This window comes from Streptococcus sp. SR1, assembly GCF_000526075.1.
Taxonomy (GTDB): domain Bacteria; phylum Bacillota; class Bacilli; order Lactobacillales; family Streptococcaceae; genus Streptococcus; species Streptococcus halitosis.
In genome coordinates, this window is the sequence record NZ_JATR01000014.1 from 168911 (window position 1) to 226581 (window position 57671).

Sequence of the window (57671 nt, forward strand, 5' to 3'; positions counted from 1 at the left end):
TGCCATGACTGGTTGGCGAGTAGGTTATGCGGTGGGAAATCCTGAAATTATCGCTGCCATGAGCAAACTAACAGGACAAACGACCTCTAACTTGACTGCCGTATCGCAATATGCTACCATTGAAGCCCTGACTGGACCGCAAGACTCTGTTGAAACCATGCGCCAAGCCTTTGAAGAGCGTTTGAATACCATTTATCCACTCTTGTGCCAAGTGCCAGGATTTGAAGTTGTCAAGCCCCAAGGAGCCTTCTATCTCTTCCCGAATGTTAAAAAAGCGATGGAGATGAAGGGGTATACCGATGTGACAGAGTTTACAACGGCTATTCTCGAAGAAGTCGGCCTTGCCTTGATTACAGGAGCTGGATTTGGAGCACCAGAAAATGTTCGTCTCAGCTATGCCACAGACTTGGATACTTTGAAAGAAGCTATTCGCCGTTTGCATCAATTTATGGAAAAATAAAACTTAGAATCTTCGCCTTTTTAGCGAAGATTTTTTGTAACGAAAATCTCGCGATTTTTCTCTAGTAGAACCTAGCTATCGCAGTCTATTTATGGTAAAATAGTGGGTAATGATGTCTTCGGACAAGTTAAACGAAAAAAGGAAGATAGATTATGACAAAACGTGTAACAATTATCGATGTAAAAGACTACGTTGGTCAAGAAGTGACCATCGGAGCCTGGGTTGCCAACAAATCTGGAAAAGGGAAAATTGCCTTCTTGCAATTGCGTGACGGAACAGCCTTTTTCCAAGGAGTTGCTTTTAAACCAAACTTCATTGAAAAATTTGGTGAAGAGGTAGGTCTTGAAAAATTTGAAACGATCAAACACTTGAGTCAAGAAACCTCTGTCTATGTGACAGGGATTGTCAAAGAAGACGAGCGTTCTAAGTTTGGCTATGAACTCGATATTACAGATATCGAAGTGATCGGTGAATCTCAAGACTACCCAATCACTCCAAAAGAACACGGAACAGACTTTTTGATGGACAACCGTCACTTGTGGCTTCGTTCTCGTAAGCAAGTGGCTGTGATGCAAATCCGTAACGCTATCATCTATGCAACTTATGAGTTTTTCGACAAGAACGGCTTCATGAAGTTTGATAGCCCAATTCTTTCAGGAAATGCGGCAGAAGATTCAACAGAACTTTTTGAAACAGACTACTTTGGAACACCAGCCTACTTGAGCCAATCAGGTCAGCTTTACCTAGAAGCAGGAGCTATGGCTCTTGGCCGTGTCTTTGACTTTGGTCCAGTATTCCGTGCTGAAAAATCAAAAACACGCCGTCACTTGACGGAGTTCTGGATGATGGATGCGGAGTACTCCTACTTGACACACGATGAATCACTTGACTTGCAAGAAGCTTACGTAAAAGCCCTTCTTCAAGGTGTTCTTGACCGTGCACCTCAAGCCTTGGAAACTTTGGAACGTGATACAGAACTTTTGAAACGCTACATTGCTGAGCCATTCAAACGCATTACTTACGATCAAGCTATTGATCTCTTGCAAGAGCATGAGAATGATGAAGATGCTGACTACGAGCATTTGGAGCATGGAGATGACTTTGGTTCACCACACGAAACATGGATTTCAAACCACTTTGGTGTACCAACCTTTGTCATGAACTACCCAGCAGCTATCAAGGCCTTCTACATGAAACCAGTTCCTGGAAATCCAGAGCGCGTGCTTTGTGCAGACTTGCTTGCACCAGAAGGTTACGGAGAAATCATCGGTGGTTCTATGCGTGAGGAAGACTACGATGCTCTTGTCGCTAAGATGGAAGAACTTGGTATGGATCGTACAGAGTATGAATTCTACCTTGACCTTCGTAAATACGGTACAGTTCCACACGGAGGATTTGGTATCGGTATCGAGCGTATGGTAACCTTCGCAGCTGGAACCAAACACATCCGTGAAGCCATTCCATTCCCACGTATGTTGCACCGTCTCAAACCATAAAATAAATCAAAACGCCCTTAGGGCGTTTTTTCAAAGTAGAAGAAAGAAGAGGTGGAGATCATGTAAAGCACAGCTTAACAAGTGACAAACACAAAGATACAAATACACTTGTTAAAGGAGAAACTATGTTTAAACGAAATTACCGGAAGAATATCGGTCTCATGGCTGGTGTGGAATTTTTTGCCTTTCTGGGTATTACCAGCTTTTGGATTCTATTTCTCAGTCAAAACGGGATGTCGCTTTGGCAGATTGGCTTATTGGAAAGTATTTTTCATGCCACCAGTGTCATCTGTGAAATTCCCTCGGGAATGTTAGCTGACCGCTATTCCTATAAAACCAATCTATATTTAAGTCGAATAGCTGGGATTGCCTCGTCTATTCTCATGTTAGCAGGGCAAGGTAATTTTTGGATTTACGCACTCGCTATGGTGGTGAGTGCCTTGTCTTATAATTTTGATTCGGGGACGAGTGCAGCCATGGTTTATGATTCGGCCGTGGAGGCTGGATTAAAAGAGCGCTACTTGTCCATCTCCAGTTTTATGTCAGGAGTAGCAGAAGGAACTCGGTCTTTGGGGACCGTTTTAGCGGGATTTTTTGTCCATGGTCAATTGCACTTGACTTACTATATCATGATTGTTACTTCTATAATCGTTCTTTTCCTAACTTGGATGCTAAAAGAGCCTAGTGTTAAAGCGCAAAAATCTGAGCGTCTGACAATGAAAAAAATAATCTGGACTGTCAAAGAGGAGTTGCGGAGAAACCCCAGTCTTTTTAGTTGGATGATTCTTTCCCAAATCATCGGGACACTGATGTGCATGTTTTATTTTTACTATCAAAATCAACTTCCCGACTTAGAAGGGTGGCAGATTTCGATGGTCATGTTGATGGGCAGTGTTTTGAATATCTGGGCAGTTTATCTAGCAAGTAAGATTGGAAAGAAGTATTCAGCCTTAAAGTTATTTCCCATTCTTGTACTCTTGACGGGAGGAACTTATTTGCTTTCCCACTTTGGTACGCCGCTGATTTATATTTTGGTTTATTTGATCAGTAACGCCTTATATGCTCTCTTTCAGCCGATTTTTGATAATGATTTACAAAAGCGACTCCCAAGTGAGGTACGGGCAACCATGCTAAGTGTCTACTCTATGATGTTCAGCCTAAGCATGATTATCATTTTTCCTCTGACGGGATGGTTGATTGACTATCTAGGATTTGTAGTAGCCTTCCTTTACTTAGGGCTCATTTTAGTACTAGCCAGCTTTTTGCTATTTTTCATTTTGAAAGAGATGGCCGGAGCTTTGAAACTGGAAGAGGATGTTATTTCTAAGTAATAAAGTTATTTTTTCACTTTTATCTTTTTTACTTGCTATCTATCAGTTTTTCTAGTATAATGGTTTATTGTGAGCGAACCTCACTTACCCCTTGCAAAGACTGGGGGTCATTAGACCAAAAGGAGGAACATATCAATGGCTAAATACGAAATTCTTTATATCATTCGTCCAAACATTGAAGAAGAAGCGAAAAACGCTTTGGTAGCACGTTTTGACTCTATCTTGACTGACAACGGTGCAACTGTTGTTGAATCAAAAGACTGGGAAAAACGTCGTCTTGCATACGAAATCCAAGATTTCCGCGAAGGACTTTACCACATCGTTAACGTTGAAGCTAACGACGACGTAGCTCTTAAAGAGTTTGACCGTCTTTCAAAAATCAACGCTGACATTCTTCGTCACATGATCGTCAAACTTGACGCGTAAGAAGGTAGATTATGATTAACAATGTTGTACTTGTAGGGCGTATGACGCGTGACGCTGAGTTGCGTTATACCTCATCAAATGTAGCAGTTGCGACTTTTACTCTTGCAGTAAACCGTACATTTAAGAGTCAAAATGGCGAACGTGAGGCTGATTTTATCAATGTCGTTATGTGGCGCCAACAGGCTGAAAATCTTGCTAACTGGGCTAAAAAAGGCTCTCTTATCGGGATCACAGGTCGTATCCAGACTCGTAGTTACGATAACCAGCAAGGACAACGTGTTTACGTAACAGAAGTCGTGGCGGATAATTTCCAAATGTTGGAAAGCCGCGGAGTGCGTGAAGGACATTCAGGTGGCGCTTATTCTGCACCAACTGCTGGTCAATCAGCACCTGCAAACCCAGTACCAGACTTTTCACGTTCTGAAAATCCATTCGGAGCAACAAATCCATTGGACATTTCAGATGATGATTTACCATTCTAATGGACAATTAATACTATAAAGGAGAAAAAACATGGCTCAACAACGTCGTGGCGGATTCAAACGCCGTAAAAAAGTTGATTACATCGCAGCAAATAAAATTGAATATGTTGATTACAAAGATACTGAGCTTCTTAGCCGTTTCGTTTCAGAACGAGGGAAAATCCTTCCACGTCGTGTAACAGGAACTTCAGCTAAAAACCAACGTAAAGTAACAACAGCTATCAAACGCGCTCGCGTAATGGCTTTGATGCCTTTCGTAAACGAAGATTAAAGAAAAGACCCTTACGGGTCTTTTTTCACGAGCATGGAAATGAGAGAGCGAGTTGGATCCGGGGGACCTCTTTTCATGAGCTTGAAAATAAGAAAGCGAATTAAGCCCCTTACGGGTCCTTTTTTACGAGTATGGAAATGAGAGAGCGAGTTGGATCCGGGGGACCTCTTTTCATGAGCTCGGAAACAAGAAAGCGAATTAAGATTCTTACTGTGAACAATCAAAAGCAGATATTTTGGGGTCTAGTAGGATTCTATTTTTAGTTTGACAGGTCTTTCTTTTTCTTTTTATCTCTATTATCGTGCTATAATAGTGGGAGAAGACTTTTAAGGAGTACCTTATGGAAACAACGTGTCTGATTAGAAAAATGCAAACATCTGATGTTAAAGAACTATCCCAAGGTTTTATCAATCAAGGTTGGCCGGGTAGAGAGGAGATTTTAACTCGATACTTTAAGGAGCAAGAAAGTGGGGAGAGAGAAGTCTTAGTTGCAGAGGTTAAGGATGCTTTAGCGGGCTACATTACCATTTTGCCCTCTGCTAAACATGGTCCTTTTGCAGAAATCTATCCAGAACTCTCAGATTTCAATGTCTTTGAGCTCTTTCAAAATCAAGGTATTGGAAATCTCTTGATGGAAGAAGCGGAAAAACGAGTTAAGCTTATATCAGATAAGGTGACCCTTGGTGTTGGGCTCCATTCAGGATATGGACCTGCCCAGAGATTGTATATCAAACGAGGTTATATTCCAGATGGTTCGGGCGTCTGGTATCAAAATCACAGACCGGCTATGGATGCTATTTGTGAAGATATCGGTGACCTTGTTTTATATCTGTCAAAAGATTTGATTTAAGATAGATCTTATAAGGTTTAACTTTAAAATAGCAAGAAGTCGTAAATTCCTTTTTCATTAGAGAGGGATTTTTTCGTATTAGAAAATGAGATGCATTCTATGAAACGCTAAAATATAATTATCTGAATTATTAAGAAAAAATAAATATTTAGATAATGGTAATTTTTAGAATGTTTAAAAAATACTTCACTCAAAAAAATTTTAAGAAAACTTTAAGGTATAAGGTTTACAAGCTGTAAATAACAGCGTTACAAAAATATTACGATTATTTAAAATTAAATTAAATGCAATAATATACTTGGAAAAATTTGACATATAAATTAATTAGCGGTAAAATAATTAAGATAATCAAATTAATTGATTTGCGCAATAATTCGATATAAAGATTAATCTGATGTGTCAAATTTTATTATAGTAGAAGGATACCATAATGAAGAAATTGAAAGTGATGGTTGTTTTTGGAACACGACCAGAAGCTATTAAAATGGCCCCTTTAGTGTTAGAATTGCAAAAACATAGTGATAGTATTGAGACGATTACAGTTGTGACAGCTCAGCACCGTCAAATGTTAGATCAAGTTCTTGAAACGTTTAGCATCAAGCCGCATTATGACTTGGATATTATGGGGCAAAATCAATCCCTTTTAGATATTACTGGAAAAATTTTAGAAAAGTTTGATCCAATTGTTAAGCAAGAACGTCCAGATATGATTCTTGTTCATGGAGATACAACGACAACTTTTGCAGCAAGTTTAGTTGCTTTCTATAATCAGGTACGTATCGGCCACGTTGAAGCTGGTCTGAGGACCTTTGATAAGTATTCTCCTTTCCCAGAAGAGATGAATCGTCAGATGACAGATAACCTTGCTGATCTTTATTTTGCTCCAACTAGTGAGAGTAAAGAAAATCTCCTCAAGGAAAATCATCCTGAGTCTGCTATTGTCATTACGGGAAATACAGCCATTGATGCCTTGAAACTAACCGTTCAATCGGATTACTATCATGAAGTTCTAGATCAATTGGATCCAGATAAGAAACTTGTATTGGTAACCATGCACCGTCGTGAGAATCAAGGTCAACCAATGAGAAATGTCTTTGCAGCTTTACGTGAGATGGTCGATCTTCATCAGGAAATTGAAGTTGTTTATCCTGTTCACCTTAGCCCTGCTGTGCAAGAAGCAGCAAAAGATATCTTAGCTGGTCATGATCGCATCCACTTGATTGAACCTTTAGATGTATTCGATTTTCATAATTTGGCTTCAAGAAGTTATTTTATCATGACCGACTCTGGCGGTGTTCAGGAAGAGGCGCCTTCCCTCGGCAAACCTGTTCTCGTCCTTCGTGACACGACGGAACGCCCAGAAGGGGTTCGTGCAGGAACCTTGAAGTTAGTTGGTACGAATCCAGCACGTGTGAAAGAGGCTATGGCAGTACTCTTAACAGATGGAACTCTTTATAGAAAAATGTCTCAGGCACCAAATCCTTATGGAGATGGAAGGGCATCTGAACGAATCGTTCGTGCTATACAACATTATTTTGGAATGGCTGAATCTGTATCTGAATTTAAAGAGGGGGAAGAGGCATAATGAAAACATGGAATAAATTTAGGAATTGGCTCCTCGCTTTTCTGGGGTGCGAGTCGCTTCTTTTAGGGCTTTCTTTTTTCTTTGCTCGAGAGATTATTTTAGAACAAATTTTGTTTTTAGCTTTAGCCTTGTTTGCAGTGTTAGTATTATCTGACCTTTTGCTTACTTGGACCCTTATCTTAACATTTGGGCTTGGACTTATCGTTTTGGTTGCGGGTGTGGTTTATATCCCAATCATTCAACTGGTCTTCTTATTAATCAGTTTTCCTCTTTTGATTGGGATTCTACTTAAGGTTCGTTATTATTTCTTCAAGGTGACCTCAAAGGTCCAAGAACAGGAGGACGCAGCTCGAGCAGATTACCAGGCTATGGTAACTGAACAAAGTGATGTGACGGTACAGTCCTTATTGATTCATTGGGCACATGAAGATTTGTTCTTCCAGATAAAACCTAGAGAGTATAACCAGATGCTCAGTCGCATTCAAAAGGTAATTGCTCAGGGATTGAGTTACAATGATAAGCTCTATTACGTTTCAGATGGGAATTTTCTTGTTTTATCTAATAGTAGTCAAGATTCTTTGAAGCAACTCTATTTGAATGGTTTGCAGGAGAAACTAGGCAGTTTAGTTTTTCATGGAGAAGATGGAAACCAAGGAATTCAATTCCAAACAGGTTACTTGATGATTAACTCTGATAATAAAGATAAATACCAAAACTACTCGGATGTTGCCAGTAATCTCAAGCGTCAATTAGAGACAGATGTAATTGTAGAATATTAGGAGGGAAACATGACTCTAACCAATATATTTTTTGGCATTGCTTTGGGACTCAGTCTCACCTTTGGCATTTGTTTTATTATACTATTTATTGCATACAATATTCTCTACCATCGAGTGAACAAAAATTTTAAGGCGGTGAATCATGATTAGTCAAATGTTAATGATTTTTACCTTGCTTACAATTTGGATTTCTCTAGCTTGGGGCTTGGTAATTCTCTTTTCAGCTGTTCACTTTTGGTTTAAACACAGTGATTTTCGTGTGGATACCTCGCCACTACCTTATTACCCTAAGGTTACCATTGTTGTTCCTGCTCATAATGAGGATGTGGTTATTGCCCAGACGGCAAAAGCTATCTTGGATATGAATTACCCTCACGATCGTGTGGAGTTGCTTCTATTTGCAGATAATTGTTCGGATAACACCTATGCAGAGTGTTTGTCTGTACAAGCTCTGCCTGAATATGTAGGAAGAAATCTGACTATTATCGACCGTACTGGTACGGGAGGAAAAGCAGGCGTTCTAAACGATGCCTTAGAGATGGCAACGGGTGAATATATCTGTGTTTATGATGCAGATGCCATGCCTGAAAAAAATGCCCTTTATTTCCTTGTCAAAGAAGTGATAAAGGACCCAGAACGCCACGTGGCATCTTTCGGTCGCAACAAGACTCGAAATGCCAATCAAAATTTTTTGACTCGTTGTATCAACCAAGAAATCGTTGTTACCCAGCGGGTGCACCATGTTGGGATGTGGCATCTCTTTAAAATTGGGCGTATCCCAGGGACCAACTTTATTATTCAAACCGACTTTGTAAAGAGTATCGGTGGTTGGAAAAATGGTGCCTTGACTGAGGATACCGATATTTCCTTCAAAATCATGCAGAGTGGGAAATTGATTGCCCTTGCCTATAATTCAGAGGCTTTCCAACAAGAACCTGAGACCTTAAAGAGTTACTATATGCAGCGTAAACGTTGGGCTAAAGGAAATTATGAAGTAGTTCTCTCGAACTTTAAGCATTTATTTGGCAGAGCAAACTGGCGTGTTAAACTAGAAGTCTTTAACTATTCTTGTGTTTTCTTTTGGTTTAACTTTGCCATTGTCCTCTCGGATTTGATTTTCCTAGCGAATGTGCTAGCAATCTGTCTTAATCTTTTCTTCCCAGATGTCAGGGTTCCATTTGCTTTTGATGCGGACAATATCTACATCGCCCAGCTCATGCTCTTCAACTGGATTCTCATGATTGGTCTTTATTTGATGCAAATTATGACAGCATTGGCAAGTCAATTTGGACAAGCTACTACAAAGCAAATCTGGTTGGCTTTGGCTGCCTATTTCACTTATGCACAGATGTTTATCGTTGTTTCCATTGATTCCATTTCTTCAATCGTGCTGGACAAAGTACTCCGACGGAAAGAAACCAAGTGGGTTAAAACCAAGCGATTTGCAGGATAGGAGGTTCTATGAAAACGAATAAATTAAAATATGTCTGGTTTGTGCTCATTCTTTCTATCTTTTGTTTAGCCTTGTTTTTGGCAAGAGGAAGGACTAAAATCGAGATGCGGAATCGAATTTACAGCCAATGGAGCCAACAGTTTCTCGTTACAAAAGGCGATCAGTCTTATGTTCGTACGACGAGTGATTCGGAGGGAACAACAGTTCTATCTGAAGCCCAAAGTTACGGCATGCTCATAACGGTTTTAGCAGCCCAAAAAGGGCAAGCGACACAAGCAGATTTTGAGAATCTTTATCGCTATTATCAAAATCATCGTATTGAGGGAACGCAGTTGATGTCTTGGAAGCAAGTGATCACAAATGGTAGCGAAACGGTTGAGAAGCAAAACGCAACCGATGGTGATCTCTATATCGCTTATTCTTTGATTGAAGCTGCCAAGCAGTGGCCAGATAAAGCGCAGGAATACCAAGCGCAAGCTAAAAAAATCTTAGAAGATATTCTTCGATACAATTACAATGAAGAGACAGGTGTTTTAACAGTAGGAAACTGGGCAAACAAGGATTCCGATTATTATTACTTAATGCGGACGTCTGATACCCTTCCCCACTATTTCCAGTCTTTCTATGACCTGACTGGAAACCAACAGTGGTTAGACATTAAGGATAAGATGCTTGGGCAACTGGAGCAAATCAGTTCTCATTCTGATACGGGTCTTTTGCCAGACTTTATCTGGGCTGAGAAGTCAGGGGCACGTCTTGTTGATGCCAACACTATCGAATCTCAATATGATGGAGCGTACTCTTATAACGCTTGTCGTTTGCCTTATCACTTGTCACAGAGCCAGGATGAAAGAAGCCAAAAACTCGTTCAAAAGATGATGGATTTCTTTATGAAAGAGCAACGCATTTATGCTGGTTATGACTTGAACGGAACGGCCCTCAATCAATACCAGGCAGGTAGTTTCTTGGCACCGATTACCTATGCGTCTGACAAGGGAGAAGGTTATCTGAAACTTCTTCAGCAAAATAAATACATTTTCACACAAGATTTACCTTTGGACAACTACTATGATGCAACGATGATTACCATGATTGCTCTAGAGATGTTCTAGAATGAAAAGAGAGGGCTAGTTATACTGGCTCTCTTTTTGATAGGATTTTCATCTTTTTTCAAAAAAGGAATTTCCTAAGGTTTATGGTATAATGGAAGGAGTGATAAAAAAGAGGTAGAGAGATGGATGCAAAATTAAAATACAAGGCAAAGAAGATTAAAATCATCTTTTTTGATATTGATGATACCTTGCGTACGTCAAAGACAGGTTTTATTCCAGCTACAATTCCCACTGTCTTTAAACAGTTACGTGAAAAAGGAATTTTAACAGGAATCGCCTCTGGGCGTGGTATTTTCGGTGTCGTTCCAGAGATTCGTGAGCTCAAACCGGACTTTTTTGTAACCCTAAATGGGGCTTATATCGAAGATAAAAAAGGCCAGGTCATTTATCAACATCAGATTGACAAGTCAGATGTTGAGGAGTATATCTCTTGGACAAAGGAAGAGGAAATTGAGTACGGCTTGGTTGGTAGTCATGACGCCAAACTCTCCACGCGAACAGAACTGATCAGTGAGGCTATTGATCCGATTTATCCGAACCTGGGTGTGGATCCTGACTTTCATAAAAAAGCAGAAATATACCAGATGTGGACCTTTGAGGATAAAGGGGATGACTTGCACCTACCAGAGTCTTTATCGGATAAACTTCGCATGGTTCGTTGGCATGAACATTCATCTGATATCGTGCCGATTTCAGGTTCCAAAGCAACTGGTGTAGCCAAGGTTGTAGAACATCTAGGCTTGAAACCAGAGAATGTTATGGTCTTTGGGGATGGTCTCAATGACTTGGAACTCTTTGATTATGCTGGAATCAGTATTGCTATGGGTGTTTCCCATGATAAAATCAAAGAAAAAGCAGATTATATTACAAAAACAGTAGAAGAAGATGGCATTTTTGATGCCTTAGAAGGATTTGGTATGGTAGAAAAAGAATTGCATTTCCCACAAGTAGACATTGAAGCAGTAGAAGGTCCTCTTGCGACTATTAAGACAAATCACGGAGACTTGCGTATCAAGCTCTTCCCTGAACATGCTCCCAAAACAGTAGCCAACTTTGTTGCTCTGTCAAAAGACGGTTACTATGATGGTGTCATTTTCCATCGAATTATCAAGGACTTTATGATCCAAGGAGGAGACCCAACTGGTACTGGTATGGGTGGTGAGTCAATCTACGGCGACTCTTTTGAAGATGAATTTTCAGAAGAACTCTATAATATCCGTGGTGCCCTTTCTATGGCTAATGCGGGTCCAAATACCAATGGTAGCCAGTTCTTTATCGTGCAAAACCAACATTTGCCATACTCTAAGAAAGAGATTGCGCGTGGTGGATGGCCAGAACCAATCGCTGAGATTTATGCAGAACAAGGTGGAACTCCTCACCTTGACCGCCGCCATACTGTTTTTGGGCAATTGGTAGATGCAGATTCGTTTGCGGTCTTGGATGCCATTGCAGCTGTTGAGACTGGTGCAATGGATAAACCAGTTGAAGATGTAGTAATTGAAACGATTGAAATTGAGGACTAGAATGAAAATTGGTGATAAGCTAACTGGGCGTATTACAGGAATTCAGCCCTATGGTGCCTTTGTTGAGTTAGAGACAGGGGTGACAGGGCTGATTCACATCTCGGAGATTCGAACGGGATTTATTGAAAATATCTATGACATTTTAAAAATTGGCGATGAAGTCCAAGTTCAGGTGGTGGATTTTGACGAATACACTGGGAAGGCTAGTCTTTCTATCCGTACTTTGGAAGAGGAAAAACATCAATTGCCAAGACGGAGACGTTTTTCAAATGATCGGATTAAGCACGGATTTGCACCACTTGGACGAATGATGCCTGTTTGGACGCGTGAGGCATTAGAGCATTTAAAGAAGAAGCCATAAATACAATTATCTAAATCGTTTGTAATATTAACATCGTTTGTTATAATAAAAGTATGAAAGAAGAACAATTATTAAAACCAGGAGAGCGAATCAATCAGCTCTTTTCGACAGATATCAAGATCATCCAAAATAGAGAAGTGTTTAGCTATTCGGTGGATAGTGTTCTCTTGTCACGCTTTCCTCGCTTCCCTAAACGGGGTTTAATTGTGGACTTTTGTGCTGGAAATGGTGCAGTGGGACTTTTTGCTAGTTCACGTACTCAGGCGCGGATAATATCTGTAGAGATTCAGGAGCGCTTGGCGGATATGGCAGAGCGTTCGGTTCAATTGAATGGCTTGGAAGAGCAGATGCAGGTCATCTGTGATGATTTGAAAAATATGCCTGCCCACACTCAGGGAAGTAAGGTGGATATGATTTTGTGTAATCCGCCTTATTTTAAGGTGGATCCGCATTCTAATCTCAACGAGAGTGAGCACTACCTTCTGGCCAGACACGAAATTACGACTAACCTAGAAGAAATCTGCCGAAGTGCTCAGAGTATTCTCAAGTCTAATGGCCGTTTGGCTATGGTTCATCGTCCAGATCGGCTCTTGGATATCTTGGACATGCTCAAACGCCATAATTTGGCACCCAAGCGCCTGCAATTTGTCTATCCTAAACGTGAGAAGGAGGCCAATATGCTCTTAATCGAAGCTATCAAGGATGGCTCAACGAGTGGCTTTAAGGTCTTGCCACCTCTCATCGTTCACAATGATGATGGTTCCTATACACCAGAAATTCAAGAGATTTACTATGGATCATAAGGCCTATATGTATGTGGTGGAGTGTCGCGACGGGTCTTACTATACGGGCTATACAACGGATGTGAAGAGGCGCCTTGCCGTTCATAATAGTGGTAAGGGAGCCAAGTATACCCGAGCTCGCTTGCCAGTCAAACTCATCTATGCTCAGGGTTTTGCCACTAAGGAAGAAGCCATGTCTGCAGAGGCTCTCCTTAAACGCAAGAAAAGACCACAGAAAGAACGATTTTTATCCGAAAATCAAGAGAAAAATCTAGTCAACCATATTGATGTCTAACGAGGAGTCCTTTGGCTCCTCTTACTTTTGTCAAAAGAGGAAAAAAGTGCTACAATAAGATGAATAAATTTAAAGAGGTATTATCATGTCTAAGATTCTAGTATTTGGTCACCAAAATCCAGACTCAGATGCCATCGGGTCATCTGTAGCCTTTGCTTACCTTGCAAAAGAGGCTTATGGATTGGACACAGAAGCTGTAGCACTTGGAACTCCTAATGAAGAAACAGCTTTTGTTTTGAACTATTTTGGTGTAGAAGCACCACGCGTCATCACATCTGCTAAAGCAGAAGGTGCAGAGCAAGTCATCTTGACTGACCACAATGAATTCCAACAATCAGTGTCAGATATTGCTGAAGTAGAAGTTTACGGAGTTGTGGATCACCACCGTGTGGCTAATTTTGAAACTGCCAGCCCACTTTACATGCGTTTGGAACCAGTTGGATCAGCGTCTTCTATCGTTTATCGCATGTTCAAAGAGCATGGTGTAGCTGTTCCTAAAGAAATCGCAGGTTTGATGCTTTCAGGTTTGATTTCAGATACTCTTCTTTTGAAATCTCCAACAACTCACCCATCTGATAAAGTGATTGCGCCTGAATTGGCTGAATTAGCTGGTGTCAACTTGGAAGAGTACGGTCTTGCTATGCTGAAAGCTGGTACAAACTTGGCTAGTAAATCTGCTGAAGAATTGATTGACATCGATGCTAAGACCTTTGAACTCAACGGAAATAAGGTTCGTGTTGCCCAAGTCAATACAGTTGATATTGCTGAAGTCTTGGAACGTCAAGCTGAAATCGAAGCAGCAATGCAAGCAGCTAATGCAGCAAACGGCTACTCAGATTTTGTTTTGATGATTACAGACATCGTCAACTCAAACTCAGAAATTTTGGCTCTTGGGTCAAACATGGACAAGGTCGAAGCAGCTTTCAACTTCAAACTTGAAAACAACCACGCTTTCCTTCCAGGTGCTGTTTCACGTAAGAAACAAGTGGTGCCTCAGTTGACTGAGAGCTTTAATGGGTAATTCTTAAGGAATATTTGGAACTGTTAATTTGACTATTTATAGAAGGTGATAGCATGATGCGATTGATTGAAGGACTGCGCTTTTTGGTTGAGGTTGTAGCAATCCTTGGTCTTTTCTCCGTGTCTGTGATACAAATTTCTTGGCTGGAAAAATTCCTATTTTTTCTTCTAGCAGTTCTATTAATCTTATTTTGGGCGCGATATATGGCACCAAAATCTCCACATGCCTTTAAAAAATGGCGTCGCCTCGTTGCTGAGACATCGATTTTTATTTTAGTTAGTGGTAGTTTTTGGTATTTGTATGGATTGCAAATAGGAATCCTCTACTTAGCTCTGTCTTTTGGAAGTTTGGTTCTACTTTATTATTTTCAGCTAGAGTGATTCTTATAATATAGTCAATGAATTATTTAAATGGTAATTATTTGACTGGAGATTGACACGAGAAAACAGTGTTTTCCATATAGCTAAAGGGGTTTCGGCTCCTTTTTTTCTAGGAGAGAAAGATGTTAGAAAATGGTGATTTGATTTTTGTGAAGGACCTTTCAGATATGGGGCAGGCTATCCAGGCTTCTACGGGGAACTATAGTCATGTAGCCATCTTTTTGGACGGTTTCATTTACCATGCTAGTGGGCAAGCTGGTGTCATTTGTCAAGAACTAAGAGACTTTTTAGAGCCAGCTTGTCTGTATGATCTTTATCTTTATCCAAAAATAGATATTCAAAAAGTAAAGAAAAGAGCTAACCAACATCTTGGAGCTCCTTATAATTCTTCTTTTTACCCTGATGGGGAAGGATTCTATTGCTCCCAGTATATCGCAAAAATCCTGCCTATTTTTGAGACTATTCCGATGCAATTTGGGGACGGGGAGCAGGAAATTAGTGATTTCTGGAATAAATACTATAGAGAACTAGGAATAGCCGTGCCTCTGAATCAGCCGGGGACCAATCCTAGTCAGTTAGCAGCATCCCCTCTTTTAAAATGTAAAGAAAGGAATCTTCATGATTCAGATTTTTAATCCTTCTCGTTTGACTCGACAACTATTTTTTATAGATTTGGTTGACTATCTGGACCAGCATGACGATGTGATTCTACGAGAAATCAAGGCCCAGTTTCCAGATGTATCAGTTGATAAGCTTATGGAAGAGTATATAAAGGCAGGCTTGATTCTAAGGGAAAATAAACACTATTCGCTCAATCTCCCTTTTTTAGAATCTACGGATGATTTAGCCCTTGATCAAGAGATCTTTATCAGAGAGGACAGTCCAGTCTATCGAGGCTTGCTGGAGAAGACTTTTGAGACGGAATTGCGCAATCAAACCAATGTAGCCATTTTAATCGAATATACGGACTTTGCAAGGCAAAAAATGACCCTGTCTAATTATTTTTACAAGGTCAAGAATCAATATCCTTTGACAGAAAAACAGCAGGAACTCTATGCCATTTTGGGAGATGTCAATCCTGAGTACGCCCTCAAGTATATGACGACCTTTTTACTCAAGTTTCTCAAAAAAGACCAACTGATACAGAAACGTCGTGATATCTTCGTTGAGAGTCTAGTCGTCTTGGGCTATGTTGTGCAAAACGAAGAAGGGAAGTATGAGTTGGCTGCTGATTTTGATAAGGAACGGTTGACTTTCTATTTGTCTTAATGGCTTCATTTTGAGCTGATTGTTTGACTTTGCTAAAGAATAAGCATAAACTGAATGTAAGCGATAACGTTTATCGTATTAAAAGCAAAGGAGACAGAGCTATGTCACTTGAAAATAAATTGGATCAAGCAACTGGTGCTATCAAAGAAGGATTTGGTAAAGTTACTGGCGATAGCAAGACAGAAGCAGAAGGTACTGTAGAAAAAACAGTTGCGAAAGCAAAAGAAGTTGTTGAAGAAGCTAAAGGTGCTGTAGAAGGTGCCGTTGAAGGTCTTAAAAATTCATTTAAGAAAGAAGACTAAAAAAATCAAGGGAAACATTCCCTTGATTTTTTTATAGATAACGTTCTGCGATAGCTGCGTCTCCGGGATAGTCTTCTTTCTTTCCTTGGACGATCTGGTAGCAATCAGCTCCCTTACCAGCAATAATCACGGCATCGAGTTCTTGATTTGTGATGGCCATAGCTGCCTTGATGGCTTGTTCACGATCGGCAATCTTTTCAACAGGATGACTGATATAGCTGCTGATTTCATCTGCAATGGTCATTGGATCTTCATAGTTGGGGTCATCAGCGGTGAGAAAGACTTGAATCTCAGGATGTTGATTGAGGAGGAGGCCAAAGTCTTTGCGACGACTTTCACCCTTGTTTCCAGTCGAACCGAGAACCAGAGCGATCTTTCCAGTTTGATGAGTTTCAACAACAGAAATCAGTTTTTTAAGACTATCGCCATTGTGGGCATAGTCGATGAAGACTTTGGCTCCATTTTTCTGAGTCAGGACTTCCATACGTCCAGGAACGCGGGTTGCAGCGATTCCCTTTTTGATATTTTCAAGACTAGCGCCTAGACGGAGGCAGGCAAGTCCTGCAGCAACGGCATTTTCTTGGTTAAAGTGGCCAATGAGTTGAATATCATAATCACCAGCGAGTTTACCTGTAGCTGAAAAGCTAAAGGCTTTGGAGTTATCGATTTGATTGCTTGACTGGCTACCATAGAAGTCATGTTCTTGATGTTCCACTTGTTCTTTCAGTACAGAAAAGTGATCCATGTCGCTGTTAATGACAACTGCTCGGCTATTTTTCATCAAGAGACGTTTGTGGTAGAAGTAATCTTCAAAGCTAGGATGCTCAATCGGTCCGATATGGTCAGGAGTGATGTTGAGAAAGACACCTACATCAAAGGTCAGGCCATAGACTCGATGAACAAGATAGGCTTGGCTAGAGACTTCCATTACAAGATGGGTTCGACCATTCTTAACAGCCTGAGCCATCATGTCGAAAAGATCGATGTTTTCAGGTGTTGAGAAGGAAGATTTAAAGAAGGTCTTGCCATCTAGAGTTGTATTCATAGTTGACAAGAGAGCTGTTGGGTAGCGTTGAGATAGAATGTGGTAAGCAAAGTAAGCAGATGTTGTCTTTCCTTTTGTCCCTGTGAAAGCGAGAATTTTTAGTTTCTCTTGCGGATTACCATAAAATTCCATCGCAATCAAACTCATGGCTTTCTTGATATCGTTCACAACGATGACGGGGATACCGACTTCGTAGTCCTTTTCGGCAACATACCAGGCTAAGCCCTGAGTTATAGCAGAAAGAAGGTATTCTTTTTTAAAGGCAGCGCCTTTTGCAAAAAAAAGAGTGCCTTCTTTTACTTTTCGGCTGTCGTAACTGATGCTATCAAAAACAACTGCGTTGTAGTTGTAGTGGTAGTGTCCTTGGTCGATAATCTCGCGGAAGAGATCATCTTTCTTTAATATATCTAACACGGTTTCAATCTTTATCATACTTTCTATTGTAAACCGAAAGTCTGAATTTTACAAGTAACAAGGAAAAGTTTATAATGGAAGATGAGGAAAATTTCCTAGTTATCAAAATTGAATGAGGAAGCTATGTCTAACGAAAACAATCACCAGCAGGCCCAGATGTTGCGAGGGACTGCTTGGCTAACAGCTAGTAACTTTATTAGTCGCCTTCTTGGGGCTATCTACATTATTCCCTGGTATATCTGGATGGGAACCTATGCAGCCAAGGCAAATGGTCTCTTTACCATGGGCTACAATATTTACGCCTGGTTTTTGCTGATTTCGACAGCTGGTATTCCAGTTGCGGTTGCCAAACAAGTGGCTAAGTACAATACTATGCGAGAAGAAGAGCATAGCTTTGCCTTGATTCGGAGTTTCCTAAGCTTTATGATGGGCTTGGGCTTAGTCTTTGCTTTGGTCTTGTATCTCTTTTCTCCCTGGCTAGCAGATTTGTCAGGTGTGGGGAAAGATCTGATTCCCATCATGCAGAGCTTGGCTTGGGCGGTCTTGATTTTCCCATCTATGAGTGTCATCCGAGGTTTCTTCCAAGGGATGAATAACCTCAAACCCTATGCTATGAGCCAAATCACCGAGCAGGTAATTCGTGTTATTTGGATGTTGTTGGCGACCTTCTTCATTATGAAGATGGGGTCTGGTGACTACTTATCAGCCGTTACTCAATCGACCTTTGCGGCCTTTGTGGGGATGGTGGCAAGTTTTGCAGTCTTGATTTATTTCCTTGCCCAAGAAGGTTTGCTCAAAAGAGTCTTTGAAACACGGGATAGGATCAATAGTAAGCGACTCTTAGTCGATACCATCAAGGAAGCCATTCCCTTTATCCTGACGGGATCAGCCATCCAGCTCTTCCAGATTTTAGACCAGATGACCTTTATCAATAGTATGAAGTGGTTTACCAACTACAGCAATGAAGACTTGGTTGTCATGTTTTCTTATTTCTCTGCCAATCCGAATAAAATTACCATGATTTTAATCTCTGTGGGAGTTTCAATTGGTAGTGTTGGTTTGCCGCTGTTGACGGAGAACTATGTAAAAGGCGACTTGCGGGCAGCGGCTCGCTTAGTCCAAGATAGCCTCACCATGCTCTTCTTATTCTTGCTACCAGCAACGGTTGGGGTTGTTATGGTAGGAGAACCGCTCTACACAGTCTTTTACGGTAAGCCAGATAGTCTGGCCATGGGCTTGTTTGTCTTTGCAGTTTTGCAGTCTACTATCCTAGGTTTGTATATGGTCTTGTCCCCTATGCTTCAGGCCATGTTCCGAAATCGCAAGGCAGTTCTTTATTTTGTCTATGGTTCCATTGCTAAGATCGTCTTGCAATTGCCAACCATTGCCATTTTTCACAGCTACGGTCCCTTGATCTCAACGACTATCGGCTTGATTATTCCGAATGTCTTGATGTACCGAGACATCTGCCAGGTAACGGGTGCTCGTCGAAAGATAATCTTGAAGCGGACTATCTTGATTACCATCTTAACCCTTGTCATGTTCATCCTAGTTGGCTTCTTGCAGTGGCTACTCGGTTTTGTCTTCCAACCAAGTGGACGTTTCTGGAGTTTCCTTTACGTAGCTCTCATCGGAGGGCTTGGAGGAGGTCTCTATGGTTTGATGAGCCTACGGACACGACTCTTAGACAAGATAATAGGTAAAGCCCAAGCGGACCGACTACGTACACGATTGAAAATATCGTAAAAAGATTTATAAATAAAAGTAATGAATTTAACCTTTCTTTAATAGAAAGGTTTTTATACTACATTTTTCTTAAAAAAAGAGAACTTTTTCTAAAATCAAGAGTAGAAAAATATGTTTTTTAAGTTTTTCTTCAGAAATTACTTGACTAAATAAAACCAAAGCTGTATAATAAGACAAATCTTTAAAACAGGAGGTTCTGGAAATGAAAAAGTCTAAGGCCAAGTATCTGACACTTGCAAGTGTCGTGTTAAGCGCAGGTATCTTACTGAGCGCATGTGGAAATTCAACTAGTTCTTCTAAAACATATAACTATGTTTATTCGAGCGATCCATCTAGTTTGAACTATCTTGCAGAAAACCGGGCAACAACCAACGACATCGTTACTAATTTGGTAGATGGATTGATGGAAAATGACCAATACGGTAACTATGTTCCATCGTTGGCAGAGGATTGGACTGTTTCTCAGGACGGTTTGACCTATACTTACAAATTGCGTAAGGATGCAAAATGGTATACCTATGAGGGTGAAGAATACGCCCCTGTAACGGCGCAAGATTTTGTCACTGGGTTGAAATATGCTGCTGATAAAAAATCCGAAGCCTTGTACCTGGTTCAAGACTCTGTAGCAGGTTTGGATGACTATATCAACGGGAAAACAACTGACTTTTCAACTGTCGGTGTTAAGGCGATTGACGACCAAACAGTTCAGTATACTTTGACACGTCCAGAACCTTATTGGAATTCTAAAACAACTTCAACCATTCTCTTCCCTGTCAATGCAGACTTCCTGAAATCAAAAGGGGATGATTTTGGTAAGGTAGATCCTTCTAGCATTTTGTACAGTGGACCTTTCTTGATGAAATCGTTTGTTTCAAAATCTGTTATCGAATACAAGAAAAATCCAAATTACTGGGATGCTAAAAATGTCTTTGTGGATGATGTGAAATTGACTTACTATGATGGTAGTGACCAAGATGCCCTAGCTCGTAACTTTGTAGAAGGAGTCTACAGCTACGCGCGTCTCTATCCAAATAGCTCAAGCTTTGAAGGAATTAAAGAGAAGAACAAGGATAACATCATCTATAGTATGCAGAATGCAACTTCTTATTACTTGAACTTCAACTTGGACAGAAAATCTTATAACTTCACGTCTAAAACATCAGATATCGAAAAGAAATCAACCCAAGAAGCAGTTCTGAATAAAAACTTCCGTCAAGCCTTCAACTATGCTTATAACCGTACAGCCTATGGAGCACAATCTCAAGGGGAAGAAGGAGCAACAAAGATTATTCGTAACTTGGTTGTACCTCCAACATTTGTAAGTATCAACGGAAAAGACTTTGGCGATGTTGTTTCAGAAAAGATGGTCAACTATGGCCAAGAATGGCAAGGAATCAACTTTGCAGATGCGCAAGACCCATACTACAATCCTGACAAGGCTAAAGCTAAATTTGCAGAAGCTAAGAAAGAATTGGAAGCTAAGGGTGTGCAATTCCCAATCCACTTGGATGTATCTGTAGACCAATCAGCTAAAAAAGGTGTACTTGAAGCGAGCTCTTTGAAACAATCCATCGAATCTGTTCTAGGAGCTGAGAATGTGGTTATCGATATCCAACAATTATCGACAGATGACTACGATAATTCTAGCTACCTCGCTCAAACCGCAGCTCAAAAAGACTTTGATATCTATAATGGCGGTTGGAGTGCTGACTACTTGGATCCATCAAGCTATCTAGATATCCTAAATGTCAATAACGGTGGTATGTTGCAAAACCTTGGTCTAGAACCAGGTGAGGTCAATGACAAGGCCAAGGCAGTTGGTCTGGATACTTACACTCAAATGTTAGAAGAAGCGAACAAGGAGCAAGATCCAGCGAAACGTTATGAAAAATATGCTGAAATTCAAGCTTGGCTCGTTGATAGCGCCCTTGCAATTCCAAACGTTTCTCAAGGTGGAACACCTGGCTTGAGAAAGACAGTTCCATTCTCAGCGCCATTCTCACAAGCTGGAAATAAGGGTGTCGAATCATACAAGTACCTCAAGTTGCAAGATAAGACTGTAACGACTGATGAGTATGAAAAAGCTAAAGAAAAATGGCAGAAAGAAAAAGAAGAATCAAATAAAAAAGCCCAAGAAGAACTGGCAAAACACGTTAAATAACCAGTCTATTCAACAGGAAAAACGATAGTTTCTAAAGGAACTATCGTTTTTATATAGTTTGAAACTATAACTAGCTCTTGAAAACAAGAAAATGAGTTGGTGAAAATAAATGATACAATAGTTACTATAGATTTGGAGGTATTGTATGAGCAAAGAACTACACATCAACACAATTTTGGCCCAGGCGGGAATCAAGTCAGATGAGGCTACAGGTGCCTTGGTAACACCGCTTCATTTTTCAACCACTTATCAGCATCCAGAGTTTGGCCAGTCTACGGGATTTGACTATACCCGTACTAAAAATCCAACTCGCAGTAAGGCGGAGGAGGTTTTGGCTGCAATCGAATCAGCAGACTATGCCCTAGCGACAAGCTCAGGTATGGCTGCGATTGTACTAGCTTTTAGTGTTTTTCCAGTAGGAAGTAAAGTCTTGGCTGTACGCGATCTGTATGGGGGTTCTTTCCGTTGGTTCAATCAAGTCGAGCAAGAAGGCCGTTTCCATTTTACCTATGCCAATACAGAAGAAGAGTTGATTGCTGAGTTGGAGAAAGATGTGGATGTTCTCTATATTGAAACACCAACCAATCCCTTGATGTTGGAATTTGATATTGCCAAACTAGCCAAACTAGCTCATGCCAAGGGTGCCAAGGTAGTGGTGGACAATACCTTCTACAGTCCGATTTACCAACGTCCGATTGAAGATGGTGCGGATATCGTTCTTCATTCTGCCACCAAGTATCTAGCAGGGCACAATGATGTCTTGGCTGGGGTCGTTGTGACTAATAGTTTAGAACTATATGAGCAACTGTTCTACAATTTGAATACGACAGGTGCGGTCTTGTCACCATTTGATAGTTATCAGTTGATTCGTGGCCTTAAAACTCTACCTCTTCGTATGGAGCGTTCTACAGCCAATGCCCAAGAAGTGGTTGCCTTTTTGAAGGATTCACCTGCTGTCAAGGAAGTGCTCTATACTGGACGTGGAGGCATGATTTCCTTTAAAGTAGTGGATGAAAAACGTATTCCTCATATTTTAAATAGCCTCAAGGTCTTCTCATTTGCGGAAAGTTTGGGTGGGGTAGAGAGTCTGATCACCTATCCGACGACTCAAACCCATGCGGATATTCCAGCAGAAGTGCGCCATTCCTATGGCTTAACAGATGACCTCTTGCGCTTGTCAATTGGGATTGAAGATGCTAGAGATTTGATTGCGGACTTGCGCCAAGCTTTGGAAGGATAAGATAGATATGGGAAAATATGATTTTACAAGCCTGCCCAATCGTTTTGGGCACCATACCTATAAATGGAAAGAATCAGAAGCTGATCGCGAAGTTCTACCAGCCTGGATAGCAGATATGGACTTTGTGGTTTTGCCTGAAGTTCGACAAGCTGTACAAGCCTACGCAGATCAGTTGGTCTATGGCTATACCTATGCTAGTGATGCTTTGATTGAGTCGGTTCAGGACTGGGAAGTCAGTCAACACGGGTATCACTTTGACAAGGATGCCCTCGTCTTTATCGAGGGAGTGGTACCAGCTATTTCAACAGCTATTCAAGCCTTTACAAAAGAAGGAGAGGCTGTTCTGATTAACACACCAGTCTATCCACCTTTTGCCCGCAGTGTCAAACTGAATAATCGTAGATTGATTACCAATTCTTTGGTGGAAAAGGATGGGCTGTTTGAGATTGACTTTGACCAGTTGGAGAATCAATTGGTAGAAGAGGATGTGAAGCTTTATATCCTTTGCAATCCCCACAATCCTGGTGGACGTGTTTGGGAAAAGGAAGTGTTAGAAAAGATTGGGCATCTCTGCCAAAAACATGGTGTTTTGTTGGTTTCAGATGAGATTCACCAAGATTTGGCTCTCTTTGGTCGCAAACACCAGTCATTCAATACCATTGATCCCGCTTTTAAAGACTTTGCCCTTATCTTGAGTAGTGCCACTAAGACCTTTAATATTGCTGGGACCAAGAATTCCTATGCAGTTATTGAAAATCCCAAGCTTCGTGTGGCTTTCCAAAAACGCCAGTTGGCCAATAACCAACATGAAATCTCAGGCTTGGGTTATTTGGCGACAGAAGCTGCCTACCGTTATGGTAAGGACTGGTTAGGAGAACTAAAAGAAGTTATCGAGGACCACATTAACTATGTAGTGGATGTTTTGGACAACGAAACCAAGATTAAGGTCATGAAACCGCAAGGTACCTACTTGATTTGGCTTGATTTTTCAGCCTATGACCTAACGGATGACCGCTTGCAAGAGCTTTTGAAGAATAAAGCCAAGGTTATCTTGAACCGAGGTTTGGACTTTGGGGAAGAAGGAACTCTTCATGCCCGCCTCAATGTAGCTATGCCGAAGTCAGTACTGGAAGAGGTTTGCCAACGCATCGTGACCACTTTTGCTACACTTTAAAAATCCAGCCTTCTAGGAGAAAAGTCTTCCTAGAAGGCTATTTTCGTAGGGGAAAATGTGGTATAATGAAAAGATAAGATAAAGGGGTAACTATGGCTAAATTGATTCCGGGAAAGTTGCGCATGGAGGGGGTTGCACTCTATGAAACAGGCAACATTGAGATTATCAAGGAAAAAGGGAATCGTCTCTATACTCGTGTGGCGGGAGAAGACTTGCGCTACAGTTTAGAGGATGATCTGGTTTTTTGTGCTTGTGATTTTTTCCAAAAAAAAGGTTACTGTGTTCACCTCGCGGCGCTTGAGCATTATCTGAAGAATGATGAAGAAGGCCAGGTGATTTTACAAGCCTTAGAAAAAGGACATGAAGAGCAAGAAGAGGTCGAAACCAAGGTTGGTTTTGGTGGTAGTTTTTTGAAGCGTATCCAACCTCAGAAGAGAGAGAAAATCTACACTTTGTCGGCACAAGGCCAGGTGGAAGCTGGAACCAATCGCCTCCTTTGGACTCTCCGAATCGGTTTAGTTGATAGTCAAAAATATTATGTCATTCGTGACATCCCTCTCTTTTTGAAGGTCTTGGTCCATCGAAAGCCATATATGATTGGGAAACACTATGAAAATGACTTGTCTTGGGATGCTTTTGATACAGCTAGTCAAGAAGTTCTTACTTTTTTATGTGGTTTGATTGAGGAGGGACTGAGTCAAGAGCTCTTTTTCCCTAATCAAGGTCGTCATCTCTTTTTCCCTCTGACCTTTTTTGAGCAGGGAGTGGAGTTGCTGATGAACTTGGAAGATTTTCATTTTGAGCACCAGATTACTAGTTATGAAAATCTTCTCTTTCACGATTTAGATCCAGAAGCAAACCTTTTCTCTTTTTCCGTGCAGGAGTATCCCGATTATTTTGAGATGGAGATTTCTGAAAGTGAGCGGGTTAACGTATTCTATGGGGGAGCGGTTCTCTTTCGTAAGGGGAATCTTTATCTCTTAAACCCTAAACAAATCAGCCTCCTAAAGGAAATAAAGGAGCTCTCTCAGGAGGAAAGAGGGAGAAAATGCCTCCAGTTTGACAACAGTGATCGTGACCGCCTAGCCGCCTGTCTGCCCTTGTTTGGACAGCTAGGAACAGTTTCTGCTCCTGAGCGCTTACAAATACGATCCTTTTCACCAATCTTTTACTTTGATAGGGAGGATGACGGCCGCATCCGCTTGGATATCCAGTTTGACTATGGAGAGGTTAAGGTGACTAGTAGTCAACAGCTGGAACAATTACCATTTTCAAGCGATGCTGTCTTGGAAAATCAGCTATTTCAAGTCTGTTTAGGGGCTGGTTTTGAGGCTGATTTTCAGTCTTGGAGACAGGCTTTGAAGCCAGAGGCAGTTTATTCTTTCTTTCACCATACGATTCCAGCTTTTCAGAAGTTGGGTCAGGTTTTCTTGTCTGATGAGATGAATCAGCTCTACAGCGTCCAAGCTCCTCAGGTTCAGATTGAGTCCAAGGGAGGACTGTTGGAAATTCAATTTGATTTCCAAGGGATTGCCCAAGAAGAGATTGATCAAGCTCTTAAAGCCCTGACCAGCAATCAGGATTTCTATATCAGTTCTTCTGACCAAGTGTACTTTTTTGATGAGGAGACCAAGCAGATTCGTCAAAATTTGCAGGAACTGGGGGTTGAGCTAAAAGATGGTTCTTTTCAGGCTCGGAAATCCCTAGCTTACAGTTTGTCTCAGTTGTTTGAAGGTCGAGACAGGATCTCCTTCTCGGAAGAATTTCGGCATTTAGCTCATGATTTGACCCATCCAGAGGATTTTCCTTTGGGAGATATACGGGTTCAGGCGAGTTTGAGAGACTATCAGGAAAAGGGAGTCCGTTGGCTCCAGATGCTTCATCACTATGGCTTTGGTGGCATTCTGGCAGATGATATGGGATTGGGGAAAACACTGCAAACCATCGCTTTTTTGACTAGTCAGGTGACAGAAGATAGTCGGGTCTTGATTTTAGCACCGTCAGGTTTAATCTACAACTGGGCAGATGAATTTAGAAAATTTGCCCCACAGTTGGATTTGGCTGTCGTTCATGGTTTGAAAGCGAATCGAGAAGCGATTCTTTCTGAAAATCACCAAATCTATGTGACTAGCTATGCAACCTTTCGTCAAGACAGCGAGCTTTATCAAGAGATGGCTTTTGATTTTCTCTTCTTAGATGAAGCCCAGGTCATGAAAAATGCCCAAACCAAGATTGCTCAGAGTTTGCGCCAGTTTGTGGTGCCGGCAGTCTTTGCTTTGTCAGGTACGCCTATCGAAAACCATTTAGGAGAGTTGTGGTCTATCTTTCAAATTGTGCTTCCGGGGCTCTTGCCAAGTAAAAAGGAGTTTATGAAATTACCGGCTGACCGAGTCGCGCAGTTTATCAAGCCCTTCGTCATGAGGCGTAAGAAAGAAGAAGTCCTAACAGAACTGCCTGATCTGATCGAAGTCGTCTATAAAAATGAACTGGAAGACCAGCAGAAGGCCATCTATCTGGCCCAGTTGCAACAGATGCGAGACCGTCTAGCCCAAGTGACAGACCAAGAATTCCAGAGAAGTCGGGTAGAAATCTTATCTGGTCTCATGCGATTGCGCCAGATCTGCGATACGCCAGCCCTCTTCATGGACGATTACCATGGAGCCAGTGGTAAATTGGATAGCCTTCGAGATTTATTGCTACAAGTGGCTGATGGTGGGCATCGGGTCTTGATTTTCTCTCAATTTAAAGGAATGTTGGAAAAAATCGAGCAAGAACTCCCAGACTTGGGCTTGACTTCCTTCAAAATTACGGGCTCAACTCCTGCTCAAGATCGGCAAGAAATGACCAAAATATTTAATCAAGGGGAAAGGGATATCTTTCTCATCTCTCTTAAGGCGGGTGGTGTCGGTCTCAATCTGACAGGAGCTGACACCGTCATCCTAGTGGACCTCTGGTGGAATCCTGCTGTCGAGGCTCAGGCTATCGGACGAGCTCACCGAATGGGACAGGAGCGGAAGGTAGAGGTTTACCGTTTGATTACTAGAGGAACCATTGAAGAAAAGATTCAAGAACTCCAAGAACAGAAGAAACACCTGGTTTCCCAAGTTTTGGATGGAACGGAATCGCGTGCGAGTCTTAGTCTGGCAGAAATTCGAGAAATTTTAGGGATTTCTGAAGCCAGCACTTGAAAAATCAAGACAATACGCTATAATGAAGTGTTGAAAGGAAATACAAAATGAAACAAGATCGATTTCCACTGGTGTCAGATGATGAGATCATGCTGACTAAAATGCCAGTCATGGACTTGTATGATGAGTCAGACTTTATTAGCAATATCAAGGGTGATTACCGCGATAAAAACTATTTGGAATGGTCTCCTATCAATGAGGAACAGGCTGTAACTCCTTCGGTAGCTAGCAAGGAGCCAAAACCAGGCCCAGAACCTAAAAAAGTTGAAAAAACGTATGCTGAATTGGCTCGAGAAGAGGCGCGTGCGGATCTGAAGAAGAAACGTTCGGCCAAGTATTTGACTCAGGATGTTAGTCATACTAGACGACACAATGGTTCAACACTTGTTCGTCAAGGAAACCAACCAACAGCACCATTTCAAAAGGAAAATCCAGGTGAGCTTGCCAAGTTTAGCAAAAACTTGAGCCAGTCCCACTATATTCTAGCCGAGGAGGCTGACCAGGTAGTAACTCCAACTCCGAAATCTCAAACGGAAAAGGCTAAAAAGAACAACTATGATTTTCTAAAGAAGAGTCAAATCTATAATAAAAAGAATAAGCAAACAGAACAGGAACGTCAGGTTGCCCAAGAGTTGAATCTGACAAGAATTACTGAGTAAGGGAGAAAAGCATGTCAAAAACATATCATTTTATTGGAATCAAGGGATCAGGGATGAGTGCCTTAGCCTTGATGTTGCATCAAATGGGACACAAGGTTCAAGGTTCAGACGTTGAAAAATACTACTTTACTCAACGTGGACTAGAGCAGGCAGGAATTACGATTCTTCCTTTTGATGAAAAGAACCTGCAAGGGGATCTTGAAATTATTGCTGGAAATGCCTTTCGTCCAGACAACAATGTTGAAATCGCCTATGCCGACAAAAATGGTATCAGCTACAAACGTTACCATGAATTCCTAGGTAGCTTTATGCGTGACTTTGTCAGCATGGGGGTTGCAGGAGCGCATGGTAAGACATCAACGACTGGGATGCTGTCTCACGTTTTGTCTCACATCACAGACACTAGCTTCTTGATTGGGGATGGAACGGGTCGAGGTTCTGAAAATGCCAAGTATTTTGTTTTTGAATCTGATGAATATGAGCGTCATTTCATGCCTTACCACCCAGAATACTCTATCATCACCAATATTGACTTTGACCATCCAGACTACTTTACAAGTCTAGAGGATGTTTTCAACGCCTTTAATGACTATGCCAAACAAATTAGTAAAGGTTTGTTTGTTTACGGTGAGGATGCTGAGTTGCGTAAGATTACAGCCAATGCGCCAATCTATTACTATGGCTTTGATGCTGAGGGAAATGACTTTGTAGCTAGCGACCTTCTACGTTCTACGACTGGTTCAACATTCACAGTTCATTTCCGCGGACAAGAGTTGGGTCAATTCCACATTCCAACCTTTGGTCGTCACAATATTATGAATGCGACAGCCGTTATTGGTTTACTTTATACAGCAGGGTTTGACTTGAACTTGGTACGTGAACACTTGAAAACATTTGCTGGTGTCAAGCGTCGTTTCACTGAAAAGGTTGTCAATGGCACCATTATTATTGATGATTTCGCCCACCACCCAACGGAAATCATTGCGACCTTAGATGCGGCTCGTCAGAAATACCCAAGCAAGGAAATTGTTGCAATCTTCCAACCACACACTTTTACTAGAACCATTGCCCTATTGGACGATTTTGCTAAAGCTTTGAGCCAGGCAGATGCTGTTTACTTGGCGAAAATCTATGGATCAGCCCGTGAGGTGGACCATGGTGACGTCAAGGTAGAAGACCTAGCAGATAAAATTAAGAAGAAAAGCCAAGTCATCACAGTTGAAAATGTATCACCACTCCTTGAGCATGATAATGCAGTCTATGTCTTTATGGGAGCAGGAGACATCCAAACCTATGAGTACTCATTTGAACGTCTTTTGTCTAATTTGACAAGTAACGTCCAATAAGAAAAAAGAATGGAAATTCCAATCACCATAGGACGGGCTACTTTATCGGATTTAGAAGAAATTGTAGCAATTGAAGAATCTTGTTTATCCTCAGAAGAAATAGTGAGCTACGAATTTTTAGAAGAGAGTATCCGTAAGATTGCGGATACCTTTCTTGTAGCTAGAGATGAAAACCAGCTCGTGGGCTATGTTTTAGGAGAGTCTCAGTCTCTTCATCCCACATGGATAGAAATAAGATCATTTGCTATTCATCCTGACCATCGCGGGCAAGGTTTGGGGACCCTTCTTCTTGCTAGCTTGAAACAAGTGGCGGTGGAAGGAGGGTATGAGTATCTTCGCTTGACTTGTCCTGATGACTTGCTCTCTTATTTTGAGATGAATGGCTTTGTTGAGGAAGAAGTGCCAGAAGCTTCATGCGCAAGATTTTCGAGATGGAATCTGATTTGGGCCAATCCTTTTTATCAGGAGGAAGTATGAAAATCAGACAAGCAAGATTTTCGGATTTAGATCAAATTTTAGAGATAGAGCTGGAGAATTTCTCCCTTGAAGAAGCCATTCCTCGTGCGGTCTTTGAGGCGCACTTACGTGAAATTCAGACCAGTTTTCTCGTAGCTGAAAAGGAGGGACGTATACTTGGGTATATCGAAGGTCCAGTCGTCCCACATCGTCATCTACAAGATCAGTCCTTTACAGAAGAGATAAAAGACTATAGCCATCGACCTGGAGGCTATATCTCTGTGACCTGTCTCTCCATAGCTAAGGAGGCACAAGCCTTGGGCGTGGGGAAAAGATTGTTAAGGGCTCTGAAAGAAGTCGCTTTAGAACATGAACGAGAGGGCATTAACTTGACATGTCATGACTACCTTATCTCCTATTACGAAAAGCACGGCTTTGTTAATGAAGGAATATCCCAGTCAAGCTTTGCTGGGGAAACATGGTATGATATGGTCTGGCAGCCTGAAAATAAAGAAAACTAGCTAGGGAATGCCCTAGTTGGTTGCTTTTCTGCGACTTTTAAGATATAATATTATGGATTGTCAACAAGGAGGTAATGCTTTTGACTGAAAAATCAAGAGAAGAAGAAAAATTAAGCTTTAAAGAGCAGATTCTACGTGATTTAGAGAGAGTAAAAGAACAAGATAGAAAAGAGAAAGAAGTAGACATTCCAAATCTGACAGCTTCATCATCTCAAGCTAGTTCAGTAACTCCTGCAAATCCTGAATCTGATACTTCAACAGAAGAGTTGATGGCTGATTCCCTATCTGTTGTCGATAAAATTCTAAAGAATGCGCCGAGTGTTCCTCCACTTTCGAGTGCTGAAGCTGATAAAACGGATGAAAAAGAAGAGAAAGAGATTAGACAACCTATCATTGACAAGATTGAAGTTGTAGAATCTGAAGAACCTCTAGTAGAACCGATTCATCCAGCTGAAGAACCTGTAGTGGAGTCCGTTCAACCTAAGGTGGAACCAGTTGAACTTGAACCTGAAGAAAAAGAATTTAACGATACTCCGACCAAGATAGACGTGACTTATAAGACAGAAGAGGCCAATACATCAGTTGCTTCTTCTGAGAATAAAGCTGAAGCGCTAGCTTCAACTGGATCCTCAGACAGATTAACGGAGGAATCACGTCATAACCGTCGCCGTAAAGGTAAAAAACCAACCAAGAAAAAGAAAAAATCAAAAGCCAAAGGTTTCCTAGTAACCTTTTTAGTTCTTTTGGTGCTTGTGGCTGCTGGTGGATACTTTGGGTACGGTTATGTTCAAGACTCTTTGAAACCTGTTGATGCGAGCTCTAAGGAGTATATGACAGTTCAAATTCCAGAAGGATCAAATGTGCAACAAATTGGGAGCACTTTGGAAAAATCTGGCTTGGTCAAACATGGACTTATCTTTAGTATTTATGCTAAGTATAAGGGTTCAGACTTGAAGTCAGGTTATTACAATTTGAAGAAGAGCATGAGTACGGATGACTTGATTCAAGAATTGCAAAAAGGTGGAACTCCTGAACCTCAAGAACCAGTGCTTGCAAACTTAACTATTCCGGAAGGTTATACTTTAGAGCAAATTGCTCAGACAGTAGGTCAACTCCAAGGTGATTTTAAAGAACCTCTTACAGCGGATGCTTTTCTGGCAAAAGCTCAAGATGAAACCTTCATCTCCCAACTAGTAGCCAAGTATCCAAACCTTCTTGGAAGTCTTCCAACAAAAGACAGTGGCGTTCGTTATCGCCTTGAAGGTTACCTTTTCCCAGCAACCTACACTATCAAAGACAGCACCACAGTTGAAAGCTTGATTGATGATATGTTAGCAGCTATGGACAAGGCCATGTCACCGTACTACACTACGATAAAAGAAAAGAATCTGACAGTTAATGAATTGCTCAGTATTGCTTCTCTTGTCGAAAAAGAAGGTGCTAAGACCGAAGATCGTAAATTGATTGCGGGAGTCTTCTATAACCGCTTGAATCTTGGTATGCCACTTCAAAGCAACATTGCTATCTTGTATGCTGAAGGAAAACTTGGCCAAAAGATTAGCTTGGCTGATGATACTGCAATTGATACTACGATTGATTCACCTTATAATGTTTATACACATCTTGGCCTCATGCCCGGCCCAGTTGATAGTCCAAGCCTCGATGCTATTGAAGCAAGTGTAAATCAGACAAAGAGTGAGTACTTGTACTTTGTAGCCAATGTTGAAGACGGTAAAGTGTACTTTGCAACGACAAAAGAAGAGCATGACCAAAACGTTGCAGAACATATCAATAGTAAATTAACACAATCAAGTAGTTCAAACTAAAATTATGTGGTTTTCCACATAATTTTGTTTTAAAAAAGTAATAGAAAAGAAAGTTGAAAAAATGGCAGAAAAAACTTACCCAATGACCCTTGAAGAAAAGAAAAAGCTAGAAAAAGAATTAGAAGAATTGAAACTCGTTCGTCGTCCTGAAGTCGTAGAGCGTATCAAAATTGCTCGTTCGTACGGGGATCTTTCAGAAAATAGTGAGTACGAAGCAGCTAAGGATGAACAAGCTTTTGTTGAAGGACAAATTTCAAGTCTAGAAACAAAAATTCGCTATGCTGAAATTGTTAATAGCGATGCAGTTGCCCAAGATGAGGTAGCTATCGGTAAGACAGTAACCATCCAAGAAATCGGTGAAGAGGAAGAGGAAGTCTACATCATCGTCGGTTCTGCAGGTGCGGATGCTTTCGCTGGGAAGGTATCAAATGAAAGTCCGATTGGACAAGCTTTGATCGGCAAAAAAACAGGCGATATTGTTACGATTGAGACACCTGTTGGTAGTTACGATGTCAAAATTTTAAAGGTTGAAAAAACAGCCTAAATAGAATGAAAATGGAGTAGTGGAGGTCTTGACTTGCTCAACTCCTTTTTGATTTTTTGAATAAATAGGAGACTATATGAGTTCAAATAAGAAAAAAAATAAAATGGAGCGTGGTTTAACCAATCGCCATGTTCAGGTGATGGCCATTGCGGGGACAATCGGAACAGGACTTTTCCTAGGTGCTGGTCGTTCTATCAGCCTTACTGGACCTTCTATCATCCTGATTTACATGATTACAGGAGCCTTTATGTTTTTGATGATGAGGGCTGTTGGGGAGATGCTATATCAGGATCCAGAACAACATACTTTTATCAACTTTATCACCCGTCATTTGGGGAAAGGCTGGGGGTATTTCTCGGTTTGGTCTTATTGGTTGTCTGTTGTCTTTATCGGTATGGCAGAAATCACTGCGATTTCGCATTATGTTCAGTTTTGGTTTCCTTCTTGGCCTAGTTGGTTGATTCAGATTGTTTTTTTAACGATTTTGGCCTTGGTCAATCTGATTGCGGTTAAGCTCTTTGGAGAAGTCGAGTTTTGGTTTGCTATGGTTAAGATTGTGGCTATTTTAGCTATGATTGCAACAGGGGTCTTTATGGTCTTGACAGGATTTGAAACACCATATGGTGCTGCAAGTCTGGCAAATATCAGCAATCAATTCTCTCTTTTCCCAAATGGAGTCATGAACTTTGTTATGGCCTTTCAAATGGTATTTTTTGCCTATCTGATGATTGAATTTATCGGAGTGACAACTTCTGAAACGAAGAATCCTCGTCAGGTTTTGCCAAAAGCAGTTAAGGAAATTCCTCTCCGAATTGTCTTCTTCTATGGTGGAGCTCTATTAGCCATTATGTCTATTATTCCCTGGAGAGAACTTGCTTCTTCAGATTCTCCATTTGTAACGGTCTTTGAACTGGCAGGGATCAAGTGGGCGGCAGCTCTGATTAACTTCGTCGTTTTGACGTCGGCCGCATCGGCTCTTAATTCAACCCTCTATTCAACAGGACGACACCTCTACCAGATTGCTCATGATTCACCCAATCGATTCTTAAAAGCGATCAAGGCAGATACTCTCTCTCGCCATAATGTTCCACAAAATGCTATTATTGCTTCAGCAATCTTGATTGCTCTGGCTGCCTTTATCAACGTTTTGCCAGGTGTTTCCGATGCTTTTGCTTTGATTACGGCGTCTTCATCAGGTGTTTACATCGCGATTTATATCTTGATCATGGTGGCTCATCTCAAATACCGCAAGTCACAAGACTTCATGGCGGACGGCTACCTCATGCCTCAGTATCGCTTGCTCAATCCCCTAACCATCCTCTTTTTCATCTTTGTCTTTGCAACCCTCTTTTTACAAGAGTCTACCTTCATGGGGGCAGTTGGTTCTGCCATCTGGATTCTTGTTTTCGGAATTTATAGCCAGTGGAAATTTAGAAAATAAATCATAAACTCATCAACTCAGCTTGGTGAGTTTTTTCTAGTTTGACAGTCTATTGAAATAAGATTATAATCAAGCTGTAACAGTTCTAAGGAGGTTTGGATGCACGTTAGATTGGAAAATAAGGAGTCTCATAAAGCGCAAGAAATAGAGGATTTGATTCGTGCTTATAATCGTTCCAAAAGAGAAGAGGCTATAAGTGAGCCACTGAACCTTTATGTCGAAGATGAAAAGGGCAATCTCTTGGCGGGCTTAGTAGCAGAGACTTTCGGAAATTGGCTGGAAATCGAATATTTGTTTGTGAAAGAGGAATTGCGAGGACAGGGAATCGGTTCAAAACTATTGGAGCAAGCTGAAAATGAAGCTAAGAATCGAAACTGTCAGTTTGCTTTCGTGAATACTTACCAGTTTCAAGCACCAGATTTTTATAAAAGGCATGGCTACAAGGAAGTCTTTACCTTGCAAGACTATCCCTACACAGGGCAAAGATTTTATTACCAAAAGGATTTGTAAGCTGAATATGAAAGTATAAAGCAAAGAGGAAATCTTCACATCACTATGGAGGTGGGCTAATGGATATCATACTAGATATGGGCAACGTTTTATTAGAATGGAACAAGGATAAGATTTTACAAAGTGTTTCGAATACGAAGAAAGATTATCTCATTTTAGATAAGAGCATTTTTCAGTCGGGGCTTTGGGAAAGATTAGATCTTGGGACTATGACGAGAGAAGAGTTGGTGCTTAAACTTGTGTCGATGATTGGAAGGGGCTATCAAAAGAAGGTTGAAGAAGTTATCTGGAATTGGCCTAGCTACATTGATATTTATAGGGAAGTCTTTCCTGTCTTGTCAGAACTAAAGAAAAAGGGGCATCGCATCTTCGTCTTGTCCAATACCTCAAAGGTATTTTATGACTTGCTGGAAGAGCAACTGTCTCCCTTAAAAGAACTTTTAGATGGCTTTGTCCTATCCTGTGATATAAAAGCTATAAAGCCTGATTTGGCAATGTTTAAGGGGATTCTCGATAAATACCAGCTAGATCCTACAAATTGTGTCTTTCTAGACGATATTGAGGACAATACAATAGCAGCTGAGAAATTGGGCATCAAGTCCTATCAGGTCAAGAAAAGAAGTGATGTCGTCGATATTTTGAAATCCTATATTTGAACTCAACACTCTCTATTTTTTGTGGTAGAGAGTTTTTTTGTTAATAAAATCTTACAAAATGACATTTATATATTGCATTAAGTTAGATATATGGTATAATGTTTTTAAAAGAAGCGCAACTTTTTAAAAATGTGAAGGAGGACGCTAGTGGCTAAAAATTTAAAATTAAAATTAGCTCGGGTGGAGCTTGACTTAACACAAGGGGATTTGGCAGAGGCTGTAGGTGTTACTAGGCAGACTATAGGCTTGATTGAAGCTGGAAAATACAATCCGAGTCTCTCGCTTTGCCAGTCCATTTGCAGACGCTTAGGAAAAACATTAGATCAATTATTTTGGGAGGAAGAAGATGAAAAATAGATTTTTTTATTATCAATTATTAGACGAAAGAGAAGAACAACTGATTAACAAAGCTGGGACAGAGTCTTTTAATGTGTTTATCGGGCTCATTCTGCTAAGCTATCTGGTGGCTGTATTAGCACCTGCTCTTTTTAATCCTAATATTCTTCTGGTTACCCTTCTTTTAGGAATTTTCTTCTTTTTCAATCGTGCACGACAACTTGGAGTGACCTACTATAGTCGTTTTCATTTTACGATTGGAGGGTGTTTGCTGGTGACTCTCGCTATTACGACCCTCTTGATGTTGCAGAATTATCAATTCAATATCGAAATTTATCAGCACAATCCTCTCAACGTTAAATATTTGTCTGCTTGGGCCATTACTTATCTGATTTACCTTCCTTGGGTTTTTATCGGCAATCTCGGCCTTAAAAGTTATGGCGAATGGGCTCAAAAAAAGTTTGAGCAAGATATGGATGAACTGGAGAGTGGAGAATAGCTTGTTAGCTTTTTATCAATCTCGGTAAAATGTGTTATAATAGTACTAATTTATCGGATGGTGTGAAAGTGGTAGAATACGTTCATACCTTTGTAAAGTAGGAAGAAGGAAAACAGATGTATCCAGATGATAGTTTGACATTGCACACGGACTTGTACCAGATCAATATGATGCAAGTTTACTTTGACCAAGGAATTCACAATAAAAAGGCGGTCTTTGAAGTTTATTTCCGCCAGCAACCGTTTAATAACGGCTATGCGGTTTTTGCTGGTTTGGAAAGAATTGTACATTATCTTAAAGACTTGCGCTTTTCAGATAGCGATATTGCCTACTTGGAGACGCTTGGGTATCATGGAGAATTCTTGGATTACCTACGAAATCTTAAGTTGGAGTTGACAGTCCGTTCTGCCCAAGAAGGGGACTTGGTCTTTGCCAATGAACCGATTGTGCAGGTGGAAGGGCCTCTAGCCCAATGTCAATTAGTCGAAACGGCTCTCTTAAACATCGTTAACTTTCAAACCTTGATAGCGACTAAGGCAGCACGTATTCGTTCGGTTATCGAAGATGAACCCTTGATGGAGTTCGGGACACGTCGTGCGCAAGAAATGGATGCAGCTATCTGGGGAACACGCGCAGCGGTGATTGGTGGTGCCAATGGAACCAGCAACGTGCGTGCTGGTAAGCTCTTTGATATTCCAGTCTTGGGGACTCATGCCCATGCCTTGGTACAGGTTTATGGAAACGACTATGAAGCCTTCAAGGCCTATGCGGCGACCCATCGTGATTGTGTCTTTTTAGTAGATACTTATGATACACTTCGCATCGGTGTGCCAGCTGCTATTCAGGTGGCGCGTGAACTGGGTGATCAGATTAACTTTATGGGTGTGCGGATTGACTCTGGGGATATTGCCTACATTTCTAAGAAAGTCCGTCAGCAACTAGACGAGGCTGGCTTTACAGAGGCTAAGATCTATGCTTCTAATGACCTTGATGAAAATACTATCCTCAACCTCAAGATGCAAAAGGCCAAGATTGATGTCTGGGGTGTTGGAACCAAGCTGATTACAGCCTATGACCAGCCAGCTCTTGGGGCAGTTTACAAGATTGTGGCCATTGAAGATGAAAATGGTAACATGCGCAATACCATCAAACTGTCTAATAATGCTGAAAAAGTGTCAACGCCAGGTAAGAAGCAGGTATGGCGCATTACCAGTCGTGAAAAAGGGAAGTCAGAAGGCGACTACATCACTTATGATGGAGTTGACGTTGCCAGCATGACTGAAATCAAGATGTTCCATCCGACCTATACCTATATCAAAAAAACCGTTCGTAATTTTGATGCCGTTCCTCTCTTGGTGGATATTTTCAAAGAAGGAACATTAGTTTACAACCTGCCTAGTTTGACTGAGATTCAGTCCTATGCTCGCAAAGAATTTGACAAACTTTGGGATGAGTACAAACGCGTGCTCAATCCGCAGCACTATCCAGTGGACTTGGCGCGTGATATTTGGCAAGATAAGATGGATTTGATTGATAAGATGCGCAAGGAAGCTCTTGGTGAAGGAGAAGAAGAATGAGTTTGCAAGAGACCATTATCCAGCAACTGGGTGTCAAGCCAGTGATTGACGCTCAGGAAGAAATCCGTCGTTCGATTGATTTCTTAAAGAGATACTTGAAAAAACACCCCTTCCTTAAAACTTTTGTACTAGGAATTTCTGGAGGTCAGGACTCAACCTTAGCAGGGCGCTTAGCGCAATTAGCTATGGAAGAAATGCGAGCAGAGACAGGAGATGACAGCTACCAATTTATCGCTGTCCGCCTGCCCTATGGCGTGCAAGCTGATGAAGTAGATGCTCAAAAAGCCCTCGCTTTCATCCAGCCAGATGTCAGCTTGGTTGTGAATATCAAGGAATCAGCTGATGCCATGGCAGATGCAGTTGAAGCGACAGGAAGTCCTGTTTCAGACTTTAACAAGGGAAATATCAAGGCTCGTAGTCGTATGATTGCCCAATATGCCCTTGCGGGTGCCCATAGTGGAGCTGTCATTGGAACAGACCATGCTGCGGAAAATATCACAGGCTTTTTTACCAAGTTTGGTGACGGTGGTGCAGATATTCTCCCTCTTTACCGCCTCAATAAACGTCAAGGAAAACAACTCTTGAAGGAGCTTGGTGCAGACCCAGCCCTTTATGAAAAAATCCCAACAGCAGACTTAGAAGAAGATAAACCAGGGCTGGCTGATGAAGTCGCCCTTGGAGTCACTTATGAAGAGATTGATGACTACCTAGAAGGCAAAACAATCAGCCCAGAAGCTCAAGAGACTATCGAAAACTGGTGGCACAAAGGCCAACACAAACGCCACCTACCAATCACCGTATTTGATGACTTTTGGGAGTAAAAAGGTCCGGGGGACCTTTTTAGCCCGAGTCTAGAAACAGGAAAACGAGGTAGATTCGGTAACTCGAAGAGTTTGATTTTCCTTGTCTCACCCCCGTAACGATGACTAGGTTTGAAAAAGCTTGGTAAAGCGCATTTCAAACCAGACAGCGACTGCGTCAAGTAACTAGATGAAAAACTTGTTTTCTAGCTGTTACTGAGTATAGTCTTTTTACCCTGAGCCTTAAGCTTAGAAAGCGAGGTAACATGATGAAAGCAATCGGTACGCAAATGTTACAGACAGAACGTCTGATTTTAAGAAGATTTGTGGAGAGTGATGCGGAAGCCATGTTTCAAAATTGGGCTTCGTTGCCTGAGAATCTGACCTATGTCACCTGGGATCCTCATCCTGATGTTGAGGTGACTCGGAACTCGATTCGAAATTGGGTTGCATCCTATACCAATCCCAACTATTACAAATGGGCCATTTGTCTCAAAGAGAACCCAGAGCATGTGATAGGAGATATCAGCATCATTGAAATGCACGAGGAAGATTTAAGTTGTGAGATTGGGTATGTTTTAGGAAAAGATTATTGGGGTTGTGGTATGATGACGGAGGCTTTAAAAGCTGTGTTAGACTTTTGTTTTACTCAAGCAGGCTTTCAAAAAGTCAGAGCTCGTTACGCTAGTCTCAACCCAGCTTCAGGCCGTGTGATGGAAAAAGCGGGAATGTCTTATCTAAAAACCATTGCTAATGGTGTGGAGAGAAAAGACTACGTTGCGGACCTTATTTATTACCAGATAAGTAGGGAAGACAGGTGATTCTCTTTTCTGTATCTACCAAAGTCAGACCTTGTCTGGCTTTTTTTGTGCCAGATTTTTGAATAAACTGATTAAATTCCTATTTTTCCCTATCATTGTCCCTGTTTTTTCTGGAGTTTTGGAGCTATAATAGTCCTATCAAATCAATGAATGGAGGAAGGCAATGGACAATGTATTCTTTTTTATCAGTGTTTTTCTTGCTGGAATTCTTTCCTTCTTTTCTCCTTGTATTTTACCCTTGTTACCGGTCTATGCAGGGGTCTTGTTGGATGATAAAGATAGTGATTGGGGTTCTAGCGGAAAATTTTCAATCTCACTTGTTAGTTTAGTGCGAACTCTGGCCTTTATAGCGGGGATTTCTTTTATCTTTATCTTACTGGGCTATGGAGCTGGTTTTTTAGGCAATTTGCTGTATGCTTCTTGGTTTCAGTATGTGACGGGTGCGGTTATCATTCTCTTGGGCTTGCACCAGATGGAAGTTTTACATTTGCAAGGGCTCTACAAGGAAAGAAGGCTACAATTAAAGAGACAGGGGCAAAAGGGTAACGGCTATAGTCAGGCATTTTTACTGGGGTTAACCTTTAGTTTTGCTTGGACGCCATGTGTGGGGCCAGTTCTGGGGTCTGTTTTAGCCTTGGCGGCTTCAGGTGGTTCAGGAGCTTGGCAGGGAGCTGGTCTCATGTTAGTTTACACGCTGGGATTGGCGCTACCATTTTTGATTCTAGCTCTCGCATCCAGCTATGTTTTGAAACATTTTCGAAAACTCCATCCTTACCTCGGAATCCTCAAAAAAGTGGGTGGTTTCCTCATTATCGTGATGGGAATCTTGGTGCTTTTGGGGAATGCGTCTATTTTGACAAGATTATTTGAATAGAGAGGAAGAAGAAATGAAAAAATGGCAAACATGTCTCCTTGGAGTCGGCTCAATCTGTTGCTTGGCAGCCTGTTCGGCTAAAAACATGTCAGACGAGTCTACTATGAAGGAGCAATCTAAAACAGAACAAGTCAGTGCGCAAACTGCGACTAAAGGTCAGGAAGTCGCCGATTTTGAACTAACAGGTGTAGATGGTAAGACCTATCGTTTGTCTGATTACAAGGGTAAGAAAGTCTATCTCAAATTCTGGGCTTCTTGGTGTTCCATCTGTCTAGCCAGCCTTCCAGATACGGATGAAATTGCTAAAGAAGCTGGTGATGACTATGTGGTCTTGACAGTGGTGTCTCCTGGACACAAGGGGGAGCAATCTGAAGCAGACTTTAAGAACTGGTACAAGGGCTTAGATTATAAAAATTTTCCAGTTCTAATTGATCCATCAGGCAAACTTTTGGAAAGTTATGGTGTCCGTTCTTACCCCACTCAAGCCTTTATAGACAAGGAAGGCAAGCTGGTCAAAACGCAACCAGGTTTTATGGATAAGGATATGATTTTAAAAACATTAAAGGAAATGGGGTAGAGAAAGGCTATGAATGATAAAGTAAAATTGTTTGTCTTGGCAGGGGTCATTCTCCTAGTCCTAACCGGTTTCTATTTTCTATTGATGCGAAATGCAGGGCAGACAGATAGCTCGCAAATTGAGAAAGCGTCAGTTAGCCAAGGAGGAAAAACAGTGAAAAAAACAGAAATTAGCAAAGACGCAGACTTGCACGAAATTTATCTAGCTGGGGGATGTTTCTGGGGAGTGGAGGAATACTTCTCACGCGTGCCTGGAGTGACAGATGCTGTTTCAGGCTATGCAAATGGTAGAGGGGAAACAACCAAGTACGAATTGATTAACCAAACAGGACATGCGGAGACTGTCCATGTCACCTATGATGCCAATCAAATTTCCCTCAAGGAAATTCTGCTTCATTATTTCCGCATTATCAATCCAACAAGCAAAAATAAACAAGGAAATGATGTGGGTACCCAATATCGTACCGGCGTTTATTACACAGATGACAAGGATTTGGAAGTAATCAACCAAGTCTTTGATGAGGTGGCTAAGAAATACGACCAACCTCTGGCAGTTGAAAAGGAAAACTTGAAGAATTTTGTGGTGGCTGAGGACTATCACCAAGACTACCTAAAGAAAAATCCAAATGGCTACTGTCATATCAATGTCAATCAGGCCGCCTATCCCGTCATCGATGCCAGCAAATATCCTAAACCAAGTGATGAGGAATTGAAGAAGACCTTGTCAACTGAGGAGTATGCAGTTACCCAGAAAAATCAAACAGAACGAGCTTTTTCAAACCGTTACTGGGATAAATTTGAATCGGGTATCTATGTAGATGTCGCTACTGGCGAACCCCTCTTTTCATCAAAGGACAAGTTTGAGTCTGGTTGCGGATGGCCTAGTTTCACCCAACCAATCAGTCCAGATGTTGCCACTTACAAGGAAGATAAGTCTTACAATATGACACGCATGGAAGTAAGAAGCCGAGTTGGAGATTCCCACCTTGGCCATGTCTTTACGGACGGTCCAGAGGACAAGGGAGGCTTACGCTACTGTATCAATAGTCTTTCTATTCGCTTTATTCCCAAAGACCAAATGGCAGAAAAAGGCTATGCCTATTTACTAGATTATGTTGATTAAGAACTCTTTCCTAAGCAGTTAGAGTAGAATTTTGCTATACTGATACTAGTAAGTGATAAAGGAGCCGAGCATGACCTACACAATTTTAATCGTAGAAGATGAATATCTAGTAAGACAAGGATTGACCAAACTGGTCAATGTAGCAGCCTACGATATGGAAATCATCGGTCAGGCTGAAAATGGAAGGCAGGCTTGGGACTTAATTCAAAAGCAGGTGCCAGATATCATTTTAACCGATATCAACATGCCTCAGCTAAATGGCATCCAGTTGGCCAGTCTGGTACGAGAAACCTATCCTCAGGTGCATTTGGTATTTTTGACGGGTTACGATGATTTTGATTATGCCTTGTCTGCTGTCAAACTCGGTGTCGATGACTACCTGCTCAAGCCCTTTTCTCGTCAGGATATCGAGGAAATGTTGGGGAAAATCAAGCAAAAACTAGACAAGGAAGAAAAGGAAGAGCAGTTACAAGATTTATTAACCGATAAGTTTGAGGGAAATCTGGCCCAGAAAATCCAGTCTCATCTGGCTGACAGTCAATTTAGTTTAAAGAGCTTGGCCAGTGATTTGGGCTTTAGCCCAACTTATTTGAGTTCCTTAATTAAGAAAGAGTTGGGCCTGCCTTTTCAGGATTATCTGGTGAGAGAGCGTGTCAAACAAGCCAAGCTCTTGCTTCTGACCACAGATTTAAAGATTTATGAGATAGCCGAAAAGGTTGGTTTTGAAGATATGAACTACTTTACTCAACGTTTTAAACAGATTGCAGGTGTGACACCTCGTCAGTTTAAGAAGGGAGAAGGCAGATGAAGCGTTCTTCTCTTTTAGTCAGAATGGTTATTTCCATCTTTCTGGTCTTTCTCATTCTACTAGCTGTGGTCGGGACTTTCTATTATCAATCTAGTTCATCAGCCATTGAGGCTACTATTGAGGGCAATAGCCAAACAACTATCAGCCAAACTAGCCACTTTATTCAGTCATATATCAAAAAATTAGAAACCACCTCTACCAGTTTAACCCAGCAGAAGGATGTGCTAGCCTATGCTGAGAATCCCAGTCAAGACAAGGTCAAGGGAATCCGAGATCTGTTTTTGACTATCTTAAAGGCAGACCAGGACTTGAAAACGGTGGTACTGGTAACCAAATCCGGTCAGGTTATTTCTACAGATGACAGTGTGCAGATGAAAACTTCCTCAGATATGATGGCTGAGGATTGGTACCAAAAGGCTATTCATCAGGGAGCTAAGCCAGTTTTAACCCCAGCTCGTAAATCAGATAGTCAATGGGTCATTTCTGTTACTCAGGAACTTGTTGATGCAAAGGGGGCCAATCTTGGCGTGCTTCGTTTGGATATTTCTTACGAAACTTTAGAAGCCTATCTCAACCAACTCCAATTGGGTCAGCAGGGTTTTGCCTTTATCATCAATGAAAATCATGAATTTGTCTACCATCCTAAACGTACTGTCTATAGCTCAGCGAGTGAAATGGAGGCCATGAAACCCTACATCGAGACGGGACAGGGCTATACGCTGGATCACCAATCCTATGTCAGTCAGGAAAAGATTGCAGGAACAGATTGGACAGTGCTTGGAGTGTCTTCACTTGAGAAGTTAGACCAGGTTCGGAGTCAGCTCTTGTGGACCTTGCTTGGTGCTAGTGCCTTATCTCTTCTTGCCTGTCTCTGCTTGGTGTGGTTCAGTCTCAAGCGCTGGATTGCCCCTTTGAAGGATTTGAGAGAAACCATGCTGGAAATTGCTTCTGGTACACAAAATCTGCGTGCCAAGGAAGCTGGTGCCTATGAACTGAGAGAAGTGACTCGTCAGTTCAATGCCATGTTGGATCAGATTGATCAGCTGATGGCAGCTATTCGCAGGCAGGAAGAAGCGACCCGGCAGTATGAGCTTCAAGCCTTGTCAAGTCAGATTAACCCCCATTTCCTCTATAACACCTTGGACACTATCATCTGGATGGCTGAATTTCAGGATAGTCAGCGAGTGGTTCAGGTGACCAAGTCTCTGGCAACCTATTTCCGCTTGGCGCTCAATCAAGGAAAGGATTTGATTTCTCTTTCTGATGAAATCAATCATGTCCGCCAGTATCTCTTTATCCAGAAACAACGCTATGGGGATAAGCTGGAGTATGAGATTGATGAAGATTCTGCTTTTGATAACCTGCTCTTGCCTAAACTGGTGCTACAACCCTTGGTAGAAAATGCTCTTTACCATGGCATTAAGGAGAAGGAAGGTCAGGGCCATATTAAACTTTCTGTTCAGAAAAAGGATACAGGACTAGTCATCCGCATTGAGGATGACGGCGTTGGCTTCCAAGCTGCTGGAGACAGTAGTCAGAGTAACCTCAAACGTGGGGGAGTTGGCCTACAAAATGTCGACCAACGACTCAAACTTCATTTTGGAGACAATTACCAGATGAAGATCAATTCTGCACCCGAAAAAGGGACGACAGTCGAAATATACCTCAATAAAATAGCTACCAGCTAGCTCCCAGTCTATTCTGGGAGTTTTGCTTTTAAAATTCAGAATGATTAGTTGGTCTTGATAAAATCAGTAAAAAAAGATATGATAGATAGTGACAAAAGAGGTATCAAGTATGAAGGAAAAAGACATTCAAAGAGCAACAAGCCAGATTGTAGAAGATGTATTAGAAAAGGCCAATTTGAAGCAAGGAGCTATCTTTGTTTTGGGCCTTTCTTCTAGTGAGGTGATAGGTGGTCAGATTGGCAAGGAATCCAGTCAAGAAATTGGGGAAATCATCGTGAAAACCATCCTAGATATCCTAGAGGAAAAAGGAATTCATCTAGCTGTTCAAGGTTGTGAACATGTTAATCGTGCCCTCGTTGTTGAACGTCAGGTGGCAGAGCAGTTTGGTCTGGAAATCGTCAGTGTCCTTCCGACACTTCATGCAGGAGGTTCGGGTCAATTGGCAGCCTTCAAGTTTATGACAGACCCTGTCGAAGTGGAGTTCATCACGGCTCATGCGGGAATTGATATAGGAGATACCGCAATTGGTATGCATGTCAAGCATGTGCAGGTTCCGATTCGACCGGTACTACGGGAGATTGGGCACGCCCATGTAACGGCTTTAGCTAGCCGTCCAAAACTCATCGGTGGTGCGCGTGCACACTATCCGCAAGATTCTATTAGAAAGTCGTGAGAATGAGAAAAACAAAACAACAACTAGAAAAAATCACCAAATATTCGATTCGTAAGCTAACTGTTGGGGTAGGTCCTGTAGCCATCGGGGCCTTCCTTTTTGGTGCTAGTACCTTTTCAGTAGATAAGGTGCAAGCCAATGAAGTTGGCGGAGCTCATAGCGTTCATTACCGTTATCTGGCGGAGCAGGAATTGACTGAGTCTGAAAAAGCCTTGATTCACCATGAGGTTCCAACAGAATTTCAAGATGAAGATATTCTCTATGTAGTTTATCGCAAGAAAGCAACTAACAGTCAACAACTTCCTTACACAGGAAGTAAAGAACTAGCCTTGGCTGGTCTTGGCTTGGCAACAGCCTCACTAGCAGTCTTTTTGGTATCCAAAAAAGGTCGCAAAGAGGTCCTAGGTGTTCTCTTGATTGGTTCTTTGGGAGCTAGCACTTTTGTACCTTATGGGACATTTGCATTTGAAAATAAAGAGTTACTTTCTTATAACCAAACTATTTCTGCATCTACACATGAAGGTTTGTCTGAAGGGATTATCCATATTGATGGCTATGAATACATTGGTTACTTCAAGGAAGCAGAACTCCACCCATCAAGACCAGCTTCAGCTGAGAAGCCTCAGTTGCCAGTAGAAAAGCAAAGTGCAAATGAAATCGAGAAAACAGAAGTAGTTCAAGAAACACCGACTGTTGCGCCAGAAACTGTCGTTGAAAAACCTGTGGCACAAACTTCGGTTGCTCCTGCTGTTGAAGAAACACCAGTTTCTGAGAATCCCCAGATTAGACAGGAAGAGAGCTTGGTTGAGATTCCTTTTGAAACGGTCACAAGCCCAGATGCGAATCTAGCAGAAGGACAGACTCGTATCGTCACAGCCGGAGTAAATGGTCAGCGTCGTCTTGTAACCAAAGTTTCGATGGTCAATGGTCAAGAAGTTAGAGAAGTCATCGAAGACCAAGTATTCCAAAATCCTGTGTCGCAAGTCATTGCAGTCGGAACTAAGAAAGAGGTGCAACCTGCTCCAACTCCAGTACCACAAGCTGAACCAACTCGCCAAGTAGCTAAAGGTACGCAAGAAGAAGGCAAAGAAGGTCAATCTTTAACGCAACCCGAATTACCAGAGGTTACAGTAGAGTCTAAAGGAACTCAAGAGGCAGGTAAAGAAGGTCAATCCTTAACGCAACCATCCTTACCAGAAGCTACGATAGATGCCAAAGGAACTCAAGAATCTGGCAAAGAAGGTCAAGCTTTAACTCAACCTGTATTACCAGATGCTCCAGTAGAAGTAAAAGGTACACAAGAGGAAGGTAAAGAAGGTCAAGCTCTTGTACAAGAACAGTTACCTGAGTACAAAGTAACTGAGGGAACCCTTGTTGAAACATCGACTACAGACCTAGACTACAAAACTGAAACGACTGAGGATCCAACCAAGTATACGGACGAAGAAACTGTCGTAAGAAATGGTGAAAAAGGTAGTCAAGTTACTAAAACAACTTATAAAACAGTAGAAGGTGTTAAAACTGACCAAGTTCTTTCAACTAGCACAGAAGTTACCAAGGAGCCTGTAAACCAACAGGTAAGTCGTGGGACAAAACCAATTGAAGGAACTCTTGTAGAAGAAAGTCTTGAAAAGATTCCATTTAAGGAAGTTGTTAAAGAAGATGACCAACTGAAAAAAGGCTTAGAAGTTGTAGCTCAAGAAGGGAAAGAAGGCCAGAAAAAAATCACCAAGACCTTTAATACCATTAAGGGAGTTAAAACAGAGGACGCTCCAAAAGTTACAGAGGAAATCCTTGAGGCACCTCAAGACAAAATTTTGAAACGTGGTACCAAGACCTTTGAAAAACCAGTATTGACCATCACAGCAGTTGAGCCTAAGGATTTGAAGCGTACTTCAGATGTTAAGTATAGTCTAGAAAATCCAAGTAAGGCAGCCATTAAATCTATTACCTTAACTCTGAAAAAAGGTGATGAGATTGTCAAAACCTTGAATGTTTCACCAGACGACTTGACAACTACCCTGACAGATTTACAGTACTACAAGGATTATAAACTTGAAACGAAGATGGTTTATGACCGTGGTGAGGGTGATGAGGAAGAGGTTCTGAAAGAAGAACCGCTAAGACTTGACCTTAAAAAAGTTGAAATCAAAAACATCAAAGAAACAAGCTTGATGAGTGTGGATGATGCTGGTGTTGAAACAGATAAGAGCTTACTTACTGAAAAACCGACAGACATTGCTCCACTTTACTTACGAGTAACAACTCATGATAATAAGACAACAAGACTTACGGTAAGTTCTGTTGAAGAAGTGGTTGTCGATGGAAAAACATTGTACAAAGTGGTAGCAAAAGCTCCAAACTTAGTTCAACGTAGAGCAGATGATACTTTCAGTGAAGAGTATGTTCATTACTTTGAAAAACAAAAATTAAAAGAAGGTAATGTATATTACAACTTCAATGAGCTTGTAAAAGATATGCAAGCTAACCCAACGGGTGAGTTTAAACTTGGTGCGGATCTTAATGCAGCAAATGTTCCGACTCCGAATAAACAATACGTGACGAACATTTTTAAAGGTAAGTTGTATAGTGAAGGTGATAAACGTTATACCATTCACAATCTAGCTCGACCATTGTTCAACCGTGTTGAAAATGCTCATATTCATGACATCAACTTTGGTAATGTGAATATCAATATGCCGTGGGCTGATAAAACAGCTCCACTTGGAGATATGTTTAAGAACTCAACGATTGAGAATATTAAGGTTACGGGTAATGTGGTTGGTAATAACGACGTTACAGGTATGGTCAACAAACTAGATGAATCCAATATGCGTAATGTAGCCTTTATCGGTAAAATCGAAAGCGTGGGTAACAAAGGTTGGTGGTCTGGTGGGCTTGTAAGTGAAAGCTGGAGAAGCAATGTAGATAGTTCTTATGTTGAAGCTGACATTAAAGCCAATAATGCTAAATTTGGTGGATTGATTGCCAAAGTCAACCATGGTGGAAATCCAAATGATGTTAAACAAAAAGGTCGTTTAACTAAATCTGTGGTCAAAGGGACATTGACACTCAAAACCAACAATCAAAGCGGTGGTTTAATTCACGAAAACTATGACTGGGGTTGGGTTGAAAATAACGTCAGCATGATGAAAGTGACAAATGGTGAAATGATGTATGGTTCAGGGTCAGTTGACTCAGGTGACCCATACTTCGGATTTGATTACTTCAAGAACAATGTGTATGTGAACGATGTTGCATCAGGTAACGTTTCTTATAACCGTTCAAAACAGATTAAGGGTGTCGACCAAGCAGAAGCGGATAAACGGATTGCTTCGTTCAATATCACAGCCGATAAATATGAAATCACACCATATTTGACTGATAAATTAAATCACGTAGCGTATAAAGAAGACACGTACAAAACTACTCAAGATTATAATGCAGAACGTGAACTTGCTTACCGAAATGTTGAAAAACTTCAACCGTTCTACAATAAAGAGTGGATTGTGAATCAAGGTAATAAGACTCCTGAAGGATCTAAATTATTAACTACAGAAGTATTATCTGTGACAGGTATGAAAGATGGGCAATTTGTAACTGACTTGTCAGATGTTGATCATATTATGATTCATTATGCTGATGGTACTAAGGAAGAAAAAGTTGTCACACGTAAAGCTGATTCTCAAGTCCAACAAGTTCGTGAATATAGTATCGAAGGTCTTGGTGACGTCGTTTATACACCGAATATGGTTGTTAAAGATAGAACACAATTAATCAACGATATTAAAGCAAAATTAGCAGGTGTTGAATTGATTTCACCTGAAGTGCGTGCGTTAATGGACAAACGTGGTAAAGCTGAAGAAAATACTGATGGTCGTAAAGATGGTTATATTAAAAATCTATTCCTTGAAGAAAGCTTTGAAGAAACTAAAGCTAATTTGGATAAATTAGTCAAAGCTTTAGCCGAAAACGAAGACCATCAATTGAATAGTGATGAAGCTGCCATGAAAGCTCTTCTTAAAAAAGTAGAAGACAACAAAGCTAAAATTATGATGGCTCTTACTTATTTAAATCGTTATTATGGATTTAAATACAATGATATGAGCATTAAAGACCTTATGATGTTCAAGCCTGATTTTTATGGTAAGAACGTTAGCGTTATCGATAGATTGATTCAAATTGGTTCACGTGAACATTTCTTGAAAGGAGACCGAACTCAAGCTGCTTATCGTGATGTGATTGCGGGAGCAACAGGTAAAGGTAATTTAAATGACTTCTTAACATATAACATGAAACTCTTTACAGAAGATACTGATATGAATGTATGGTATAAGAAAGCTATTTCTCATACTAACTATGTAGTTGAGAAACAATCATCTAACCCTGATTTTGCTAATAAGAAATATCACTTATATGAAAACTTAAATAACGGCGAGCATGGTCGATACATTTTACCACTTCTGAATACTAAGAAGGCTCACATGTTCTTAATTTCAACGTACAATACGCTAGCGTTTAGTGCATTTGAGAAATATGGTAAGAATACAGAATCTGAACGTGAAGCGTTTAAGAAAGAAATCGATTTACGTGCACAAGAGCAAATTAATTACTTAGACTTCTGGTCAAGACTTGCTGCTGATAATGTACGTAATCAATTGTTGAAATCTGAAAATATGGTTCCATCAGCAATTTGGGATAACCAAGATGTTCCAGGTAATGGATGGGCTGACCGAATGGGTCATAATAAGAATGGTGACTATGCTCCAGTTCGTGAGTTCTATGGACCTACAGGTAAATGGCACGGATATAACGGTATGGGTGCGTATGCTTATATCTTCTCTAATCCACAAAACTCAGAAGCTGTATACTACATCATTTCTAGTATGATTAGTGATTATGGTACATCTGCATTCACTCACGAAACAACTCATATCAATGACCGTATGGCCTATTTAGGAACATGGCGTCATCGTGAAGGAACAGATATTGAATCATTTGCTCAAGGTATGCTACAATCACCATCTCTTACAAACTATAATGGTGAATATGGTTCACTTGGATTGAATATGGCGTACGAACGTAAAAATGACGGTACACAAATTTATAACTATGATCCTAATATGTTAAGTAGTCGTGAGAAGATTGATCACTACATGAAGAACTATAACGAATCAATGATGATGCTTGATTACTTAGAAGCAGAATCTGTCATCAAGAAAAATACTGGAACTAACGATAAGTGGTTCAAGAAAATCGATAAGAAATATCGCGAAAAAGCTAGCTATAATAAGTTAGAAGGTGCACCACACCAATGGGATTTAGTTCGCGATTTAAATGATGATGAGAAGAGTATGAAACTGACAGCTATTGATCAACTTGTAGATAACAACTTCGCTACTAAACACGGGCTACCAGGTAATGGTCATTACCGTACTGAAGGATTCGATTCTGCTTATACTGTTGTGAATATGATGACTGGTATTTACGGTGGTAACACAAGTAAGAGTACGGCTGGCTCAATCTCATTCAAACACAATACATTCCGTATGTGGGGCTACTACGGTTACCTTGATGGATTCTTAGGGTATGCATCTAACAAGTATAAACAAGAATCTAAAGCAGCCGGTAACGTAGGTCTAGGTGATAACTTTATCATCCAAAAAGTTTCTAAAGGTAGATTTAATACATTAGAAGAGTGGAAGAAAGAATGGTATAAAGAAGTCAGAGCTAAAGCTGAGAAAGGTTTTGTAGAAATTGAAATTGATGGTCAAAAGATTTCAACATATGAAAAACTTCAAGAGCTATTCGATGCTGCAGTTGAAAAAGACCTTCAAGGTAATAAATTTGATAATACAGTGAATCTTAAATGGAAAGTTTACAAACAACTCTTGCAGAAATCAGACGGATTTACTGGAGATTTATTCACTAAATAGTAGATAGGACTAGTAAAATGAAAAAAGGTAGATCAGCTTTGTCTGTATCTGCCTTTTTGTGCTATACTTAAGATATGCATAGAAAAACAGTGATTGATTTTAAAGCTTTGGGCGAGAGATACATCTTTACCCAGCCGATCAAAGAGTTAAAAACGAGAGATTTAGCAGAAGTGACGGACCTGCTGGCACAAGTGGAAAGCTACCAAGAGCAAGGCTATTATGTCGTGGGCTATGTCAGTTACGAGGCCGCACCTGCTTTTGAGGAAAAACTAGCAGTTCACAAGGTTCCTCTACTGGGCGAGTATTTGCTTTACTTTACCGTTCACGATAGGGTGGAAACATCCCCTATTCCTCTGACTTATGGGGAAGTAGATTTGCCTTCAAAGTGGCGGGAACAAACATCTGCAGAGGACTATGAAAAGGCGATTGCCCAAATTCACCATCATTTGCGTCAGGGGGACACCTACCAGGTAAATTACACTGTCCAACTCAAGCAGGACTTAAGTGCCAATCCTTTTGCTATCTACAATCGCATGGTGGTAGAACAAGAGGCGGGCTACAATGCCTATGTTGAACATGATGAGATGGCAGTGATTTCCATGAGTCCAGAGCTCTTTTTTGAGCAAAATGACCGAGAATTAACGACTCGCCCGATGAAGGGAACAACCCAGCGGGGAGTGACTGATCAAGAAGACCTTGCCCAAGCTAGCTGGCTAGAACAGGATCCTAAAAATCGCTCTGAAAATATGATGATTGTGGATCTCTTGCGCAACGATATGAACCGTATTTCTGAAGTTGGCAGTGAGCACGTGGAGCGTCTTTGCCAAGTGGAACAGTATTCGACCGTTTGGCAGATGACTTCGACCATCAAGAGCCAGTTGCGACCGGATGTGGACCTTGTTGAAATCTTCCGTTCGCTTTTTCCTTGTGGTTCCATAACGGGTGCACCCAAAATTGCGACCATGGAAATTATCAAGAACTTGGAGCCCCAACCCAGAGGAGTTTACTGTGGAACGATTGGTCTCTTACTTCCAAATGGGCGACGAATTTTCAATGTTGCCATTCGGACCATTCAACTCTACAAGAGTCAAGCCATCTATGGAGTTGGCGGAGGGATTACTTGGGATAGTACTTGGGAATCTGAATACCGTGAGGTTCATCAAAAGGCGGCTGTTCTCTATCGTAAACAAGCTCGTTTCCAATTGATTACAACTGGTAGAATCAGCCAAAAACAACTGTTGTTTGAAGATCAACATTTGGAAAGACTGACAAAGGCGAGTCGTTATTTTGCCTATCCTTTTGATCCAGAAGAACTGAGACAAAAGATAGAGGAAGAGTGTCAAGCTTGTGATTCCCACCAAGACTACCGTTTGCGAATTAGTCTCAGCAAGTCTGGAGAGATGAAACTCAGTCGCCAAATCTTAACACCTCTCAGTCCAAGTTTCTGCAAAGCCAAACTTTGTCTGCAAGAAGCAGATTTGAATCAATCATTTACCTACTTTAAAACAACTCATAGACCACACTTAAGTCTAGGTAAACAGGAAATCATTTACCATAATGCAGCAGGGGAGCTTTTGGAAACGTCTATCGGGAATTTGGTTCTGAAAATTGACGGGAAGCTCTACACACCGCCTATCAATCTTGGCATCTTGTCAGGAATCTATCGTCAGCATTTGCTAGGAAAAGGACAGGTAGAAGAGAAAATTCTGACTTTGGCAGACTTGAACCAAGCAGAAGCTGTCTATGGCTGTAATGCAGTCAGAGGCTTGTATGAGTTGTTATTGAAGGAGAAATAAATGAAATTGATATTTTTACATGGCTTAGGTCAGACGGCCACAAGCTGGAAGGAAGTTCAGGATCTACTTGCCAATTATCCTTCTGAGGCCCTTGAATTGTTTCCTACGGGGGTTGGGTCTTATAAGGAAGCCAAAAAACGGATAGCTAAATACCTATCAGAGGAGAAGAAACCTTTTGTTTTAATCGGTTTATCCCTCGGTGCTACTCTTGCACTAGAGCTTTCAAGTTACGATTTGCCAAATCTTCAAGGTTTAGTCTTGTCAGGCTGTCCAGTGAAACTAGCAGGTAATATCTTGTTTAGAATCCAGTTGATGATTTTTAAACTACTTCCAAAAAGTTTTTTTGAAAAGCAGGGAGCAGACAAAGCTCTCATGGTTGGTGTTTCTGAGGAATTGAAAACACTTGATTTAACCCAAGTAGCACAGAATTGTTACTATCCAACCTTGCTAATTTGTGGTAGCCAAGACAAGCCTAATCTCAGTTCTATGAGAGGCCTTCATCAATTGATGTCAGATTCTAAGTTGCAGATTATTCCTGACGGTCCTTACACACTGAACACTGACAAACCGAAGGAGTTTGCAGAAAAGACTAGAAGTTTTCTTGAATTGCTGGAATAAGTCTGGTAAAATAAAAGCGAAAACGGTATCAAAAAAGGAGAGAATAATGAAAAAAAAGTTTTGCTAAAAGTGGCTTTTGCTGCCCTTCTAGTTTGGGGACTATTTACCGAACCAGTTACTGCAGAGGAAAATATTCATTTTTCTAGTTGTAGAGAAGCATGGGAAAATGGTTACTCTGATATTCATAGAGGAGAACCAGGTTACTCTTCTAAACTAGATCGTGATGGTGATGGGATAGCTTGTGAACGTGCCAATGCACCTCGGGGAGTCTTTAAACCACGCCAGTCGGGTTCGCAATCCAATGTCACAGCTAGCGGATGGGTCAAACAGGACGGTTATTGGTATTATTTTGCTGAAAATGGGCATGCAGTTAGGAATGCTTGGCAAGGTAGCTATTACCTTAAGTCAGATGGCAAGATGGCAGCCAGCGAGTGGATTTATGATGCTAGCTATCAATCTTGGTACTATCTAAAATCCGACGGTTATTATGCGAGAAGTACTTGGCAGGGGAGCTACTACCTTAAATTAAATGGTAAGATGGCAGCAGGTGAATGGCTATATGATTCCTATTATCAATCGTGGTATTATCTAAAAGAGGACGGAGCTTACGCCCGCAACGCTTGGCAAGGAAGCTATTATCTCAAGTCGAATGGTAAGATGGCAGCAAGTGAATGGGTTTATGACACCAGTTATCAAGCATGGTACTACCTAAAATCAGATGGTTCATACGCTCGTAATACTTGGCAAGGGAATTACTATTTGAAATCAGATGGTAAAATGGCAAAGAATGAGCGAGTTGATGGTGGCAGATACTACGTAGATGGTTCTGGCCTTTGGAAACAATAAATCAGAATAATTTCTAGGAAGTTAATGCAAACCTTTGCACAAAACAGACGATTTTGTTATACTATATCTGTAAGCATTTTCAATTAAAAAGGAGAAGACGATGAGTCAAAAGATTATTGGGATTGACCTTGGTGGAACATCTATCAAGTTTGCAATTTTAACTCAAGAGGGAGAAATCCAAGAAAAATGGTCTATCAAGACCAATATTTTGGACGAAGGAAGCCATATTGTAGATGATATGATTGAGTCTATTCAGCATCGTTTGGACTTGCTTGGATTGTCAGCTACGGATTTCCGAGGGATTGGAATGGGATCACCTGGTGTGGTTGACCGTGAGAAAGGGACTGTTATCGGTGCCTACAATCTAAACTGGAAAACCCTTCAACCGATTAAAGAAAAGATTGAAAAAGCCTTGGGTATTCCATTCTTCATTGATAATGATGCCAACGTTGCTGCTCTTGGTGAGCGCTGGATGGGTGCTGGTGAAAACCAACCAGACGTTGTCTTTATGACACTTGGTACCGGTGTTGGTGGTGGTATCGTGGCAGAAGGCAAACTGCTTCACGGTGTTGCTGGTGCTGCCGGTGAGCTAGGTCACATCACTGTTGACTTTGACCAACCAATCGCATGTACCTGTGGTAAAAAAGGCTGTCTTGAGACAGTTGCTTCAGCAACAGGGATTGTCAACTTGACTCGTCGTTACGCTGATGAATATGAAGGCGATGCAGCCTTGAAACGCTTGATTGACGACGGTGAAGAAGTAACTGCTAAAACTGTCTTCGACCTTGCAAAAGAAGGAGACGACCTTGCCTTGATCGTTTACCGTAACTTCTCACGTTACTTGGGAATCGCTTGTGCCAACATCGGCTCAATCCTCAACCCTTCAACTATCGTTATCGGTGGTGGTGTGTCAGCTGCGGGAGAATTCCTTCTACAAGGTGTTCAAAAGGTTTATGACGAAAATACCTTCCCACAAGTACGCACATCAACTAAATTGGCTCTTGCAACTCTAGGAAATGACGCTGGAGTTATCGGAGCAGCATCACTTGTATTGCAATAGGATTATAAAAGGAGAAAAACACTACTTTAAAGCCAGTGATTTTCCTCCTTTCTTTTTTTATGCTATACTAGTTAGGAAATAAATGAGGTGAGAGTAAATGACAAAAGCAGATACAATTTTTAAAGAAAATATTGAACGAATCCTCAAAGACGGTGTCTTTTCTGAACAAGCACGTCCTAAGTACAAGGACGGGACCATTGCTAACTCTAAGTATGTGACTGGTGCTTTTGCAGAGTATGACTTGGCCAAGGGGGAATTCCCCATTACAACCTTGCGTCCCATTGCAATCAAATCCGCCATCAAAGAAGTCCTCTGGATTTACCAGGATCAGTCTAATAGCCTAGAAGTTCTCAATGACAAGTACAATGTCCACTACTGGAATGACTGGGAAGTGGGAGATACGGGAACCATCGGTGAGCGCTATGGTGCGGTCGTTAAGAAGCACGATATCATTAACAAGATACTCAAGCAGTTGGAAGCCAATCCTTGGAATCGTCGCAATATCATCTCACTCTGGGATTACCAAGCATTTGAGGAGACAGACGGCCTCCTTCCATGCGCCTTTCAGACCATGTTTGATGTCCGTCGCGTTGATGGGGAAATCTATCTGGATGCGACCTTGACCCAGCGTTCTAACGATATGTTGGTGGCCCACCACATTAACGCTATGCAGTACGTGGCTCTTCAAATGATGATTGCCAAGCATTTTGGATGGAAGGTTGGAAAGTTTTTCTATTTTATCAACAACCTTCATATCTATGATAATCAGTTTGAACAAGCAGAGGAATTGCTCCGTCGTGAGCCGTCAAACTGCCAACCACGCTTGGTTTTAAATGTTCCTGATAGAACCAATTTCTTTGATATCAAAGCGGAAGATTTTGAGTTGGTTGACTATGATCCAGTCAAGCCACAACTGAAGTTTGATCTAGCTATTTAAGAAAATAAAAAAGAAGTTGAGATTGCTCAACTTCTTTTGTTGCTTAATGTGATACGCGGCGGCGAGCTGCTTTTTTGCGGTTTTCTTCGATGAAAGCTGCTTTTTGCTCTTCTGGCTCAATCACTTTCTTTTTAATTGCGTATACTGCACCTGCAACGGCAGCGACAGTGCCTGCGACACCTGTTACAAGACCTTTAGCGAATCCTTTAGCCATGAGTCTTCCTCCTTTATCTTCCCGAACAGTCAGGCTCCTCAAGAGGTAGCATTTTTCTGACTGACCTTTTTGTGATATAATAATAGTAACGAAAAAATGGGAATTTTTCAAGGAAAAAAGATGAAAACAAAAATAATTGTGATTGTTGGACCGACTGCTGTTGGGAAGACAGCCCTTGCTATTGAAGTAGCCAAGCGCTTTGGTGGAGAGGTGGTCAGCGGTGACAGTCAGCAAGTATACAGAGGGTTGGATATTGGTACGGCCAAGGCCAGCCCAGAGGAGCAAGCATCTGTTCCTCATCATTTGATTGATGTCAGAGAGGTGACCGAGTCTTACTCGGCTTTTGATTTTGTTTCAGAAGCTAAGAAGGCTATTGAGGATATTCAAAGTCGTGGCAAGCTAGCCATTATTGCTGGCGGAACAGGGCTTTATGTCCAGAGCTTGCTGGAAGGCTACCATCTAGGTGGAGAGACACCTCATGAGGAGATATTAGCCTATCGAGCTAGTTTAGAGCCTTTATCAGATGAAGAATTAGCCCATCTTGTGGAACAAGCAGGCCTTGAAATTCCCCAGTTTAACCGTCGTCGTGCTATGCGGGCCTTGGAAATCGCCCATTTTGCTCAGGATTTGGAAAATCAAGAGACCTTGTATCAACCGTTGATTATCTGCTTGGATGATGAACGCAGTCAACTCTATGAGCGTATCAACCACCGAGTGGATCTGATGTTTGAGGCTGGGCTTTTGGATGAGGCCAAGTGGCTTTTTGACCATTACCCTGATGCGCAGGCAGCCAAAGGAATTGGCTACAAGGAACTATTTCCATATTTCCGTGGGGAGCAGACTTTAGAGGAAGCTAGTGAGAGTCTCAAACAGGCTACCCGTCGTTTTGCCAAGCGTCAGTTGACCTGGTTCCGTAATCGCATGCAGGTGACCTTTTATCAGATAGGAGAGTCTGGCGTGAAGGAGCGTATTCTAAGCCAGATTGAGGAGTTTTTAAATGATTGAAACGGAGAAAAAAGAAGAACGGGTCCTGCTAATTGGTGTTGAACTGCAGGGCATGGATAATTTTGACCTGTCCATGGAAGAGTTGGCCAGTCTGGCTAAGACAGCTGGGGCAGTCGTAGTCGATAGCTACAGACAAAAACGTGAAAAATATGATTCCAAGACCTTTGTTGGCTCTGGTAAGTTGGAAGAGATTGCACTCATGGTAGATGCGGAAGAAATTAGCACTGTCATCGTCAATAATCGCTTGACTCCACGGCAAAATGTCAATCTAGAAGAAGTTCTGGGTGTCAAGGTGATTGACCGTATGCAGTTGATTTTGGATATCTTTGCTATGCGGGCTCGAAGCCATGAAGGGAAACTCCAAGTCCACCTGGCCCAG

At 41.3% G+C, this 57671-nt stretch carries 55 protein-coding genes (2 of these 55 running past the window's edge); 53 read left to right on the forward strand and 2 right to left on the reverse strand.

Translation table 11 applies throughout. The annotated features are described in order from the left end of the window. The 20 genes from HMPREF1518_RS04665 to HMPREF1518_RS04760 form a co-directional block, all read left to right on the forward strand. Window positions 1-460, forward strand: the 3' portion of a protein-coding gene (locus HMPREF1518_RS04665; protein WP_000777439.1) for a pyridoxal phosphate-dependent aminotransferase. Its footprint begins 719 nt before the window's first position; the window shows 460 of its 1179 coding nt (coding positions 720-1179); its start codon lies beyond the left edge, outside the window; its stop codon occupies window positions 458-460. A gap of 152 nt (window positions 461-612) precedes the next feature. Further along, window positions 613-1956 carry an asparagine--tRNA ligase gene (asnS, locus tag HMPREF1518_RS04670; RefSeq protein WP_000167137.1) on the forward strand — a complete coding sequence of 448 codons (1344 nt, stop codon included), beginning with the start codon at window positions 613-615 and terminating at the stop codon, window positions 1954-1956. A gap of 125 nt (window positions 1957-2081) precedes the next feature. Further along, window positions 2082-3287 (forward strand): MFS transporter, encoded by a 1206-nt coding sequence (locus HMPREF1518_RS04675; protein WP_033584476.1) that lies wholly within the window; start codon window positions 2082-2084, stop codon window positions 3285-3287. 135 nt (window positions 3288-3422) lie between these two features. Beyond that, window positions 3423-3713, forward strand: coding sequence for a 30S ribosomal protein S6 (gene rpsF, locus HMPREF1518_RS04680; protein ID WP_001151775.1), 291 nt, complete (start codon window positions 3423-3425; stop codon window positions 3711-3713). 11 nt (window positions 3714-3724) lie between these two features. Next, complete coding sequence (locus tag HMPREF1518_RS04685; protein WP_000609613.1) at window positions 3725-4195, forward strand: single-stranded DNA-binding protein; 471 nt, start codon at window positions 3725-3727, stop codon at window positions 4193-4195. Window positions 4196-4226: 31 nt separating this feature from the next. Beyond that, window positions 4227-4466 (forward strand): 30S ribosomal protein S18, encoded by a 240-nt coding sequence (rpsR, locus tag HMPREF1518_RS04690; protein WP_000068664.1) that lies wholly within the window; start codon window positions 4227-4229, stop codon window positions 4464-4466. Between the two features lie 340 nt (window positions 4467-4806). Continuing rightward, window positions 4807-5316, forward strand: coding sequence for a GNAT family N-acetyltransferase (locus tag HMPREF1518_RS04695; RefSeq protein ID WP_002878157.1), 510 nt, complete (start codon window positions 4807-4809; stop codon window positions 5314-5316). A 430-nt stretch (window positions 5317-5746) separates the two neighbouring features. Continuing rightward, window positions 5747-6901 (forward strand): non-hydrolyzing UDP-N-acetylglucosamine 2-epimerase, encoded by a 1155-nt coding sequence (gene wecB / locus HMPREF1518_RS04700; RefSeq protein WP_033584479.1) that lies wholly within the window; start codon window positions 5747-5749, stop codon window positions 6899-6901. Beyond that, complete coding sequence (locus HMPREF1518_RS04705; RefSeq protein ID WP_033584481.1) at window positions 6901-7680, forward strand: hypothetical protein; 780 nt, start codon at window positions 6901-6903, stop codon at window positions 7678-7680. Before wecB ends, HMPREF1518_RS04705 begins: the two co-directional genes overlap by 1 nt. Before the next feature lie 142 nt (window positions 7681-7822). Next, window positions 7823-9133 carry a glycosyltransferase family 2 protein gene (locus tag HMPREF1518_RS04710; RefSeq protein WP_033584482.1) on the forward strand — a complete coding sequence of 437 codons (1311 nt, stop codon included), beginning with the start codon at window positions 7823-7825 and terminating at the stop codon, window positions 9131-9133. An 8-nt stretch (window positions 9134-9141) separates the two neighbouring features. Next, on the forward strand, window positions 9142-10245 hold the full coding sequence (locus HMPREF1518_RS04715; protein WP_033584484.1) for a glycosyl hydrolase family 8: 1104 nt from the start codon (window positions 9142-9144) through the stop codon (window positions 10243-10245). 122 nt (window positions 10246-10367) lie between these two features. Further along, window positions 10368-11768, forward strand: coding sequence for a bifunctional Cof-type HAD-IIB family hydrolase/peptidylprolyl isomerase (locus HMPREF1518_RS04720; RefSeq protein WP_033584486.1), 1401 nt, complete (start codon window positions 10368-10370; stop codon window positions 11766-11768). A 1-nt stretch (window position 11769) separates the two neighbouring features. Next, entirely contained in the window at window positions 11770-12129 is a 360-nt protein-coding gene (locus tag HMPREF1518_RS04725) for a S1 RNA-binding domain-containing protein (RefSeq protein ID WP_000689619.1), read from the forward strand. A 53-nt stretch (window positions 12130-12182) separates the two neighbouring features. Further along, window positions 12183-12932 (forward strand): tRNA1(Val) (adenine(37)-N6)-methyltransferase, encoded by a 750-nt coding sequence (locus tag HMPREF1518_RS04730; RefSeq protein WP_033584488.1) that lies wholly within the window; start codon window positions 12183-12185, stop codon window positions 12930-12932. Then, window positions 12922-13206 carry a GIY-YIG nuclease family protein gene (locus HMPREF1518_RS04735; protein ID WP_000349628.1) on the forward strand — a complete coding sequence of 95 codons (285 nt, stop codon included), beginning with the start codon at window positions 12922-12924 and terminating at the stop codon, window positions 13204-13206. The genes HMPREF1518_RS04730 and HMPREF1518_RS04735 overlap by 11 nt, the downstream gene beginning before the upstream one ends. 85 nt (window positions 13207-13291) lie before the next feature. Next, on the forward strand, window positions 13292-14227 hold the full coding sequence (locus HMPREF1518_RS04740) for a manganese-dependent inorganic pyrophosphatase (RefSeq protein WP_000036036.1): 936 nt from the start codon (window positions 13292-13294) through the stop codon (window positions 14225-14227). 53 nt (window positions 14228-14280) lie between these two features. Next, complete coding sequence (locus HMPREF1518_RS04745; RefSeq protein ID WP_000985026.1) at window positions 14281-14607, forward strand: DUF2568 domain-containing protein; 327 nt, start codon at window positions 14281-14283, stop codon at window positions 14605-14607. A gap of 122 nt (window positions 14608-14729) precedes the next feature. Beyond that, window positions 14730-15242: a YiiX/YebB-like N1pC/P60 family cysteine hydrolase gene (locus HMPREF1518_RS04750; RefSeq protein WP_033584490.1), complete on the forward strand. Its 513-nt coding sequence runs from the start codon at window positions 14730-14732 to the stop codon at window positions 15240-15242. Beyond that, complete coding sequence (locus tag HMPREF1518_RS04755) at window positions 15226-15876, forward strand: DUF1803 domain-containing protein (RefSeq protein ID WP_033584491.1); 651 nt, start codon at window positions 15226-15228, stop codon at window positions 15874-15876. Before HMPREF1518_RS04750 ends, HMPREF1518_RS04755 begins: the two co-directional genes overlap by 17 nt. Window positions 15877-15977: 101 nt before the next feature. After that, window positions 15978-16178 (forward strand): CsbD family protein, encoded by a 201-nt coding sequence (locus HMPREF1518_RS04760; RefSeq protein ID WP_033584493.1) that lies wholly within the window; start codon window positions 15978-15980, stop codon window positions 16176-16178. Window positions 16179-16209: 31 nt separating this feature from the next. Here the strand turns inward: HMPREF1518_RS04760 and HMPREF1518_RS04765 are convergent, their stop codons facing one another. Next, window positions 16210-17655: a UDP-N-acetylmuramoyl-L-alanyl-D-glutamate--L-lysine ligase gene (locus tag HMPREF1518_RS04765; RefSeq protein ID WP_033584495.1), complete on the reverse strand. Its 1446-nt coding sequence runs from the start codon at window positions 17653-17655 to the stop codon at window positions 16210-16212. 105 nt (window positions 17656-17760) lie between these two features. Between HMPREF1518_RS04765 and HMPREF1518_RS04770 the strand changes: the two genes are divergently transcribed. The 31 genes from HMPREF1518_RS04770 (at window position 17761) to HMPREF1518_RS04920 (ending at window position 56073) form a co-directional block, all read left to right on the forward strand. Then, a complete protein-coding gene (locus HMPREF1518_RS04770) occupies window positions 17761-19383 on the forward strand; it encodes a putative polysaccharide biosynthesis protein (protein WP_033584497.1) in 1623 nt (540 codons plus the stop codon). Between the two features lie 202 nt (window positions 19384-19585). Beyond that, entirely contained in the window at window positions 19586-21544 is a 1959-nt protein-coding gene (locus tag HMPREF1518_RS04775) for a peptide ABC transporter substrate-binding protein (RefSeq protein WP_033584499.1), read from the forward strand. A 145-nt stretch (window positions 21545-21689) separates the two neighbouring features. After that, the gene (locus tag HMPREF1518_RS04780; RefSeq protein WP_000031946.1) at window positions 21690-22784 is read left to right on the forward strand and encodes a cystathionine gamma-synthase; all 1095 of its coding nucleotides are present in this window, start codon (window positions 21690-21692) and stop codon (window positions 22782-22784) included. 7 nt (window positions 22785-22791) lie between these two features. Next, window positions 22792-23958 carry a MalY/PatB family protein gene (locus tag HMPREF1518_RS04785; protein WP_033584502.1) on the forward strand — a complete coding sequence of 389 codons (1167 nt, stop codon included), beginning with the start codon at window positions 22792-22794 and terminating at the stop codon, window positions 23956-23958. A 92-nt stretch (window positions 23959-24050) separates the two neighbouring features. Beyond that, window positions 24051-27146, forward strand: a complete 3096-nt coding sequence (locus HMPREF1518_RS04790) for a DEAD/DEAH box helicase (RefSeq protein WP_033584504.1) — start codon at window positions 24051-24053, stop codon at window positions 27144-27146. Between the two features lie 47 nt (window positions 27147-27193). Beyond that, window positions 27194-27805 (forward strand): hypothetical protein, encoded by a 612-nt coding sequence (locus HMPREF1518_RS04795; RefSeq protein WP_033584507.1) that lies wholly within the window; start codon window positions 27194-27196, stop codon window positions 27803-27805. An 11-nt stretch (window positions 27806-27816) separates the two neighbouring features. After that, a complete protein-coding gene (gene murC, locus HMPREF1518_RS04800; RefSeq protein ID WP_033584509.1) occupies window positions 27817-29151 on the forward strand; it encodes a UDP-N-acetylmuramate--L-alanine ligase in 1335 nt (444 codons plus the stop codon). Between the two features lie 9 nt (window positions 29152-29160). After that, a complete protein-coding gene (locus HMPREF1518_RS04805; protein WP_033584511.1) occupies window positions 29161-29628 on the forward strand; it encodes a GNAT family N-acetyltransferase in 468 nt (155 codons plus the stop codon). Then, complete coding sequence (locus HMPREF1518_RS04810) at window positions 29625-30128, forward strand: GNAT family N-acetyltransferase (RefSeq protein WP_033584512.1); 504 nt, start codon at window positions 29625-29627, stop codon at window positions 30126-30128. Before HMPREF1518_RS04805 ends, HMPREF1518_RS04810 begins: the two co-directional genes overlap by 4 nt. A gap of 74 nt (window positions 30129-30202) precedes the next feature. Beyond that, complete coding sequence (mltG, locus tag HMPREF1518_RS04815; RefSeq protein ID WP_081730808.1) at window positions 30203-31954, forward strand: endolytic transglycosylase MltG; 1752 nt, start codon at window positions 30203-30205, stop codon at window positions 31952-31954. A 61-nt stretch (window positions 31955-32015) separates the two neighbouring features. Beyond that, window positions 32016-32498 carry a transcription elongation factor GreA gene (gene greA / locus HMPREF1518_RS04820; protein WP_000818770.1) on the forward strand — a complete coding sequence of 161 codons (483 nt, stop codon included), beginning with the start codon at window positions 32016-32018 and terminating at the stop codon, window positions 32496-32498. 76 nt (window positions 32499-32574) lie between these two features. Next, window positions 32575-33939 carry an amino acid permease gene (locus HMPREF1518_RS04825; RefSeq protein ID WP_033584514.1) on the forward strand — a complete coding sequence of 455 codons (1365 nt, stop codon included), beginning with the start codon at window positions 32575-32577 and terminating at the stop codon, window positions 33937-33939. Between the two features lie 99 nt (window positions 33940-34038). Next, entirely contained in the window at window positions 34039-34449 is a 411-nt protein-coding gene (locus HMPREF1518_RS04830; RefSeq protein WP_081730809.1) for a GNAT family N-acetyltransferase, read from the forward strand. 59 nt (window positions 34450-34508) lie between these two features. Continuing rightward, window positions 34509-35105, forward strand: a complete 597-nt coding sequence (locus HMPREF1518_RS04835) for an HAD family hydrolase (RefSeq protein WP_033584516.1) — start codon at window positions 34509-34511, stop codon at window positions 35103-35105. Between the two features lie 147 nt (window positions 35106-35252). After that, window positions 35253-35462 (forward strand): helix-turn-helix transcriptional regulator, encoded by a 210-nt coding sequence (locus HMPREF1518_RS04840; protein ID WP_001107496.1) that lies wholly within the window; start codon window positions 35253-35255, stop codon window positions 35460-35462. Next, window positions 35452-35940 carry a DUF6773 family protein gene (locus tag HMPREF1518_RS04845; RefSeq protein WP_033584518.1) on the forward strand — a complete coding sequence of 163 codons (489 nt, stop codon included), beginning with the start codon at window positions 35452-35454 and terminating at the stop codon, window positions 35938-35940. Before HMPREF1518_RS04840 ends, HMPREF1518_RS04845 begins: the two co-directional genes overlap by 11 nt. Before the next feature lie 116 nt (window positions 35941-36056). Continuing rightward, window positions 36057-37517: a nicotinate phosphoribosyltransferase gene (locus tag HMPREF1518_RS04850; RefSeq protein WP_033584520.1), complete on the forward strand. Its 1461-nt coding sequence runs from the start codon at window positions 36057-36059 to the stop codon at window positions 37515-37517. Beyond that, window positions 37514-38338 (forward strand): ammonia-dependent NAD(+) synthetase, encoded by an 825-nt coding sequence (nadE, locus tag HMPREF1518_RS04855; protein WP_033584522.1) that lies wholly within the window; start codon window positions 37514-37516, stop codon window positions 38336-38338. Before HMPREF1518_RS04850 ends, nadE begins: the two co-directional genes overlap by 4 nt. A gap of 248 nt (window positions 38339-38586) precedes the next feature. Further along, window positions 38587-39138, forward strand: coding sequence for a GNAT family N-acetyltransferase (locus tag HMPREF1518_RS04860; RefSeq protein ID WP_033584589.1), 552 nt, complete (start codon window positions 38587-38589; stop codon window positions 39136-39138). Window positions 39139-39301: 163 nt separating this feature from the next. Beyond that, on the forward strand, window positions 39302-40012 hold the full coding sequence (gene ccdA2, locus HMPREF1518_RS04865) for a thiol-disulfide oxidoreductase-associated membrane protein CcdA2 (RefSeq protein ID WP_033584523.1): 711 nt from the start codon (window positions 39302-39304) through the stop codon (window positions 40010-40012). A gap of 13 nt (window positions 40013-40025) precedes the next feature. After that, window positions 40026-40589 (forward strand): redoxin family protein, encoded by a 564-nt coding sequence (locus HMPREF1518_RS04870; protein WP_033584524.1) that lies wholly within the window; start codon window positions 40026-40028, stop codon window positions 40587-40589. Window positions 40590-40598: 9 nt separating this feature from the next. After that, window positions 40599-41711 carry a peptide-methionine (R)-S-oxide reductase MsrB gene (gene msrB, locus HMPREF1518_RS04875; RefSeq protein WP_033584526.1) on the forward strand — a complete coding sequence of 371 codons (1113 nt, stop codon included), beginning with the start codon at window positions 40599-40601 and terminating at the stop codon, window positions 41709-41711. 70 nt (window positions 41712-41781) lie between these two features. Then, on the forward strand, window positions 41782-42519 hold the full coding sequence (locus HMPREF1518_RS04880; protein ID WP_033584528.1) for a response regulator transcription factor: 738 nt from the start codon (window positions 41782-41784) through the stop codon (window positions 42517-42519). After that, a complete protein-coding gene (locus HMPREF1518_RS04885; RefSeq protein WP_033584529.1) occupies window positions 42516-44207 on the forward strand; it encodes a cache domain-containing sensor histidine kinase in 1692 nt (563 codons plus the stop codon). The genes HMPREF1518_RS04880 and HMPREF1518_RS04885 overlap by 4 nt, the downstream gene beginning before the upstream one ends. A gap of 109 nt (window positions 44208-44316) precedes the next feature. Then, the gene (locus HMPREF1518_RS04890) at window positions 44317-44880 is read left to right on the forward strand and encodes a TIGR01440 family protein (protein ID WP_033584531.1); all 564 of its coding nucleotides are present in this window, start codon (window positions 44317-44319) and stop codon (window positions 44878-44880) included. Window positions 44881-44882: 2 nt separating this feature from the next. Further along, complete coding sequence (locus tag HMPREF1518_RS04895; protein ID WP_033584533.1) at window positions 44883-50816, forward strand: ZmpA/ZmpB/ZmpC family metallo-endopeptidase; 5934 nt, start codon at window positions 44883-44885, stop codon at window positions 50814-50816. A 74-nt stretch (window positions 50817-50890) separates the two neighbouring features. Next, window positions 50891-52612: an aminodeoxychorismate synthase component I gene (gene pabB, locus HMPREF1518_RS04900; RefSeq protein ID WP_033584535.1), complete on the forward strand. Its 1722-nt coding sequence runs from the start codon at window positions 50891-50893 to the stop codon at window positions 52610-52612. Then, complete coding sequence (locus tag HMPREF1518_RS04905; RefSeq protein WP_033584537.1) at window positions 52613-53230, forward strand: alpha/beta fold hydrolase; 618 nt, start codon at window positions 52613-52615, stop codon at window positions 53228-53230. Window positions 53231-53290: 60 nt separating this feature from the next. Further along, the gene (locus HMPREF1518_RS04910; protein ID WP_081730811.1) at window positions 53291-54076 is read left to right on the forward strand and encodes an excalibur calcium-binding domain-containing protein; all 786 of its coding nucleotides are present in this window, start codon (window positions 53291-53293) and stop codon (window positions 54074-54076) included. A gap of 100 nt (window positions 54077-54176) precedes the next feature. Then, window positions 54177-55136 (forward strand): ROK family glucokinase, encoded by a 960-nt coding sequence (locus HMPREF1518_RS04915; protein ID WP_000078551.1) that lies wholly within the window; start codon window positions 54177-54179, stop codon window positions 55134-55136. A 97-nt stretch (window positions 55137-55233) separates the two neighbouring features. Further along, window positions 55234-56073, forward strand: coding sequence for a thymidylate synthase (locus HMPREF1518_RS04920; protein ID WP_033584539.1), 840 nt, complete (start codon window positions 55234-55236; stop codon window positions 56071-56073). 43 nt (window positions 56074-56116) lie between these two features. Here the strand turns inward: HMPREF1518_RS04920 and HMPREF1518_RS04925 are convergent, their stop codons facing one another. After that, window positions 56117-56287, reverse strand: a complete 171-nt coding sequence (locus HMPREF1518_RS04925) for a DUF3042 family protein (RefSeq protein ID WP_001051782.1) — start codon at window positions 56285-56287, stop codon at window positions 56117-56119. A 120-nt stretch (window positions 56288-56407) separates the two neighbouring features. Between HMPREF1518_RS04925 and miaA the strand changes: the two genes are divergently transcribed. Beyond that, entirely contained in the window at window positions 56408-57292 is an 885-nt protein-coding gene (miaA, locus tag HMPREF1518_RS04930) for a tRNA (adenosine(37)-N6)-dimethylallyltransferase MiaA (protein WP_033584541.1), read from the forward strand. Further along, window positions 57285-57671 carry the beginning of a GTPase HflX gene (hflX, locus tag HMPREF1518_RS04935; RefSeq protein ID WP_033584543.1) on the forward strand. Its footprint extends 852 nt past the window's final position, so the window shows 387 of its 1239 coding nt (coding positions 1-387); the start codon lies at window positions 57285-57287; its stop codon lies beyond the right edge, outside the window. The genes miaA and hflX overlap by 8 nt, the downstream gene beginning before the upstream one ends.

Excerpts from the sequence above, each read along its gene's own strand:
- asnS (WP_000167137.1), top strand. The coding sequence starts at position 613 with ATGACAAAACGTGTAACAATTATCGATGTAAAAGACTACGTTGGTCAA.
- HMPREF1518_RS04675 (WP_033584476.1), top strand. The coding sequence starts at position 2,082 with ATGTTTAAACGAAATTACCGGAAGAATATCGGTCTCATGGCTGGTGTG.
- rpsF (WP_001151775.1), top strand. The coding sequence starts at position 3,423 with ATGGCTAAATACGAAATTCTTTATATCATTCGTCCAAACATTGAAGAA.
- HMPREF1518_RS04685 (WP_000609613.1), top strand. The coding sequence starts at position 3,725 with ATGATTAACAATGTTGTACTTGTAGGGCGTATGACGCGTGACGCTGAG.
- rpsR (WP_000068664.1), top strand. The coding sequence starts at position 4,227 with ATGGCTCAACAACGTCGTGGCGGATTCAAACGCCGTAAAAAAGTTGAT.
- HMPREF1518_RS04695 (WP_002878157.1), top strand. The coding sequence starts at position 4,807 with ATGGAAACAACGTGTCTGATTAGAAAAATGCAAACATCTGATGTTAAA.
- wecB (WP_033584479.1), top strand. The coding sequence starts at position 5,747 with ATGAAGAAATTGAAAGTGATGGTTGTTTTTGGAACACGACCAGAAGCT.
- HMPREF1518_RS04705 (WP_033584481.1), top strand. The coding sequence starts at position 6,901 with ATGAAAACATGGAATAAATTTAGGAATTGGCTCCTCGCTTTTCTGGGG.
- HMPREF1518_RS04710 (WP_033584482.1), top strand. The coding sequence starts at position 7,823 with ATGATTAGTCAAATGTTAATGATTTTTACCTTGCTTACAATTTGGATT.
- HMPREF1518_RS04715 (WP_033584484.1), top strand. The coding sequence starts at position 9,142 with ATGAAAACGAATAAATTAAAATATGTCTGGTTTGTGCTCATTCTTTCT.
- HMPREF1518_RS04720 (WP_033584486.1), top strand. The coding sequence starts at position 10,368 with ATGGATGCAAAATTAAAATACAAGGCAAAGAAGATTAAAATCATCTTT.
- HMPREF1518_RS04725 (WP_000689619.1), top strand. The coding sequence starts at position 11,770 with ATGAAAATTGGTGATAAGCTAACTGGGCGTATTACAGGAATTCAGCCC.
- HMPREF1518_RS04730 (WP_033584488.1), top strand. The coding sequence starts at position 12,183 with ATGAAAGAAGAACAATTATTAAAACCAGGAGAGCGAATCAATCAGCTC.
- HMPREF1518_RS04735 (WP_000349628.1), top strand. The coding sequence starts at position 12,922 with ATGGATCATAAGGCCTATATGTATGTGGTGGAGTGTCGCGACGGGTCT.
- HMPREF1518_RS04740 (WP_000036036.1), top strand. The coding sequence starts at position 13,292 with ATGTCTAAGATTCTAGTATTTGGTCACCAAAATCCAGACTCAGATGCC.
- HMPREF1518_RS04745 (WP_000985026.1), top strand. The coding sequence starts at position 14,281 with ATGATGCGATTGATTGAAGGACTGCGCTTTTTGGTTGAGGTTGTAGCA.
- HMPREF1518_RS04750 (WP_033584490.1), top strand. The coding sequence starts at position 14,730 with ATGTTAGAAAATGGTGATTTGATTTTTGTGAAGGACCTTTCAGATATG.
- HMPREF1518_RS04755 (WP_033584491.1), top strand. The coding sequence starts at position 15,226 with ATGATTCAGATTTTTAATCCTTCTCGTTTGACTCGACAACTATTTTTT.
- HMPREF1518_RS04760 (WP_033584493.1), top strand. The coding sequence starts at position 15,978 with ATGTCACTTGAAAATAAATTGGATCAAGCAACTGGTGCTATCAAAGAA.
- HMPREF1518_RS04765 (WP_033584495.1), bottom strand. The coding sequence starts at position 17,655 with ATGATAAAGATTGAAACCGTGTTAGATATATTAAAGAAAGATGATCTC.
- HMPREF1518_RS04770 (WP_033584497.1), top strand. The coding sequence starts at position 17,761 with ATGTCTAACGAAAACAATCACCAGCAGGCCCAGATGTTGCGAGGGACT.
- HMPREF1518_RS04775 (WP_033584499.1), top strand. The coding sequence starts at position 19,586 with ATGAAAAAGTCTAAGGCCAAGTATCTGACACTTGCAAGTGTCGTGTTA.
- HMPREF1518_RS04780 (WP_000031946.1), top strand. The coding sequence starts at position 21,690 with ATGAGCAAAGAACTACACATCAACACAATTTTGGCCCAGGCGGGAATC.
- HMPREF1518_RS04785 (WP_033584502.1), top strand. The coding sequence starts at position 22,792 with ATGGGAAAATATGATTTTACAAGCCTGCCCAATCGTTTTGGGCACCAT.
- HMPREF1518_RS04790 (WP_033584504.1), top strand. The coding sequence starts at position 24,051 with ATGGCTAAATTGATTCCGGGAAAGTTGCGCATGGAGGGGGTTGCACTC.
- HMPREF1518_RS04795 (WP_033584507.1), top strand. The coding sequence starts at position 27,194 with ATGAAACAAGATCGATTTCCACTGGTGTCAGATGATGAGATCATGCTG.
- murC (WP_033584509.1), top strand. The coding sequence starts at position 27,817 with ATGTCAAAAACATATCATTTTATTGGAATCAAGGGATCAGGGATGAGT.
- HMPREF1518_RS04805 (WP_033584511.1), top strand. The coding sequence starts at position 29,161 with ATGGAAATTCCAATCACCATAGGACGGGCTACTTTATCGGATTTAGAA.
- HMPREF1518_RS04810 (WP_033584512.1), top strand. The coding sequence starts at position 29,625 with ATGAAAATCAGACAAGCAAGATTTTCGGATTTAGATCAAATTTTAGAG.
- mltG (WP_081730808.1), top strand. The coding sequence starts at position 30,203 with ATGCTTTTGACTGAAAAATCAAGAGAAGAAGAAAAATTAAGCTTTAAA.
- greA (WP_000818770.1), top strand. The coding sequence starts at position 32,016 with ATGGCAGAAAAAACTTACCCAATGACCCTTGAAGAAAAGAAAAAGCTA.
- HMPREF1518_RS04825 (WP_033584514.1), top strand. The coding sequence starts at position 32,575 with ATGAGTTCAAATAAGAAAAAAAATAAAATGGAGCGTGGTTTAACCAAT.
- HMPREF1518_RS04830 (WP_081730809.1), top strand. The coding sequence starts at position 34,039 with ATGCACGTTAGATTGGAAAATAAGGAGTCTCATAAAGCGCAAGAAATA.
- HMPREF1518_RS04835 (WP_033584516.1), top strand. The coding sequence starts at position 34,509 with ATGGATATCATACTAGATATGGGCAACGTTTTATTAGAATGGAACAAG.
- HMPREF1518_RS04845 (WP_033584518.1), top strand. The coding sequence starts at position 35,452 with ATGAAAAATAGATTTTTTTATTATCAATTATTAGACGAAAGAGAAGAA.
- HMPREF1518_RS04850 (WP_033584520.1), top strand. The coding sequence starts at position 36,057 with ATGTATCCAGATGATAGTTTGACATTGCACACGGACTTGTACCAGATC.
- nadE (WP_033584522.1), top strand. The coding sequence starts at position 37,514 with ATGAGTTTGCAAGAGACCATTATCCAGCAACTGGGTGTCAAGCCAGTG.
- HMPREF1518_RS04860 (WP_033584589.1), top strand. The coding sequence starts at position 38,587 with ATGAAAGCAATCGGTACGCAAATGTTACAGACAGAACGTCTGATTTTA.
- ccdA2 (WP_033584523.1), top strand. The coding sequence starts at position 39,302 with ATGGACAATGTATTCTTTTTTATCAGTGTTTTTCTTGCTGGAATTCTT.
- HMPREF1518_RS04870 (WP_033584524.1), top strand. The coding sequence starts at position 40,026 with ATGAAAAAATGGCAAACATGTCTCCTTGGAGTCGGCTCAATCTGTTGC.
- msrB (WP_033584526.1), top strand. The coding sequence starts at position 40,599 with ATGAATGATAAAGTAAAATTGTTTGTCTTGGCAGGGGTCATTCTCCTA.
- HMPREF1518_RS04880 (WP_033584528.1), top strand. The coding sequence starts at position 41,782 with ATGACCTACACAATTTTAATCGTAGAAGATGAATATCTAGTAAGACAA.
- HMPREF1518_RS04885 (WP_033584529.1), top strand. The coding sequence starts at position 42,516 with ATGAAGCGTTCTTCTCTTTTAGTCAGAATGGTTATTTCCATCTTTCTG.
- HMPREF1518_RS04890 (WP_033584531.1), top strand. The coding sequence starts at position 44,317 with ATGAAGGAAAAAGACATTCAAAGAGCAACAAGCCAGATTGTAGAAGAT.
- HMPREF1518_RS04895 (WP_033584533.1), top strand. The coding sequence starts at position 44,883 with ATGAGAAAAACAAAACAACAACTAGAAAAAATCACCAAATATTCGATT.
- pabB (WP_033584535.1), top strand. The coding sequence starts at position 50,891 with ATGCATAGAAAAACAGTGATTGATTTTAAAGCTTTGGGCGAGAGATAC.
- HMPREF1518_RS04905 (WP_033584537.1), top strand. The coding sequence starts at position 52,613 with ATGAAATTGATATTTTTACATGGCTTAGGTCAGACGGCCACAAGCTGG.
- HMPREF1518_RS04915 (WP_000078551.1), top strand. The coding sequence starts at position 54,177 with ATGAGTCAAAAGATTATTGGGATTGACCTTGGTGGAACATCTATCAAG.
- HMPREF1518_RS04920 (WP_033584539.1), top strand. The coding sequence starts at position 55,234 with ATGACAAAAGCAGATACAATTTTTAAAGAAAATATTGAACGAATCCTC.
- HMPREF1518_RS04925 (WP_001051782.1), bottom strand. The coding sequence starts at position 56,287 with ATGGCTAAAGGATTCGCTAAAGGTCTTGTAACAGGTGTCGCAGGCACT.
- miaA (WP_033584541.1), top strand. The coding sequence starts at position 56,408 with ATGAAAACAAAAATAATTGTGATTGTTGGACCGACTGCTGTTGGGAAG.